The sequence below is a fragment of the Actinoplanes sp. URMC 104 genome, assembly GCF_051386375.1.
Classification (GTDB): domain Bacteria; phylum Actinomycetota; class Actinomycetes; order Mycobacteriales; family Micromonosporaceae; genus Actinoplanes.
In genome coordinates this window covers 5,001-61,387 of the sequence record NZ_JBPQTO010000007.1, presented here as the reverse complement: position 1 = coordinate 61,387, position 56,387 = coordinate 5,001, and the positions used below count along the sequence as shown (strand labels likewise).

At 73.7% G+C, this 56,387-nt stretch carries 50 protein-coding genes (2 of these 50 cut by a window edge); 27 read left to right on the top strand and 23 right to left on the bottom strand.

Annotated features, from left to right (window positions below; genetic code table 11):
- The 6 genes from ACSNN8_RS21995 to ACSNN8_RS21970 form a co-directional block, all read left to right on the top strand.
- Positions 1-488: the 3' portion of an alpha/beta hydrolase gene (locus tag ACSNN8_RS21995; protein ID WP_436651150.1), read on the top strand. It extends 286 nt beyond the left edge of the window; the window shows 488 of its 774 coding nt (coding positions 287-774); its start codon lies off the left edge, out of view; the stop codon is at positions 486-488.
- Positions 489-499: 11 nt separating this feature from the next.
- Complete coding sequence (locus ACSNN8_RS21990; protein ID WP_436651149.1) at positions 500-1,738, top strand: ATP-grasp domain-containing protein; 1,239 nt, start codon at positions 500-502, stop codon at positions 1,736-1,738.
- 80 nt (positions 1,739-1,818) lie between these two features.
- Positions 1,819-2,262 carry a DUF5990 family protein gene (locus ACSNN8_RS21985; protein WP_436651148.1) on the top strand — a complete coding sequence of 148 codons (444 nt, stop codon included), beginning with the start codon at positions 1,819-1,821 and terminating at the stop codon, positions 2,260-2,262.
- Positions 2,259-5,219 carry a DEAD/DEAH box helicase gene (locus ACSNN8_RS21980; RefSeq protein WP_436651147.1) on the top strand — a complete coding sequence of 987 codons (2,961 nt, stop codon included), beginning with the start codon at positions 2,259-2,261 and terminating at the stop codon, positions 5,217-5,219. Before ACSNN8_RS21985 ends, ACSNN8_RS21980 begins: the two co-directional genes overlap by 4 nt.
- The gene (locus ACSNN8_RS21975) at positions 5,212-6,114 is read left to right on the top strand and encodes a hypothetical protein (RefSeq protein ID WP_436651146.1); all 903 of its coding nucleotides are present in this window, start codon (positions 5,212-5,214) and stop codon (positions 6,112-6,114) included. Before ACSNN8_RS21980 ends, ACSNN8_RS21975 begins: the two co-directional genes overlap by 8 nt.
- A gap of 110 nt (positions 6,115-6,224) precedes the next feature.
- Positions 6,225-6,698, top strand: a complete 474-nt coding sequence (locus ACSNN8_RS21970; protein ID WP_436651145.1) for a hypothetical protein — start codon at positions 6,225-6,227, stop codon at positions 6,696-6,698.
- Positions 6,699-6,761: 63 nt separating this feature from the next.
- Here ACSNN8_RS21970 and ACSNN8_RS21965 read toward each other — a convergent pair whose 3' ends face one another.
- The 3 genes from ACSNN8_RS21965 to ACSNN8_RS21955 all read right to left on the bottom strand — a co-directional run bounded on the left by ACSNN8_RS21965 (position 6,762) and on the right by ACSNN8_RS21955 (position 9,752).
- Positions 6,762-8,174 (bottom strand): SDR family NAD(P)-dependent oxidoreductase, encoded by a 1,413-nt coding sequence (locus ACSNN8_RS21965; protein WP_436651144.1) that lies wholly within the window; start codon positions 8,172-8,174, stop codon positions 6,762-6,764.
- 41 nt (positions 8,175-8,215) lie between these two features.
- Positions 8,216-8,605: a hypothetical protein gene (locus tag ACSNN8_RS21960; RefSeq protein WP_436651143.1), complete on the bottom strand. Its 390-nt coding sequence runs from the start codon at positions 8,603-8,605 to the stop codon at positions 8,216-8,218.
- A gap of 235 nt (positions 8,606-8,840) precedes the next feature.
- Entirely contained in the window at positions 8,841-9,752 is a 912-nt protein-coding gene (locus ACSNN8_RS21955; RefSeq protein WP_436651142.1) for a LysR family transcriptional regulator, read from the bottom strand.
- 70 nt (positions 9,753-9,822) lie between these two features.
- On the opposite strand from ACSNN8_RS21955, the gene ACSNN8_RS21950 reads away from it, so the two are divergent.
- Entirely contained in the window at positions 9,823-10,719 is an 897-nt protein-coding gene (locus tag ACSNN8_RS21950; RefSeq protein WP_436651141.1) for a DMT family transporter, read from the top strand.
- A gap of 81 nt (positions 10,720-10,800) precedes the next feature.
- The gene (locus tag ACSNN8_RS21945) at positions 10,801-11,538 is read left to right on the top strand and encodes an SDR family NAD(P)-dependent oxidoreductase (protein WP_436651140.1); all 738 of its coding nucleotides are present in this window, start codon (positions 10,801-10,803) and stop codon (positions 11,536-11,538) included.
- 13 nt (positions 11,539-11,551) lie between these two features.
- Here the strand turns inward: ACSNN8_RS21945 and ACSNN8_RS21940 are convergent, their stop codons facing one another.
- Both ACSNN8_RS21940 and ACSNN8_RS21935 read right to left on the bottom strand, forming a co-directional pair.
- The gene (locus ACSNN8_RS21940; RefSeq protein WP_436651139.1) at positions 11,552-17,467 is read right to left on the bottom strand and encodes an MMPL family transporter; all 5,916 of its coding nucleotides are present in this window, start codon (positions 17,465-17,467) and stop codon (positions 11,552-11,554) included.
- Positions 17,468-17,512: 45 nt separating this feature from the next.
- A complete protein-coding gene (locus ACSNN8_RS21935; protein ID WP_436651138.1) occupies positions 17,513-18,415 on the bottom strand; it encodes a hypothetical protein in 903 nt (300 codons plus the stop codon).
- A gap of 236 nt (positions 18,416-18,651) precedes the next feature.
- On the opposite strand from ACSNN8_RS21935, the gene ACSNN8_RS21930 reads away from it, so the two are divergent.
- On the top strand, positions 18,652-19,272 hold the full coding sequence (locus ACSNN8_RS21930; protein ID WP_436651137.1) for an FKBP-type peptidyl-prolyl cis-trans isomerase: 621 nt from the start codon (positions 18,652-18,654) through the stop codon (positions 19,270-19,272).
- A 33-nt stretch (positions 19,273-19,305) separates the two neighbouring features.
- Here the strand turns inward: ACSNN8_RS21930 and ACSNN8_RS21925 are convergent, their stop codons facing one another.
- The 3 genes from ACSNN8_RS21925 to ACSNN8_RS21915 are packed head-to-tail and all read right to left on the bottom strand — an operon-like array spanning position 19,306 to position 22,152.
- Positions 19,306-20,103, bottom strand: coding sequence for a YaaA family protein (locus ACSNN8_RS21925; protein WP_436651136.1), 798 nt, complete (start codon positions 20,101-20,103; stop codon positions 19,306-19,308).
- A gap of 9 nt (positions 20,104-20,112) precedes the next feature.
- Positions 20,113-20,457 carry an STAS domain-containing protein gene (locus ACSNN8_RS21920; RefSeq protein ID WP_436651135.1) on the bottom strand — a complete coding sequence of 115 codons (345 nt, stop codon included), beginning with the start codon at positions 20,455-20,457 and terminating at the stop codon, positions 20,113-20,115.
- Positions 20,458-20,514: 57 nt separating this feature from the next.
- Positions 20,515-22,152: a copper resistance CopC/CopD family protein gene (locus tag ACSNN8_RS21915; RefSeq protein ID WP_436651134.1), complete on the bottom strand. Its 1,638-nt coding sequence runs from the start codon at positions 22,150-22,152 to the stop codon at positions 20,515-20,517.
- Positions 22,153-22,256: 104 nt separating this feature from the next.
- On the opposite strand from ACSNN8_RS21915, the gene pgm reads away from it, so the two are divergent.
- Positions 22,257-23,900, top strand: coding sequence for a phosphoglucomutase (alpha-D-glucose-1,6-bisphosphate-dependent) (gene pgm, locus ACSNN8_RS21910; RefSeq protein ID WP_436651133.1), 1,644 nt, complete (start codon positions 22,257-22,259; stop codon positions 23,898-23,900).
- Between the two features lie 72 nt (positions 23,901-23,972).
- Positions 23,973-26,288, top strand: coding sequence for a putative bifunctional diguanylate cyclase/phosphodiesterase (locus tag ACSNN8_RS21905; RefSeq protein ID WP_436651132.1), 2,316 nt, complete (start codon positions 23,973-23,975; stop codon positions 26,286-26,288).
- Here the strand turns inward: ACSNN8_RS21905 and gndA are convergent.
- Entirely contained in the window at positions 26,285-27,724 is a 1,440-nt protein-coding gene (gene gndA / locus ACSNN8_RS21900; protein ID WP_436651131.1) for an NADP-dependent phosphogluconate dehydrogenase, read from the bottom strand. The two genes, ACSNN8_RS21905 and gndA, sit on opposite strands and share 4 nt — an antisense overlap.
- A gap of 174 nt (positions 27,725-27,898) precedes the next feature.
- On the opposite strand from gndA, the gene ACSNN8_RS21895 reads away from it, so the two are divergent.
- Positions 27,899-28,213, top strand: a complete 315-nt coding sequence (locus ACSNN8_RS21895) for a type II toxin-antitoxin system PemK/MazF family toxin (protein ID WP_436651130.1) — start codon at positions 27,899-27,901, stop codon at positions 28,211-28,213.
- Positions 28,214-28,368: 155 nt separating this feature from the next.
- On the top strand, positions 28,369-29,628 hold the full coding sequence (locus ACSNN8_RS21890; protein ID WP_436651129.1) for a PP2C family protein-serine/threonine phosphatase: 1,260 nt from the start codon (positions 28,369-28,371) through the stop codon (positions 29,626-29,628).
- Between the two features lie 69 nt (positions 29,629-29,697).
- On the opposite strand, the gene ACSNN8_RS21885 is transcribed toward ACSNN8_RS21890, so the two are convergent.
- Positions 29,698-30,669 carry a ricin-type beta-trefoil lectin domain protein gene (locus ACSNN8_RS21885; protein ID WP_436651128.1) on the bottom strand — a complete coding sequence of 324 codons (972 nt, stop codon included), beginning with the start codon at positions 30,667-30,669 and terminating at the stop codon, positions 29,698-29,700.
- A gap of 119 nt (positions 30,670-30,788) precedes the next feature.
- Between ACSNN8_RS21885 and ACSNN8_RS21880 the strand changes: the two genes are divergently transcribed.
- Genes ACSNN8_RS21880 through ACSNN8_RS21870 form a run of 3 tightly spaced genes read left to right on the top strand, consistent with a single transcriptional unit; the run spans position 30,789 to position 32,886 of the window.
- Positions 30,789-32,042 (top strand): erythromycin esterase family protein, encoded by a 1,254-nt coding sequence (locus ACSNN8_RS21880; RefSeq protein WP_436651127.1) that lies wholly within the window; start codon positions 30,789-30,791, stop codon positions 32,040-32,042.
- 56 nt (positions 32,043-32,098) lie between these two features.
- Entirely contained in the window at positions 32,099-32,431 is a 333-nt protein-coding gene (locus tag ACSNN8_RS21875; protein WP_436651126.1) for an ArsR/SmtB family transcription factor, read from the top strand.
- A complete protein-coding gene (locus ACSNN8_RS21870) occupies positions 32,428-32,886 on the top strand; it encodes an SRPBCC family protein (RefSeq protein ID WP_436651125.1) in 459 nt (152 codons plus the stop codon). Before ACSNN8_RS21875 ends, ACSNN8_RS21870 begins: the two co-directional genes overlap by 4 nt.
- Before the next feature lie 47 nt (positions 32,887-32,933).
- On the opposite strand, the gene ACSNN8_RS21865 is transcribed toward ACSNN8_RS21870, so the two are convergent.
- From ACSNN8_RS21865 to ACSNN8_RS21835, 7 genes are all read right to left on the bottom strand, one after another.
- Positions 32,934-33,353, bottom strand: a complete 420-nt coding sequence (locus ACSNN8_RS21865; RefSeq protein WP_436651124.1) for a nitroreductase family deazaflavin-dependent oxidoreductase — start codon at positions 33,351-33,353, stop codon at positions 32,934-32,936.
- Positions 33,354-33,494: 141 nt separating this feature from the next.
- Positions 33,495-34,511, bottom strand: a complete 1,017-nt coding sequence (locus tag ACSNN8_RS21860) for a hypothetical protein (protein ID WP_436651123.1) — start codon at positions 34,509-34,511, stop codon at positions 33,495-33,497.
- A gap of 56 nt (positions 34,512-34,567) precedes the next feature.
- Complete coding sequence (locus tag ACSNN8_RS21855; protein ID WP_436651122.1) at positions 34,568-35,683, bottom strand: helix-hairpin-helix domain-containing protein; 1,116 nt, start codon at positions 35,681-35,683, stop codon at positions 34,568-34,570.
- Between the two features lie 92 nt (positions 35,684-35,775).
- On the bottom strand, positions 35,776-36,558 hold the full coding sequence (locus tag ACSNN8_RS21850; protein ID WP_436651121.1) for an ABC transporter ATP-binding protein: 783 nt from the start codon (positions 36,556-36,558) through the stop codon (positions 35,776-35,778).
- A 13-nt stretch (positions 36,559-36,571) separates the two neighbouring features.
- Entirely contained in the window at positions 36,572-37,336 is a 765-nt protein-coding gene (locus tag ACSNN8_RS21845; RefSeq protein ID WP_436651120.1) for an ABC transporter permease, read from the bottom strand.
- On the bottom strand, positions 37,333-38,097 hold the full coding sequence (locus ACSNN8_RS21840) for an ABC transporter permease (protein ID WP_436651119.1): 765 nt from the start codon (positions 38,095-38,097) through the stop codon (positions 37,333-37,335). Before ACSNN8_RS21840 ends, ACSNN8_RS21845 begins: the two co-directional genes overlap by 4 nt.
- Positions 38,094-39,065, bottom strand: coding sequence for an ABC transporter substrate-binding protein (locus ACSNN8_RS21835; protein WP_436651118.1), 972 nt, complete (start codon positions 39,063-39,065; stop codon positions 38,094-38,096). Before ACSNN8_RS21835 ends, ACSNN8_RS21840 begins: the two co-directional genes overlap by 4 nt.
- Positions 39,066-39,178: 113 nt before the next feature.
- Here ACSNN8_RS21835 and ACSNN8_RS21830 point away from each other — a divergent pair, with 113 nt between their 5' ends.
- The 3 genes from ACSNN8_RS21830 (at position 39,179) to ACSNN8_RS21820 (ending at position 42,844) form a co-directional block, all read left to right on the top strand.
- Positions 39,179-39,961 carry an IclR family transcriptional regulator domain-containing protein gene (locus tag ACSNN8_RS21830; protein ID WP_436651117.1) on the top strand — a complete coding sequence of 261 codons (783 nt, stop codon included), beginning with the start codon at positions 39,179-39,181 and terminating at the stop codon, positions 39,959-39,961.
- 202 nt (positions 39,962-40,163) lie between these two features.
- Complete coding sequence (locus tag ACSNN8_RS21825; protein ID WP_436651116.1) at positions 40,164-41,540, top strand: endo-1,4-beta-xylanase; 1,377 nt, start codon at positions 40,164-40,166, stop codon at positions 41,538-41,540.
- Positions 41,537-42,844 (top strand): extracellular catalytic domain type 1 short-chain-length polyhydroxyalkanoate depolymerase, encoded by a 1,308-nt coding sequence (locus ACSNN8_RS21820; protein WP_436651115.1) that lies wholly within the window; start codon positions 41,537-41,539, stop codon positions 42,842-42,844. The genes ACSNN8_RS21825 and ACSNN8_RS21820 overlap by 4 nt, the downstream gene beginning before the upstream one ends.
- Positions 42,845-44,070: 1,226 nt before the next feature.
- Here ACSNN8_RS21820 and ACSNN8_RS21815 read toward each other — a convergent pair.
- From ACSNN8_RS21815 to ACSNN8_RS21805, 3 genes are read right to left on the bottom strand one after another with little or no spacing between them, the layout of a single operon-like run.
- Positions 44,071-45,156 carry a hypothetical protein gene (locus ACSNN8_RS21815; RefSeq protein ID WP_436651114.1) on the bottom strand — a complete coding sequence of 362 codons (1,086 nt, stop codon included), beginning with the start codon at positions 45,154-45,156 and terminating at the stop codon, positions 44,071-44,073.
- The gene (locus tag ACSNN8_RS21810; RefSeq protein ID WP_436651113.1) at positions 45,153-45,872 is read right to left on the bottom strand and encodes a TIGR03943 family putative permease subunit; all 720 of its coding nucleotides are present in this window, start codon (positions 45,870-45,872) and stop codon (positions 45,153-45,155) included. The genes ACSNN8_RS21815 and ACSNN8_RS21810 overlap by 4 nt, the downstream gene beginning before the upstream one ends.
- Entirely contained in the window at positions 45,869-46,861 is a 993-nt protein-coding gene (locus ACSNN8_RS21805) for a permease (RefSeq protein ID WP_436651967.1), read from the bottom strand. Before ACSNN8_RS21805 ends, ACSNN8_RS21810 begins: the two co-directional genes overlap by 4 nt.
- Before the next feature lie 179 nt (positions 46,862-47,040).
- On the opposite strand from ACSNN8_RS21805, the gene ACSNN8_RS21800 reads away from it, so the two are divergent.
- Positions 47,041-47,628, top strand: a complete 588-nt coding sequence (locus tag ACSNN8_RS21800; protein WP_436651112.1) for a hypothetical protein — start codon at positions 47,041-47,043, stop codon at positions 47,626-47,628.
- On the opposite strand, the gene ACSNN8_RS21795 is transcribed toward ACSNN8_RS21800, so the two are convergent.
- Positions 47,601-48,761, bottom strand: a complete 1,161-nt coding sequence (locus tag ACSNN8_RS21795; RefSeq protein ID WP_436651111.1) for a 4-hydroxybenzoate 3-monooxygenase — start codon at positions 48,759-48,761, stop codon at positions 47,601-47,603. The two genes, ACSNN8_RS21800 and ACSNN8_RS21795, sit on opposite strands and share 28 nt — an antisense overlap.
- Positions 48,762-48,800: 39 nt before the next feature.
- Positions 48,801-49,544, bottom strand: a complete 744-nt coding sequence (locus tag ACSNN8_RS21790) for an IclR family transcriptional regulator (protein WP_436651110.1) — start codon at positions 49,542-49,544, stop codon at positions 48,801-48,803.
- Positions 49,545-49,613: 69 nt separating this feature from the next.
- On the opposite strand from ACSNN8_RS21790, the gene pcaH reads away from it, so the two are divergent.
- The 7 genes from pcaH (at position 49,614) to ACSNN8_RS21755 (ending at position 55,548) form a co-directional block, all read left to right on the top strand.
- The gene (gene pcaH / locus ACSNN8_RS21785) at positions 49,614-50,342 is read left to right on the top strand and encodes a protocatechuate 3,4-dioxygenase subunit beta (RefSeq protein WP_436651109.1); all 729 of its coding nucleotides are present in this window, start codon (positions 49,614-49,616) and stop codon (positions 50,340-50,342) included.
- Complete coding sequence (gene pcaG, locus ACSNN8_RS21780; RefSeq protein WP_436651108.1) at positions 50,339-50,881, top strand: protocatechuate 3,4-dioxygenase subunit alpha; 543 nt, start codon at positions 50,339-50,341, stop codon at positions 50,879-50,881. The genes pcaH and pcaG overlap by 4 nt, the downstream gene beginning before the upstream one ends.
- A 10-nt stretch (positions 50,882-50,891) precedes the next feature.
- Positions 50,892-52,037: a lyase family protein gene (locus ACSNN8_RS21775; protein WP_436651107.1), complete on the top strand. Its 1,146-nt coding sequence runs from the start codon at positions 50,892-50,894 to the stop codon at positions 52,035-52,037.
- The gene (pcaDC, locus tag ACSNN8_RS21770) at positions 52,031-53,176 is read left to right on the top strand and encodes a bifunctional 3-oxoadipate enol-lactonase/4-carboxymuconolactone decarboxylase PcaDC (protein WP_436651106.1); all 1,146 of its coding nucleotides are present in this window, start codon (positions 52,031-52,033) and stop codon (positions 53,174-53,176) included. Before ACSNN8_RS21775 ends, pcaDC begins: the two co-directional genes overlap by 7 nt.
- A 91-nt stretch (positions 53,177-53,267) precedes the next feature.
- Positions 53,268-53,990 carry a 3-oxoacid CoA-transferase subunit A gene (locus ACSNN8_RS21765; RefSeq protein WP_436651105.1) on the top strand — a complete coding sequence of 241 codons (723 nt, stop codon included), beginning with the start codon at positions 53,268-53,270 and terminating at the stop codon, positions 53,988-53,990.
- Complete coding sequence (locus tag ACSNN8_RS21760; RefSeq protein WP_436651104.1) at positions 53,987-54,628, top strand: 3-oxoacid CoA-transferase subunit B; 642 nt, start codon at positions 53,987-53,989, stop codon at positions 54,626-54,628. The genes ACSNN8_RS21765 and ACSNN8_RS21760 overlap by 4 nt, the downstream gene beginning before the upstream one ends.
- Before the next feature lie 155 nt (positions 54,629-54,783).
- Entirely contained in the window at positions 54,784-55,548 is a 765-nt protein-coding gene (locus tag ACSNN8_RS21755) for a phosphatase PAP2 family protein (protein WP_436651103.1), read from the top strand.
- Here the strand turns inward: ACSNN8_RS21755 and ACSNN8_RS21750 are convergent.
- Positions 55,514-56,387, bottom strand: partial view of an amidohydrolase gene (locus tag ACSNN8_RS21750; protein WP_436651102.1) — the 3' portion only. 755 nt of this gene lie beyond the right edge of the window; the window shows 874 of its 1,629 coding nt (coding positions 756-1,629); the start codon falls outside the window, past its right edge; its stop codon occupies positions 55,514-55,516. The genes ACSNN8_RS21755 and ACSNN8_RS21750 overlap by 35 nt on opposite strands.

Here is a 56,387-nt window from a genome sequence, read left to right as displayed (position 1 = left end):
CCGGCGAGCGGCTGGAGTGGTATGCGGCTCTGCCCGCGTACGCCCGGGGTCTGGGTCTGGAGATCCTGCCCGCGCTGACGGCCCGCCTCTCGGACGGGCGGCCCGCGGTGGGCATCGGAGCCAGCCTCGGGGCGCTGGCCATGCTGCACTGCCAGCGCCGGCACCCCGGCGTGCTCGGCGGGCTGTTCCTGCAGTCGGGCAGCTTCTTCCAGCCGCGCTTCGACCGGCAGGAGTCCGGTTTCGGGCGCTGGCTGCCGATCGTGCGGTGGACCGGGCGGGTGCTGCGCGCCGCCGACGGCCCCGCCGTGCCGGTGACGATGACGTGCGGCAGGCTCGAGGAGAACCTCGCGAACAACCGGAGCATGGCCGAGGCGCTGCGCGGGCAAGGCTATCCGGTCAGCTTCGCGCAGATCGAGGGCGGCCACGACTGGCCGGCGTGGCGCGACGCCTTCGAACCGCACCTCACATCGCTGTTGAGGAGAACCTAGGGGAGGCAGCCGTGGCGGACGTCGAACACATCATCGGACTCCTGCTCGGAACGGAGGACGACTGGCCGCGGGCCTACGAGGCGCTGGTGCGCCGGCTCGGGACGGTCAACGGGCCGGACGGCAAGAGCCATCGGATCAGCTCGGAACGGGTCACCATCGAGCCGTTCAACCTGCGCTACAAGCCCCGCCACGACCTGGTCATCGACCGGCTCGCCTACTGGTACTACCACCCGCGCGAGTGGCTCAAGAAGATCGCGCTGATGGACGACGTGTACCTGATGAACAGCCCGTTCACGTTCCAGTCGATGGAGAAGCACGCCGCGTACTGCGCGATGATGCGGCTCGGCCTCAAGGTGCCCGAGACGGTCCTGGTGCCGTACAAGAACCCCCTGGAGAACAGCCGGTACGCGTACACGGCCGCCCGGTACAACAAGCAGTTCGACCTCGAGGCCACGGCCGCGCAGGTCGGCTATCCGATGTACATGAAGCCGTACGACGGCGGCGCGTGGGTCGGCGTCTCCAAGATCCGCAACTCGCAGGAGCTGCACGCCGCGTACGACGCCTCCGGCGAGCGGCTGATGCACCTGCAGGCCTCCGTCGAGGGGTACGACGTGTTCGCCCGGTCGCTGTCGATCGGCCCCGAGACCATGGTCATGAAGTTCCGGCCGGACCAGCCCATGCACTCGCGCTACGAGGTCGACCACGGCTTCCTCAGCGCGAGCGTGGGCGACGAGGTGGTGACCATCTCGCGGCTGGTCAACGCGTTCTTCCGGTGGGAGTTCAACTCGTGCGAGTCGCTGGTGCGCGGCGAGGACGTGCACCCCATCGACTACGCCAACGCCTGCCCCGACGTGGCGATCACCTCGCTGCACTACTACTTCCCGTGGGCGATGGCCGCGCTGCTGCGCTGGTCGGTCTACTGCGTGGTCACCGGCCGCAAGCCGCGCCTCGACATGGACTCCGCGGCCTACTTCGCGATCGGCGACGACCCCTCGCTGACGTACGACGAGAAGCTCGCCGGCTACCGCAAGCTCGCCGACGACTACTTCGAGACCGACCGGTACGCCGACTTCTGCGCCCGCTACCTGGGCCAGGTCGACGAGATGGTGTACGAGTGGGTCACGTCCGAGGAGTACCGGTCGCTGCTGCGCGAGACCGTCCGCGCCATGTACCCGGTGCACGAGCACGAGAAGTTCCTGGCCCACTTCGGCGGCCTCACCGACGCCTGGATCAGGGACAACGCCCGCTGACGTCCCACCACCCCGCCCGCCACCGGAAGAACGGACCGACGGCTGAGTTTCTGTCGGACCCCGGGTCTAGGGTCGTTCCCGTGCAGATCCGCATTGAGGGAAGCGACCTGCCCGCGGCCCGGGGCGGGGCGCGGGCCGACGCCTTGCGCCTGGCCGGGGTCCACGTCGGCGTGCAGCGCGGCCGCGAGGTCGTCGAGCGCGTGCCGGCGTGGGCGCCGTCCGCGGCGTGGCAGTTCGCGATCACCGCGCGCGAGGTCGACGAGCTGCTCGACGTGGGCGGCCCCTGGGTGCACGGCCGTCCGGGCGCCCGGTTCCTCTATCTGAGCTGGGGCAACGTCGCCGGCGACGAGTTCGAGATGTTCCGGCGGGCCAAGCTGCTGTTCGGCGACGTGCCCACCGCGCTGCTGCGGGCCGCGTTCACCGGCGACGGCGTGCTCACGGCGTCGCTCGGGCTGACCGACGCGCACGGCGACCCGATCAGCGCCCGGGTGCGGCCCCCGGCCGTCGTGTGGGAGCTGCGATGACCGACCTCGTCGCGGCCGAGGCCCGGGTGCTCCACGGGTTCGTGGGGCGCGACGGTTCGCTCAACCTGTGGGGCGAGGAACCGTTCCCGGGTGGCTCGGCCGCGCCGGCTCGCGGCACTCATCCGTTCGCGCTGGCGGCCTCGCTGCTGCCCGGCGGGGAGAGCCGCCCGCCCGCCACGCTGGTGCTGCCGTCCACGAGCGCCGGGCCGCTGCCGTCGCCGCAACTCGGGCTGCCGCCCCGGCGCGGCACCCCGCGGCTGCGGGCCTGGCAGGTGCCGGCGGTGACCGTGCCGTTCGTCGACGACGAGGTGACCGCCTCCTTCGACGGCCGGCTCGGCCGCTCGGCGCAGTGGCTGGCCGAGCTGTGCGCGTTCGCCGCGGACCTCGTCCGCCGCGGCCGGGTGCTGCCCGCCGTCCATCCCCACGGGCCCGTCGCGCGGTGGCGGCCCGTGGTCACCGGCTTCGACGCCGTCCACCGCGACGACCTGCTGCGCCGCCTGCCCGCCGCGGCCCGCGCCGAGCGTGCCCGCCCGGGCGACGTGGCCGGGCTGCCCGCCGAGGACGCGCTGGCCGCGGCGCTCGACCGGCTGGTCGACGGGCTGGTCCGCACCCGCCTGGCCGAGTCCGGCGTGCGGGTCGGCGACGGCTGGCTCGCCGCGCTCACCGGCGACCCGGTCTTCGCCGCGGCCCCCGCCCTGGCCGACGAGCTGGCCGACCGGCTCGACGAGTGGCACCGCGGCGCCACGACCGGCGCGGCCGTGCGGCTCTGCTTCCGTCTGAGCCACCTCCGCGAGCCCGACGCCGTCGACCCGCATCCGGCGGCGGTCGCGGCCCGCGACGCCTGGCTGCTGGAGTTCCTGCTGCAGGCGGTCGACGAGCCGAGCGCGCTGGTGACCGCGGCCGACGTCTGGCGCGACAGCTACGCCCCGCTGCGCCGCTGGACCAGCCACCCGCAGGAACGCCTGCTCGGCGCGCTCGGCCGCGCCGCCCGGCTCTACCCCGACCTCGACGCCGCGCTGCACGTGCCCCGGCCGGTCGACATGGTGCTCGACACCGAGGAGGCGCACCGCTTCCTCACCCACGCGGCCACCCTCGAGGAGGCCGGCTATGGCGTGCTGCTGCCCGCCTGGTGGCGCGACCGGCCCGGCCTCGGGCTCGGCCTGACCGTGCGGCCCCGCGACCCGGTCCCCGCGGTGCTGCGCGACCAGGCCGCCGACCTGGGCCACCTCGTCGACTACGACTGGAACCTGGCGCTCGGCGGGCGCGTGCTCACCTCCGACGAGCTCGCCGACCTGGCCCGCGCCAAGGTCCCGCTGGTGCGGCTGCGCGGCCGCTGGGTCTACCTCGACGCCGACCGCCTCGACGCCGGGCTGCGCTTCCTGGCCCGCGGCGGCGGTACGATGACCGCGGGCAACGCGCTACGCACGATCAAGCTGCTGCCGCCCGAGGAGCTGCCGCTGCCGGTGACCGCCACCAGCGGCGAGGGCTGGGCCGCGGCGCTGCTCGCGGGCGAGCTCGAGCACCGCCTCGAGCTGCTCGACCAGCCCGCCGAGCTGCGCGGCGACCTCCGGCCGTACCAGCGCCGGGGTTTCTCCTGGCTGGCGTTCCTCGACCGGCTCGGGCTGGGGGCGTGCCTCGCCGACGACATGGGGCTCGGCAAGACCGTGCAGCTGCTGGCCCTGCTGCTGCACCGCCGCTCCGGGCCGGCGCTGCTGATCTGCCCGCTGTCGGTGCTGGGCAACTGGCAGCGCGAGGCCGCCCGGTTCGCGCCGGCGCTGCGGGTCGGGGTGCTGCACGGCGCCGGCCGCGAGCTGCCCACCGACGTCGACGTGGTGCTCACGACGTACGCGACCGCCGTCCGTGACGTCGACCAGCTGGCCGCCGTGCAGTGGGACAGGGTGGTGCTCGACGAGGCGCAACACGTCAAGAACAGCGCCGGCGCGGCCGCCCGCGCGATCCGCCGCCTCCCCTCGCGCATGCGGATCGCGCTGACCGGCACCCCGGTGGAGAACAGGCTGGCCGAGCTGTGGTCGATCCTCGACTACCTCAACCCCGGGGTGCTCGCCTCGGCGCACACGTTCCGCGCCCGGTTCGCCGTGCCGATCGAGCGCTACGCCGACGAGGACGCGGCGGCGCGGCTGCGCCAGGCCACCCGGCCGTTCCTGCTGCGCCGCACCAAGGCCGACCCCATGGTCGTCGACGATCTGCCCGACAAGCAGCACGTACGCCACCTGACCGGGCTCACCGGCGAGCAGAGCACGCTCTACCGCGCCGTCCTCGACGAGATGACCACCCGCCTCGACGAGAGCACCGACCGGTGGAACAAGGGCATCGTGCTCGCCGCGATGACCAAGCTCAAACAGGTGTGCGTCCACCCGGCGCTGCTGCTCGGCGACGGCTCGCCGCTGCCGGGACGCTCCGGCAAGCTGGAACGCCTCGAGGAGATCGTCGACGGCGCCCTCGCGGCGGGGGAGAGCGTGCTGTGCTTCACCCAGTTCGCCAAGTTCGGCTCGATGCTGACGCCACACCTGGCCGCCCGCTTCGGCGTGCCCGTGCGCTACCTGCACGGCGGTGTGGGCCGCCGCGAGCGCGACGAGATGGTCGAGGCGTTCCAGGCCGACGAGCGTCCCGGGGTCTTCGTGCTCTCGCTCAAGGCGGGCGGCACCGGGCTCAACCTCACCGCCGCCAACCACGTCGTGCACGTCGACCGCTGGTGGAACCCCGCCACCGAGGACCAGGCCACCGACCGCGCGTTCCGCCTCGGGCAGCGCCGCGACGTGCAGGTGCACACGCTGGTCTGCCTCGGCACGCTCGAGGAGCGCATCGACCGGTTGCTCGCCGACAAGGGCGTGCTCGCCGCGCGGGTGGTCGGCAACGGCGAGGGCTGGCTGACCGCGCTGTCCACCACCGAGCTGCGGGAGCTGCTCACGCTCGCCCCGGAGGCCATCGTTGACTGAGCTGCCGGTCGCCTTCCTGGGCACCTTCGAGTCGCTGCGGATGGGCCCGACCTTCGCGCGCGGGCGGCGCGACGAGCGGTCCGGGCACGTGCGCAGCCTGACCATCTCGTCGAGCCTGGTCGTGGCGCAGGTGCGCGGGCCCGACGATCCCCGCGCCTTCCGGGCGCGGATCGCGCTGCGGGCCTTCGGCGCCTCCGAGTGGGCCGCCGTCGAGGCCGGCCTGGCCGGCGAGGCCCGCTTCGCCGCGGCGCTGCTCGACGGCCGGATGCCTGCCGGGATCGGCGAGGTGTTCGCCGCGGCCGGGCTGAGCCAGGTGCCCTTGTCGCTGGACGAGGTCGCCATGGACTGTTCGTGCGAACGCTGGCCGATGCCTTGCGTGCACCTGGCCGCCACTTGCTACGCCTTGGCGCGCAGCTTCTCCGAGGACCCTTTCGGCGTCTTCACCTGGCGCGGCCGCGGCCGCGACGAGCTGCTGACCCACTTGCGCGAGCTCCGGAGCGCCCTCGCCGTGACCGCCTCCGACCCCGCCGCCTCCCCGTCCCCTTCGCGCGCCGCCTCCCGCTCCCGCCCCTCCGCCGCCGGGCCGGCCGGGTCCACGGCCGCCGGGGCCGCCTCCGCCGGGTCCTCCGCCGCCTCCTCTCCCTTCACCCCGTCCTCCACCGACGGTCCCTTCTCCGGCGCTGATCCTGCTGCTGAGCTGGGCGAGAGCCTGGGGGAGGTCGCGGAGTTCTGGGGGTCTGCGCTGCCGGCCGTGGTGCCGGTGGGCGGGCGTCCGGGCGCCGCCAGCCGGCCCGACGCGCTGCTCGACCAGCTCGATCCGCCGCCGCTCGCGCAGGACGGGCGTCCGATCCTCGACGTGCTGCGTCCGGCGTACCTCGCGCTGCCGGATCAGTAGCCGGAGTCCGTTGTTCCACGATCGGGGTACACCGTACGAAACCTTCCCGTGACATTCGGTGCTCATGATCTCCTTCCCGGGACACAACTTTCGTCCAGAGAAGGTGTGAAATGAACCGAATCACCCGGATGCTCACCGTCACCGGCCTCGGCCTCATCGCCGGCGTCACCATGGGCGCGGGGCCGGCCATGGCGGCGACCGGGACCGACGCGGGCGCTTCGAAGACGGCGGCGGCCACCCAGGGCGCCGACCGTGAGCGGATCGTCGGCTTCTACCGCAGCTACACCAGCTGCGTCATCGCCGGCCGGATCGGCGAGCGGTTCGGCCGCTGGGACGACTTCGACTGCGACCGGGTCGGCCGTCGCGGCTTCGCGCTCGAGGTCAGCTGGGACCGGGACTGGGACTGGGGCCACAACCGCCACCACGGCGGCCGCCCGTTCTTCCACCACCGCGACCGTGACCGCTTCGACGACCACCGTGGCGGTCGTGACCGTGACCGCGACGACCACGACGGCCGTGGCGGCCGCGACGACCGTGACGACCGCGGTGGTCGTGACGACCGCGACGACCGCGGCCGCAACTGACACCGCACCCGTACGACGGCGAGCCACGACCCCGCGGGGTCGTGGCTCGCTCGCTGTCGCCCGTCACCAGTTGACGGGCTCGTAGTCCTTGAGGAACACGCCGTACAGGTCCTCGCCCTGCTCGCCGCGCACGATCGGGTCGTACACCCGGGCGGCGCCGTCCACCAGGTCGAGCGGGGCGTGGAAACCCTCGTCGGCGAGCCGCATCTTGGTCGGGTGCGGGCGCTCGTCGGTGATCCAGCCGGTGTCCACGCTCGTCATCAGGATGCCGTCGGCGAACATGTCGTCCGCGCTCGTGCGGGTCAGCATGTTGAGCGCCGCCTTGGCCATGTTCGTGTGCGGGTGCCCCGCGCCCTTGTAGCCGCGGCTGAAGATGCCCTCCATCGCGGACACGTTCACCACGTACCGCCGGGGGAAGGGCGACCGTGTCATCGCCGTACGCAATCGACTGACCAGGACGAACGGGGCGGTCACGTTGCACAGCTGCACCTCGAGCAGCTCGAGCGGGTCGACCTCGTGCACCCGGTCGCTCCAGCTGTTGGTCGGCGCCGTGTCGGGCACCAGGCCGCCCGCGTCGATGGTGACCGACCGGGCGGTCAGCGCCATCTCGGTGATCTGCTGCGGCGTCAGGTGCGGGGTGCCCGCGGTCAGCGCCGCCGCCGGTGAGGCGCCCGCCGTCCCGAAGTACTCCAGCTCGGGCAGCGGCCCGTCGGGCAGGGGCTCGTTCTCCGCCGCGGCGATGGCCGCGTACGCCCCCGCGGAGCGACGGACGGTCTGCGCCGCGTTGTTGATGATGATGTCGAGGTGGCCCCGCGCTGCCACCGAGTCGGCGAGCCCCACCACCTGCGCCGGGTCGCGCAGGTCGAGTCCCACCACGCGCAGCCGGTGCATCCAGTCGGCGCTGTCCGGCATCGCGGAGAACCGCCGTACCGCGTCGTGCGGGAACCGCGTGGTGATTGTCAGTTCCGCGCCGTCGCGCAGCAGCCGCAGCGCGATGTACATGCCGATCTTGGCCCGGCCGCCGGTGAGCAGCGCCCGCCGCCCGGTCAGGTCGGTGCGCGCGTCGCGCCGCTCGTGGTTGACGACCGCGCACCGCGGGCAGAGCTGGTGGTAGAACGCGTCGACCTGCGTGTAGCGCTGCTTGCACACGTAGCACCCGCGCGCCTGCCGCAGCACCCCCGCGGTGGCCGCCTTGATCGTGCTGCGCAGCGGGATGCCGGCCGTCTCGTCGTCGATCCGCCCCGGCGCTCCCGTCGCCGTGGCCGCCGTGACCTCGCGGTCGTTGGCCAGGATCGCGTCGCGCCGCTCGCGGCGGCGCTTGAGCTTCACGGTCTTGAACAGCCCCGCCGTCGCCCGCCTCACGGCCACGGCGTCCGGATGCTCGACCGGTAGTGCCTCCACCTCGGCGAGCACCGAGAGACACAGAGCCAGCCGCTCCGGATCCACCCCGGCGGTCGTCCCAGCTTCGCCCGTCATGCCCCAACCGTCCCTCACACGCCCGAACCGACGCAGGAACTTTACTGACTCTCCCGCCCGCCGCCTGCTCCCGTCCCCACCCGATCGACCCGGCGCGTCGTGAGCGCGAGCGTTCCCGCCACCAACGCGACCGCCTGACCGGCCCACTGCCCGACGACGCCGACCCAGACGTCGAGCTGCCCGGGATCGCCCAGCCGGCCCCACACCGACCCCTCGACCAGCCCGCCGACGGTGACGAACAGGGCAGCGCCCAGGCCGGTGAAGATCGGCCAGCGGGCTCCCGGAAGCGCGAGCAGCAGGATGCCCGCGAGCCCCAGGATGATCGGCCCGGGCGGGATGGCCGGGAATCCCGGGACACCCACCAGGAACTGCGTGAGCACACCGGCTGCGGCCAGGAACAGGCCCAGGGCGAGCGCTCTGCGTGCGGTCATGACGTGTCTCCTCGCTCGTGGTCACCGAAACACGTCCACCCTCGCCTCGCGGAGGCCCGCTCTCGTCCGTCGGGGAGCGGCACAAGGTGTACGCAATCCTGCGTACTGGCCGCCGTGGCCGGCGCGGGGCGCTGTGGACAGCGCGCCGTGCCGTGGGTGGCGCGGCGGTTGGGGATTGGCGCGGCGGGTTGTGAGTGGCGCCGCGGTGCCGTGGAAGTGCGGGCGACCGGCCGCCTCAGGCGAGGGCGGGCAGGGCGGCAACGGTGTCGTGCAACGACCGCATCAGGGCTTCGGCCAGCGGATTGGCCCGGCGGTGCTGGGGTGTCACGATGCCGATGTAGCGGCACGGACAGGGCGGCGCCAGGGGCACGGTGGCGAGGCCGTCCTGGAGGGCGGTCAGGGCGATCTGCGGGATCATGCTGATGCCGACCCCGGCGCGGACCAGGGACTGCGCGAAGACGTAGTCGGTGCCGCGGCAGGCGGTGCGGATCTCGAATCCGGCCAGCGCGGCGTAGTGGTCGAGCATGTCGACGATCGCCAGGCAGCCGTGGACCCAGCGCTCGTCGGCGAGCTCGGCGATCGACACGGAGTCGCGGCCGGCGAGGGGGTGCCCGGCGGGCAGCACGGCCCACATCGGGTCGTCGAGCAGCGGGGTCCAGCTCAGCCCGGAACGGTCCCCGGGACGTACGGGGGGAAGCTCGTCGAAGTGATAGACGAGCGCGAGATCGGCCGCGCCGTAGCGCACGAGCGGCAGCGCGTCCTCCGGCTCGTTCTCGAGGACGGTGAGCTCGACGGCGGGATGCTCGGCGGCGAACCGGGTCAGCGCCGCGGGCAGCAGGCGCTGACCGCCGCTGGTGAACGTCGCCACGGTCAGCCCGGCGGGGGTGCTCAGGCGGCCGATCGAACGCTCGGCGTGCGACAGCTCGGCGGCGATGGCCTCGCCCGCCTCGACCAGGATGCGGCCGGCCTCGGTGAGCTCGACGCCGCGGGTGCTGCGCCGGACGACCGCCGTGCCCAGCTCGCGTTCCAGGCTGCTGATCTGCTGCGACACCGCCGACGGCGTCAGCCGCAGCGCGGTGGCCGCCCGGTTGAAGCTGCCCAGCCGTGCGACGTCGCGCAGCACCGACACCCGCCGTACGTCGATCATTAGTTCTCCTGATGACTGCATCAGCAAGTCGCCACTACCGCTTACCACCGTACGGGGGCAGGGTCGAGATGTGAATCGCCGCGCCTGGTTTCTCTTCCTCGCCGTCTCGGTGCTCTGGGGCATCCCGTACTTCCTGATCAAGGTTGCCATCGAGGACCTGTCGCCGATGCTGGTGGTCGCCGGCCGCGTCGCGATCGCCGCGCTCGTGCTGGTGCCGATCGCCGCCGCGCGCGGCATGCTGAGCCGGCTGCGCGGCCGGCTGGGGTGGGTCACCGTGCTCGCGTTCGTGCACATCCTCGGCCCGTTCCTGCTGATCACGTACGGCGAGACGCACATCAGCTCCTCGCTGACCGGGCTGCTGATCGCCGTCGAACCGGTCGCGATCGCGCTGCTCATGGCGCGCAGCGAGCGCCTCACCCCGATCCGCGTCGCCGGCCTGGTGCTCGGGTTCGGCGGGGTCGCGCTGCTCGTCGGGCTCGACCTCTCCGGCGACCGCCTCGGCCTGCTCGGCGCCGCGATGGTGCTCGTCGCCGCGGTGAGCTACGCCGTGGCCACGATGCTCGTGCAGCGCCGCCTCGCCGACGTGCCCGCCGAGTCGCTGGTGGGCGCCACCACGGCCAGCACCGCGATCGCGCTCGCCCCGTTCGCCGTTTCCGCACTGCCGACCCATCCCGTACGGGTGGAGGCCTGGCTGTCGCTGGCCGTGCTCGGCCTGTTCTGCACCGCGCTCGCGCTGCTGGCGTTCTACCGGCTCATCATGCTGGCCGGCTCGACCCGCGCGGGCCTGGTCACGTACGTGAACCCGCTCGTCGCGGTCCTGCTCGGCGTGCTGCTGCTCGACGAGAGCGTCGGTCTCAGCACGGTCGCCGGCTTCCTGCTGGTGGCCGCGGGCTGCTGGCTCTCCACCCGGCCCGTGCCCCCGGTCGCCGAGCCCGCCTCCGAGCCGATGGCAGTGGGCCGTCCCTGACCGACGCCACCGAGCGACCCTGCGCCGGCGGGCCGCTCGGCCGCGCTCCGCTTCGCGGTGATCGGCCTTATGGTGAACGGCATGGGCCAGCGGATTCTGATCACCGGAGCGCGACGCGGCATCGGAGCGGCCATCGCCGTCGGGCTGGCCCGTCCCGGGCACGAGCTGATGCTGCACCACCTGGCCGCGGCCGACGAGGCGGAGGGCGTCGCCCGCCTCTGCCGCGACCTGGGCGCGAAGGCCACGCTGCTCGACGCCGACCTGGCCGACCCCGGCGCCGTCCGCGAACTGGCCGAGCGCGCCGGCCCGGTCGACGTGCTCATCAACAACGCGGCAAAGGCGTCCAACGTCGACTTCGCGACGCTGCCGCTGGCGGAGTGGCAGCAGACGTTCGCGGTCAACGTCACGGCCCCGATGCTGCTGGCCCAGGCCCTCAGCGCCGGCATGGCGGAACGCGGCTGGGGGCGGATCGTCAACGTCACTTCCCCGACCGTACGGATGGGTGGCCCGTCCGGCGCCGCCTACGTGTCGAGCAAGGCGGCGCTGATCGGCCTCACCCGCTCGCTGGCGCGCGCGCTCGGTCCCGCCGGGATCACGGTCAACGCGCTGTCCCCGGGCGCGATCCGCACCGAGGGCGAGGCCGAGCTCGCGAACGGCCGGGACGCCGAGGCGCACGCGCCGCTCGTGGCGGTGCAGGCGGTGCCGCGCGCCCTGCTTCCCGAGGACCTGGTCGCGACCGTACGCCTGCTCGTCTCCGAAGGTTCCGGCGCGCTCACCGGCCAGGTCATCGAGGTGGGCGGGGGCCTCGTCTTCCGCTGAGGCCCCCCGCTTCTCACTCCTCGGGCTGCTCGGCGGGCGGCTTGCGGCGCGGCGGCGCCTGGTCGGCGAGCGTCGCCGGACGCCGTACGGGCTTGAGCTCCGCCAGGCTCTCCGGCCGGCGCGGCTGCTCCGAGGTGGGCCGCCGCGTGCGGCTGTACTGCGCCAGATCCGCCGGGCGCGACTCGCGCAGGTGGTCGCCGAGATCGGCCGGACGCGACTCCCGCAGGTGGTCACCCAGGTCCGCGGGCCGACGCGGCGCCGGCGGCTCAATGTCCCGGACCGAGGACGGCTGCTCGCCCAGCGTGGCCGGCCGCCGCAGCGCAGCCGGCTCGTCGAGCGGCTCCGGTTGCCGCGGCGCCGGGATCGCGCCGATCTCACTCCCGCGCCGCGCCGGGAAGAACGTGCCGAGGTCGGACCGCCCACCGTTCCCGGCCCCAGGCGCCGGCGGTACGGCGGGAGGCGCCATCCGCAGCGGCGCCGGCTCCGCGGCGGGCGGCGGCACGCGCTTGGGCAGCGGGTCGGCCTGGGCGGGGAGTTGCGCGGCCGCCGGCTGGACGGCGGGTGGCGGTACGCGCCTGGGCAGCGGGTCGGCCTCAGTGGGGAGCTGCGCGGCTGCCGGCTGGGTGGCGGGTGGCGGCACACGCCTGGGCAGCGGGTCGGCCTCAGCCGGGGGCTGCGCGGCTGCCGGCTGGGTGGCGGGTGGCGGCACGCGCTTGAGCAGCGGCTCGACGACCTCAGCGGGAGGCGGCGTCCGGCGGGGAAGCGGGTCGACGGACGGCGTCCGGCGGCGAAGCGGGTCAACAGGCGGCGTGCGGCGCAGGAGTGGGTCGGCAGCTTCCGCGGGCGGCGTGCGGCGCAGGAGTGGGTCGGCAGCTTCCGCGGGCGGCTGCGTGCGGCGCAGGAGTGGGTCGGCAGCTTCCGCGGGCGGCTGCGTGCGGCGCACGAGTGGGTCGGCAGTCTCCGCGGGCGGCGGGGCCCGGTGAGGGAGCGGCTCTGCGGCCGGCGACGGAACTCGCCTGGGGAGCGGCTCCATGGTCTCGGCAGCCGAATCCTGTCGCGGCGCTGTGGTCTCGGCAGCCGAATCCTGTCGCGGCGCTGTGGTCTCGGCAGCCGAATCCCGGTGCGGTGCCGCCGTCTCGGCAGTCGGGCGCACCGGCCGCTTCGGCAGCGGCTCGGCGGGCGCAGACGCGACCGGTTCCGGCGTCGACGGGGCCGGGTCCTCCTTGGGTGACGGGGACCCGAGGCGGCGAATGCGGTCGAGGTCCGGGGCCGGCATGCGCCGCGTCGACTCGAGGCCGGGCACCGTCAGGCGGCGCGTGGCGTCCAGGTCCGGGGCGTCGAAGCTGCGGGTGACGGCGAGGTCCGACTCGTCGGGCTCCGGCTCCTGCGAGACGGCCTCGGGCGCGGCCGGGACGACCGGGTCGAGGTCGGGGCGCACGATCGCGCCGGAGGTGTCCGGGTCCGGGGACTCGAAGGCGCGCACGGCCTCCCGGTTCGGCGCCTCGAAGGTCGCCGTGGCGTCGAGGTCGGGCGCCTGCAGGCTGCGCGTGACGTCGAGCCCCGGCAGCGAGAGGTTCCGGGTCCGCTCGAAGTCGGGCCGGTCACCGAAGTACGGGATCGGCGGCTCGGACGGATCCGGCCCGGCGGGCAGCTCCAGCGAGCCGGCGAACGTCCCCGCCGACGACGGCGCGAAGAAGAACTCGTCCGGCGCGGAGTAGTCGGTGTACGAGCTCACCGACCGCGAGCGGTAGACCCCGGGCTCCGGGAAGTACGGCACGGGCAGATGCAGCGACGCCGCAGCCAGCGGAGGATCGGTCTCATCCTCCACGATCTCCGCATCGACGGGCTCGTCGTTCCAGGCCTCCCGCACCGGCTCGTCAAACCGGGCGTACGCCGGGGCGTAGCCGACTTCCTCGTCCCGCGCGCCACCCGGCTCGTCATCCGCGGCGGCGCGGTCAACTTCCTCGTCCCGCGCGACCCGCTCGTCGTCCCCGCCCCGCCCGGCGCCGGCTTCCTCGTCCCGGGCAGCCGGCGCGTCAACCTTCCCGTACGCGGTGACGGGTTCGTCCCGGTCCGCGACCGGCTCGTCACCTTCCGCGTACGCGGTGACGGCTCCGGCGTCGTCGTTGCGTGGCGTGACCGGTTCGTCAGCATTCGCGTACGCAGTGAAGGATCCGGCTTGCTCGTGCCGACCCACGACCGGCTCGTCAGCCTTCGCGAACGCGGTGACGGGTTCGGCTTCTCCGTCCCGGCCCACGACCGGCTCGTGCACCTTCGCGAACGCGGCGACGGACTCCGCTGCCTGGTTCTGGGCACCGACCGTTCCGTCGTCCACGCCGAACGCGGCGGCGGGTTCAGCCACTTCGCCCCGCGCAGCAGTCGCCTCGTCAGCCTTGGCGTATTCGGCGTCCTGCTCACGGGCAGAGACCGGCTCGCTCGCCCCTACGAACGCGGCGACGGAATCCGCTTCGTGCTCCCGGCCGGCGACCGGCTCGTCGGTCCCGCCGACCGCGACGACGGGCCCGTCTTCCTCGTCCCGGGCCGGGATCGGCACTGCCGACGCGTCGACATCCACCCTCTCGGCGTGGTCGGAGCCGACCACAGGAGAATCCGCGGAGACGGCCGAGTCAGGGTCGACGGCATCGGTGCCCGGCGAGTCGGTGGCGGCAGGGAGGTCGCCCGGCCAGTCGGCGCTCGGCGAATCGGCGGCACGGAGGTCGGCCGACGAGTCGGCGGTCGCGGGCAGGTCGGCGGACGAGTTGGCGGCGGCAGAAAGGTCGGCACCCGGCGAGTCGGTGGCGGCAGGGAGGTCGCCCGGCCAGTCGGCGCTCGGTGAATCGGCGGCACGGAGGTTGGCCGGCGAGTCGGCGGTGGGAGGCAAGTCGGCGGGCGAGTTGGCGGCGGCAGAAAGGTCGGCACCCGGCGATTCCGTGGCGGCAGGGAGATCGCCCGGCCAGTCGGCGCTCGGTGAATCGGCGGCACGGAGGTTGGCCGGCGAGTCGGCGGTCGCGGGCAGGTCGGCGGACGAGTTGGCGGCGGCAGAAAGGTCGGCGCCCGGTGAGGCGGCGGCACGGAGGTTGGCTGGCGAGTCGGCGGTCGCGGGCAGGCCGGCGGACGAGTCGACGGCGGCTGAAAGGCCTGCGGCGTGTGCATCGGCGGTGGAGTCGGCCGATGCATCGGCAGCAGCGAGGTCAGCGGGTGCATCGGCAGCGGGGAGGTCAGCGGGTGCATCGGCAGCGGGAAGGTCGGCCGGTGCATCGGCGGCGGGGAGGTCGACCGGCGAATCGGCGGAAGCAGGCAGTCCGGCGGGCGAATCGGCCGGACCATCCGGCTCGTCGTCGGCCGGCGGCGCGCCGTCGATCGGGGCTTCGGCGCTTGCGCTCGGCTGCTCGTCCTCGACTATCTCCGCGTCGACGTGCTCGTCCGCCGAGGCGTCGTCCGCCGTCTGGTCGGTGCGGCCTTCCTCGTTGTCGTCATCCTCGATGATCTCCGCGTCGATCACGTCGTCGTCGAGGTCGGCCGGCGACGAGGATGCGAGAGAAACCCGGGCGGTGCCGATGGAGGACGCGGAGGCGGAGCCGGCCGAAGAAGGAGACCCCGAAGCAGCCGACGACTCCGGGTCCACGACCCGGGGGAACACCTCGGTGGCGGCGTCCGGGCCGGCGGGCAGCGCCTGCGGCAGCATCGACGGCGGCAGGACGAGCACCCCCGCGGCCTCGCGGTCCCACGACGACGAGGAAGCGGTGGCGGACGGCCCCGGCGGCAACGCCAGTACGGCGGTGTCCTCCGAGGCCGGATGTCTACCGGAGGGGAGTGCCGGCGCCTCCTCTCCGGCGTGCTCGGCGAGGCCGGCACGCTCCTGCAACCGCCGCAGCGGACCGGGCGCCCACCAGGCGGCGTTGCCCAGCAGACCCAGCACGGCCGGTACGAGCAGCATCCGGACGACCGTCGCGTCGAGGAACAGCGCGACGATCATGCCGACGCCGACGAAGCGCATCGTGGTCACCGACGACAGCGCGAACGCTCCGGTCACCACGATCAGCAGCAGGGCCGCGGCGCTGATCACGCGGCCCGTGCGGGCCAGGCCGACGGTCACCGCCTCGTTCGTCGACGCGCCGTGCGCCCGGGCCTCCACCATCCGCGAGAGCAGGAACACCTCGTAGTCGGTGGACAGGCCGAACACCACCGCCGCCATCAGCACGACGATGCCGGCCTCCAGCGGCGCGGGTGTCACGCCGAGCCAGCCCGCGCCGTGCCCGTCCTGGAAGATCCAGACCAGCACGCCGAACGTCGCGCTGAGCGACAGCGCGCTCATCACCACCGCCTTGATCGGCAGCAGGATCGAGCCGAACGCCAGGAACATCAGCAGCAGCGTGGCCCCGACCAGCATCGCGACCATCAGCGGCAGCTTCTCGGCGGTGGCCGCGAGGCTGTCGACGTTGCGCGCCGTGGTGCCGCCGACGAGCAGCTGCGCGCCCTTGGGCGCGGGCAGCGACCGGATGTCGTCGACGACCTGGCGGGCCTCGGCGCTGAACGGGTCGGTCGAGCGCAGCGTCGCGTTGAACACCGTGATGTCGCCGGCGCGCTGCGCGGGGCTGAGCTGGGCGATGCCGTCGACCTGGCGCAGCGTGACGGCGAACGCGGAGGTGTCGGCGCCGCCGCGCAGCACGATCGGCATGCCGGCGCCGCTGAACTGCGGGTAGTCGGCCTTCAGCGTCTCGATCGCCTGCCGGGCCGGGTCGCCGGCGGGCAGCGTACGCTCGTCGGCCTCGCCGAACCGCACACCCGCGATCGGCGCCGCGAGCACCAGCAGCCCCGCCAGGATGGGCAGCGCCACGAGCACGGGCCGGCGCAGCACGCCGGCGGCGAGCCGCCCCCAGAACGAGCCTTCGGCGGACTTCGAGCGGGGCAGCCGGATCGGCAGCTTGTCGACGCGCGGGCCGAGCACGGCGAGCATGGCCGGCAGCAGCGTCAGCGAGAGCAGCGCCGCCAGCGCCACCGCGGCGAGCCCGCCGTACGCCAAAGATTTCAGGAAGCCCTGCGGGAACAGCATGAGCCCGGCGAGCGCGATCATCAGCAGGGTCGCGGAGAAGACGACCGTACGGCCGGCCGTGGCGACGGTGCGGCGGACGGCCTCGGCCGGTGTGCGCCCGCTCGCCTGCTCCTCGCGGAACCGGCCCACCATGAACAGGCCGTAGTCGATCGCCATGCCCAGGCCGAGCAGGCTGGCCACGTTGACCGCGAACGAGTTGACCTCGTGCACGCCCGCGATCGCGTGCAGCACGCCCAGCGAGCCCAGCACCGCGGCGCCACCGACGAGCACCGGCAGCGAGGCCGCGACCAGCGAGCCGAACAGGAAGACCAGCAGGATCAGCGTGATCGGCAGCGAGATGATCTCGGCCTTGGCGAGGTCCTCGGTCGAGCGCGTGGACGTGGCGTCGGCGAGCACGACCGTGCCGGAGAGCTGGACGCGGGCGCCCTGGACGGCGAACTTGTCGTCGATCTCGCGGTACGCGTCGAGCTTGGCGCCGTCGTCCGCGCCGGCGAGCGTGACGACCGCGACGCCGCTGCTGCGGTCCTTCGCGGCGTACTGCGCGGACCGCGTCTGCCAGTACGAGGTGGTGCGGGTGACAGCCGACTTGGGTAGTAGTGCGAGCCTGGTCCGGATGCGCTTGCCGAGCTCGACGTCGTCGATCTTGCCGCGGGCCGGCGTGTAGACCACCACGAGGTCGCCGCCCTGCGCGCCGAACGCCTTCGCCACCGCGTCGGCGGCCTGCGACGACTCGCTGTCCGGGTCGTTGTAGCCGCCCTCGGTGAGCTGGCCGAAAACACCGAGCCCCCAGATCCCGGCACTGATCACCGCGACGAGCGCGACCGACAGCACCGGCCACCGGAAGCGGGCCACCCACGATCCCCAGCCCGCGAACACGTCAACCCCTCCGGTCGTTCGTCAGCACCGCGTTATGAGAACACTTCACGAAAGCGTCGCTGCTTCCAGGGCCACCCCTGAGCAACCTTTCCCGTACGCGGCGTCGGTAGTCCACGTGAGCCGCAACCGGCCCGACTCCGGCGCCTGATAGGCGACCGTGATCACGGCGGTGCGCAACGTGCCTTCGCGCTGGTCGAGCACGGTGGAGCCGCTCGACTCGCCGGTGGTCAACTGCGCGGTCAGCTTGCCGCGGCCGGCAACCACCCCGACGTACAGCTTGAGCACGCGCTGCTTGGTGCCGGCGGGCGCGGTCAGCGTGAAGCCGTTGCCCTTCCCGCACGTACGGATGCCGGTCGGCGTGCCACCGCTGCTCGCCACCGGGTCGCCACCGCTCCACCGGAACTTCTGCGGGCTCAGCGCGTGCCGGAACCGCGGCGCCGTCGGCGCGCCCTCGAGGATCCGGAAGTCGCCCTGCGCGTCGCGTTCCAGCGAGAACGTGCCGTCGAGCCCCCAGTGCACCCAGTCGCTCCCGCCCTCGGCGGACAGGTCGACCGACGACGGTACGGGTCCCTGCGCGAGGCGCAGCTGGTCGCGGTCGGGCGTGCGGGCCGGCGACGGGCTGGGCGACCGTGACGGCGACGGCGTGGCGGACGGGCTGGTCAGCGGGATGGGCCCCGGGTTGCCCGCCGAGGGCAGCTGCACGTCGCCCAGCGCGGGCGCGGGCGGATCGATCGGCGGGGCGGCCTCCTGGCCCCGCATCGCGCGCGCGGCGATGAAGCCGAAGCCGATCACCACGAGCACCCCGGCGAGGATCACCGCGGCCGAGGAGAGCAGCTCGTTCCACTGGTGACCGGTCGCCGAGAGGCCGTCCGGCTGCGGTGTTGCCCGCCGGGCGGCGGCGCGGTGGCCGGTCCGGGCCCGGCGGCGACCATCTGCGGTCGACGGCAACCGACCCTCCTGGTTGCTTCATGGTGCGATCAAGGGCTCACCGTGCGATCACGTGGCCGTGAGTGCTAAACAATGTCACTTCGATCAGTGACGGGAAAGCGCCGATTCCGTGATCGACCCGATGGGTGACTGTCGCCATCGGCGGTTCGGTGGAGGTTTGCCGGGGGCTTCGTCACTCCGACGGGTACCGTGTCCGAAGTTTCCGGCCGAAGCCGATACAGGAGAGTCGACGACATATGAGCACCGAGTCCGCCCGTCCCATCACCGGCGACACGGCGAAGCGCCGCTCCCAGGCCGTCGCCGGCGCCGTCGCCGGGGTGGCCGTGGTCGCCGTCCTGGTGACCGTCTTCGCGACCGTCCGCGGCGGCGACGACAAGCCCGCCCAGCCCGCCGCGGCCCCGCCGCCCGCCTCCGTCCCCGCCGACGCGACGCCCGAGGCCGTGCCGTCCGAGGCTCCGTCCGCGGCGCAGCCGTCCGAGGCCGCCCCCGCGCCCGTCGAGACGCCGCCCGAGCTGTCCAAGCAGCCCGTTGTCAAGGCCGGCACCGGCACGCTCAAGGACCTGAAGGTCACCCCGCTGGTCGCCGGCCGCGGCCCGGCGGTGAAGGCCGGCCAGACGATCACCGCCAACTACGTGCTGGTGCGCTACAAGACCGGCGAGGTGATGGACTCCTCCTGGAAGCGCGGCGAGCCGTTCAGCACCCCGATCGGCGCGGGCCGCGTCATCCAGGGCTGGGACAAGGGCATCCCGGGTCAGAAGGTCGGCAGCCGCATCCAGCTCGACGTGCCCGCCGCGCTGGCGTACGGCCCCCAGGAGGGCGACCTCCGCTTCGTCGTCGACATCCTCGCCGCCCAGTAGCGGCCTCGCCGGCCGCCGACGTCGCGCGGCCGGTCAGAGGTCGGCGACCACGACGTCCAGCCGGCGCGGCCGCCCCGGCGGCACGGGCTGCTCCTCGACGGTGTACTTGAGGTCGCGCAGCGCGGTGACGACCTCGTCGATCGACGTGGGTGCGGCGGCGGCCTCGGACAGGGAGCGGACGAGCCGGCCCTTGGTGGCCTTGTTGAAGTGGCTCACCACCGAGCGCGTGGGCACGCCGCCCACAAGGCGTTCGTGCAGGACGCGCACGGTGGCCGAGGTGGGGGCGGGCGGGGTCCACATGGCGGCGTAGGCGCCGGAGCGCAGGTCGAGCACCGGGCGGCCCTGCGCCTCGCGGTCGAGCGCCCCCGGCAGAGCCTTCTTCCAGTACGAGGTGAGGCCGCCCACCGAGGGCAGCGTCACGCCGACGGACAGCCGGTAGGCGGGGATCCGGTCGCCGAGCCGCACCACGCCCCACAGGCCGGAGAACACGACCGCGCGGGACCGCAGCCACTCGCCCGCGGGGGCCGGCAGCGAGGCGGCGTCGAGCGCCTCGTAGAGCACCCCGCTGTAGACCGAGGCGGCGGGGGCGGCGGGCGCCGACTCCAGAGCGGCGTTGCGCGTGACCTCGGACGTCTGGCCGGCCGACAGCCCGAGCGTGGCGAGCGAGCCGGCGATCCCGCGCGCGCTGGTCCGCCGGCACATCGCCACCAGCCGGGTCAGCACCCGCCGGCGAGCCGGCGCGAGCGCGGGCAGCCACAGCGCGGCCGGGTCGACGGGGTCACCCTCGGTGGCGGGCGTCTTGCCCTCGGAGGGCGGCAGCAGGATCAGCACCCCGCGAGACTAGTCGGCGCCGCGCCCGGTCAGCGCGTCACCCACCGTGGGGAAGACCGCCAGCCGCGGCGTGAGGCCGACGGTGTCGAGCAGGTGCTTCAGGAAGTCGCCGGGGGCCGCCAGCCGCAGCCAGCCGCCGCGGGCGTTCGCCCGGTTGTGGCCGACGACCAGCGCGCTCAGCCCGGTCGAGTCGCAGAACTCGATGCCCGACAGGTCGACCACGATGCGCGGCGCGGGCTTGGCGAGCACCTGGTCGAGCGCGGTGGACAGGGTGGTCCCGCTGTCGATGTCCAAGTTGCCACGCACGGTGACGACCACGGAGTCGTCGGCGTTGTCGACCACGGACACATGCACGACGACCTCCGGCTCTCGAGTGGGTTGTCCCCTCTCTGCCCAATTGGTGACCGAAAGTCACCTCTTGGCGGTACCGGAACTTGCCGGGACGTCGATCGTCGTCTTCACGGTGGCCTGGTCGAGCTCGCCGACCCGTACGGTGAACTTGATCTCGTAGGTGCCGGCCAGCGGGAACGTCAGCGCGCCCAGCGCGTGGTGCCGCGGGATCAGGCCGAGCATCGGCGCGCTGAACGGCTCCACGTCCTGCCCGAGCAGCTGCGCCGACACCTTCCACTCGTCGGCCGGCAGCGGCGCCCCGGCCGGGGTGTAGGCGAAGGCGTGCACCGTGTTGTTGTCGCCGACCTCGACCGGATAGATGTTGAACTGCAGCGTGTACAGCGGCGACGTGAGCGTCTGCGAGACGCCGTTCTCGCGCACCGCCCCCTCGTCGACCGTCGCGCTGCGCCCCGGATTCACCTGCACCAGCACCGCGCTCAGCCCGAGGATCACCGTCGTCGCCACGACCTCGATCCCGACCGTACGCCGCAGCCCGCCCGAGCCCGGCGCCCGGTGCACGAGGCGGCGGGCGACGAAGGCCACGCCCAGCGTCGCCGCGAGGACGCCCACCTTGGCGGCCAGCAACCGGCCGTACGGGGTCTCCCACAGCGCCGGCACCGAGCCCACCTGCACCACCGCCTGCACCACCCCGCCCGCGACCAGCCACACCACGGCCAGCGCCGCCCAGCGCGACCAGACCGGCAGCACGACGCCCAGCACCCGGCGGTCGGTGCGCCGCAGCAGGAACACGGTGAGCGTGAGCAGCCCGCCCAGCCACACCGACATGGCGGCGATGTGCACCACGTCCGACACCACGATCACCCCCGCCAGCGGCGCGGCGGCGGCGTGCCCGGTGAGCGGCCAGGTCGCCATGGCGGCCAGGGCGAGCCCGGCCACCGTGAGGCCGCGCACCCGGCCGGCGGCGCCGCGCAGCACCGGGGGCAGCAGCGCGGCCACGACGGCGAGCAGCGCGAGACGGGCCAGCAGGATCAGCCCGTACGAGCTGGTCAGCACCTCGCCGATCTCGCCCGGCGACACGTCCCACAGCGGCGCGCCCGTGCTGGCCGGCGCCTGCGTCCAGAGGGCGCCCAGCGTGGCGACGCCGATGAGACCCAGCCCGGCGTACGTGGTGCGCACGGCCCGGCTGCGGTCGCGGCGGCGCGGCCAGAGCACCGCCAGGAACAGCGCCGGCCCGGCCGCGAGCGTCATCCCGGCGTACGCCAGGAAGCGCGTGACCGGTGTGGCCAGGGTGACCGACCGGTGGGTTCCGGCGGCGCCCGGCTCGGCGGGAGCCTCGGACGGCGCGCCGACCGAGAACGTGAGCGCGCCGCCGACCGGGTGGCTGTCCGCGGAGATGACCCGGTAGCTCACCAGGTACGTCCCCAGGGGCTGCTCGGCGCGGCGCAGCGGGATGCGCAGCGTCGCGCCGGACGCGGTGGCCTCGCCCGAGATCCGCCTGCCGTCCGGGGAGATCACCTGCACCCGGCCGGCGACCGGCGTGACGGCCTCGCTGAACGTCACGACGACCTCGCCCGGCGAGGCGCCCACCACGCTCCCCGGCGCCGGCGTGGCGCCCAGCAGCGCCGCGTGCGCCGAGGCCGGGTCCGCGGGAAGAACGAGGACGCCGAGCGCGACCAGCAGACACAGCAGTACGCGCACGACGCTCTTCACAGGTGGTAATTCGGATCCGCAGTGGGAAAGGTTCAACCGTCCCGGATGTCTATACGCTCTCAACGCAGGTCCACGCTCCCAAGGAGGCTGCCATGCCCGCCCACGACCGCGCCGGGAAACCCGCCGAGCCGCGCGACCTCATCGACGTGCCCAAGGTGGTGTCGCGCTACTACACCGAGCACCCCGACGCCGAGGTCGTCGGCGAGCGGGTCACCTTCGGCACCTCCGGTCACCGCGGCTCCAGCCTGCGCAACGCGTTCAACGAGGACCACATCGCCGCCACCAGCCAGGCGATCGTCGAGTACCGCAACGCGCAGGGCACCGACGGCCCGCTCTACCTGGGCCGCGACACCCACGCGCTGAGCGAGCCCGCCATGGTCACCGCGCTCGAGGTGTTCGCCGCCAACGACGTGACCGTGCTGATCGACAGCCGCGACGGTTACACGCCCACGCCGGCCGTGTCGCACGCGATCCTCACCTACAACCGCGGCCGCACGTCCGGGCTCGCCGACGGCGTGGTCGTCACGCCCTCGCACAACCCGCCCGACGACGGCGGCTTCAAGTACAACCCGCCCAACGGCGGCCCGGCCGACACCGACGCGACCAAGTGGATCCAGGACCGGGCGAACGCGCTGATCGCGGGCGGTCTCAAGGACGTCCGCCGGATCCCCGCGAACCGGGCGCGCGCGGCGTCGTCGGTGTCCGGCTACGACTTCCTGGACGCGTACGTCGGGGACCTGCCCGCCGTGATCGACCTCGACGCGATCCGCTCCGCAGGGCTGCGCATCGGCGCCGACCCGCTGGGCGGGGCCAGCGTCGCCTACTGGGGCGCGATCGCCGAGCGGTACGGGCTGGACCTGACCGTGGTGAACCCGAACGTCGACCCGACTTTCGGCTTCATGACGCTCGACTGGGACGGCAAGATCCGGATGGACTGCTCCTCGCCGTACGCGATGGCCTCGCTCATCCAGCAGAAGGACCGCTTCCAGCTCGCGACCGGCAACGACGCGGACGCCGACCGGCACGGCATCGTCACCCCCGACGGCGGGCTGATGAACCCCAACCACTACCTCGCCGTGGCGATCAACTACCTGTTCGCCAACCGCACCGACTGGCCCGCCGGCGCCGCGATCGGCAAGACCCTGGTCTCCTCCTCGATGATCGACCGGGTGGCGGCCGACCTGGGGCGCCGCCTCGACGAGGTGCCGGTGGGGTTCAAGTGGTTCGTGCCCGGCCTGCTCGACGGCTCGATCGGCTTCGGCGGCGAGGAGAGCGCCGGCGCCTCGTTCCTGCGCCGCGACGGCGGCCCGTGGAGCACCGACAAGGACGGCCTGCTGCTCGACCTGCTCGCCTCCGAGATCCTCGCGGTCACCGGGCGCACACCCAGCGAGCACTACCGCGACCTGACCGCCAAGTTCGGCGAGCCCGCGTACGCCCGCATCGACGCCCCCGCCACCCGCGAGGAGAAGGCGATCCTGGGCCGGCTCTCGCCCGACCAGGTCACCGCGAAGGAGCTCGCCGGCGAGCCGATCACCGGGGTGCTCACCACCGCCCCCGGCAACGGCGCCGCGATCGGCGGCCTCAAGGTCGTCACCGAGTCGGGCTGGTTCGCGGCCCGCCCGTCCGGCACCGAGGACGTCTACAAGATCTACGCCGAGTCGTTCCAGGGCCCCGACCACCTGGCCCGCATCCAGGAGGAGGCCCGCGGCGTGGTGGGGGCGGCGCTGCAGGGCTGATCCGCTCAGGTTTCGCGTCCGGCGGCCGACAGGAGGGCGGTAGGGACTACCCATCCGGCCATAGGACGCGCATTGACCGAATCCGTGGGGCCCGCCGCCCGGCGTGCGGGTGGCGGGCTCACGCCGCTGCTGGTCGCCACCGCCGCCACCCTGGCGGTCGCCGTGTGGCTGGTGGCCCGCGACCCGCACGACGTGGTGTACGGCTACGCCGGCGGTCCCGTCGCCATGGCCGCCGCGGCCTGGTCGCTGCGGCGCATCGGCGCCATGGTGATGCTGCCGCGGGTGGTCCGCGCGTTCTGGCGCCAGCTCGGCCATGCGGCCGTCATCCTGCTGATCAGCTGCGGCGCCGCGCTCGCGCTGGCCAACAACAACGCCGGCATGTCGGTCTGGGTCGCCGGGCCGACGCTCACCGGCATGTTCTGGGCGATGTCGGCCTTCCTGCGCCTGCCGCTGGGCGATCGGACGCCGCTGGGCTGGGCCCGGGTGCTGCTCGACGGCGCCACCGTGGCGCTGGCCGGCGGGGTGGTCTTCCACTACGTCGTGCTTACCTCGGCGCCGCCCGGCACCGACCCGGCCACCCGGGTGGTGGCCGCGGTGGTCGGGGTGGCCGGGCTGCTCTGCCTGGCGGTCATCAGCAAGGCCGCGGCCCGCCCCGAGGGGCCGATCGACCCGCTCGCGCTGCGGCTGCTGACCGTGGCGCCGATCGTCGGGGTGGCGCTGGCGGTGCTGCTCATCGCGGGCAGCGACTTCGCCCGCCTGCTGCTCTCGGTCCTGGGCAGCCCGCTGGTCGCGGTGGCGTTCACCGCCGCCGCCCATCGCCAGCTGACGGTGCTCGGCCGCCCCGCCGCCTCGCCCGCGGCGCCGCGCCGCTCGGCGTACGAGTCCCTGCCGTTCCTCGCCGTGGTCGCGACCGCCACGCTGGTCATCGTCGTGTCGGCCCAGCAGATGAGCGGCCGCGAACGGGTCGTCATCATCGGCGCCGTGCTGATCGCCGCGGTGGTCGTGGCCCGTCAGCTGCTCGGCCTGCGCGAGCACCGGCGCACGCTGGCCGGCCTGCAGGAGCAGCAGGCGGAGCTGGAGCGGCTGGCGCTCACCGACCCGCTGTCCGGGCTGGCCAACCGCACCCGCTTCACCACCGTGCTCACCGAGCGCCTCGCCGCGCACCGGCCCGCCACCGTGCTGCTCATCGACATCGACGACTTCAAGACGGTCAACGACACGATGGGCCCGGCCGTCGGCGACCAGCTGCTCTACCAGGTGGCGCAGCGGCTGCGCGAGAACGGCTCGGCCGGCGAGCTGCCCGCCCGGCTCGGCGGCGACGAGTTCGCGGTGCTGCTCGACGTCGAGGAGGCGCACTCCGCAGAGGCGGCCGCCGGCCGCATCCTGCAGGCGCTCACCGAGCCGTTCCGGGTGGGGGAGCACCACCTGCTCGCCCACGCCAGCCTCGGCATCGCGATCGCCGGCCCCGGCGACAGCGCCGACGAGGTGCTGCGCAACGCCGACATCGCGATGTACGCCGCGAAGGAGGGCGGCAAGGCGGCCTGGATCCGGTTCGAGCCGCGCATGCGCCAGGACGTCGTCAACCACGCCCGGCTGGGCAGCGAGCTGCACAACGCGATCATCCGGCGCGAGCTGTTCCTGCTCTACCAGCCGGTCTTCGACATCGTCACCGGCCGGCTGCACGGCGCCGAGGCGCTGGTGCGCTGGAAGCACCCGGTGCGCGGGTTCGTCTCGCCGGGCGACTTCATCCCGGTCGCCGAGCGCTCCGGGCTGATCGTGCCGCTCGGCTCGTGGGTGCTGCGCGAGGCGTGCGAGCAGCTCGCCCGCTGGCGCCGCGAGCACGGCGACGGCGCGATCAAGGCGATCAACGTCAACGTCGCGGTCCGCCAGTTGCGCGAGTCCGGCTTCGTCGACGAGGTGGCCGCGGTGCTCAGCGAGACCGGGCTGCTGCCGCAGAACCTGGTGCTCGAGGTGACCGAGTCGTCCGTGGCGGACGGCCGGCAGGTGCGCGAGACGCTGCACGCGCTGCACGAGATGGGCGTACGGCTGGCGCTTGACGACTTCGGCACCGGTTCGTCGTCGCTGAGCCTGCTGCGCGCGTTCCCGGTGGACGTGCTCAAGCTCGACAAGTCGTTCGTCGACGGCATCGCCGACGGCGAGGACCGCGGTCGCCTCGCGGTCGCCGCCGCGGTCGCGCAACTGGCCGAATACCTGGAGCTCAGCGCGGTCGCCGAGGGCATCGAGAGCGCGGCGCAGCTGGAGCGGCTGCGCGAGATGGGCTACCGCCTGGGCCAGGGGTTCTTCATGGCCAAGCCGCTGCCGGCCGACCAGGCCGGCGCGCTGATGAGTAGCAGCGCGCCGGTCCCGATCCTGCCGGTGGCGTCCTAGGCCTCGATCTCGTTGCGCTCGTCGGTGGCCCAGAGGGTGTGGAACGAGCCCTCCTTGTCGACGCGGCGGTAGGTGTGGGCGCCGAAGAAGTCGCGCTGGCCCTGGATCAGCGCGGCCGGCAGGCGCTCGGCCCGCAGCCCGTCGTAGTACGCCAGCGCGGACGCGAAGCCGGGGGCCGGGATGCCGTGCTGCGCCGCGGTCGCCACGACCCGCCGCCACGCGTCCTGCGCGCCGCTGACCGCGTCGAGGAAGTACTGGTCGACCAGCAGCGTGCTCAGCTCGGGCGACTTGTCGAACGCCTGCTTGATGAAGTCGAGGAACTTCGCGCGGATGATGCAGCCGTCGCGCCAGATCTTCGCCATCGCGCCCGGGTCGATCTGCCAGTCGTACTCCTTGCTGGCCGCCTGGATCTGCTGGAAGCCCTGCGCGTACGCGACGATCTTGGACGCGAACAGCGCCTGCTCGACGTCGGCCTGCAGGTCGCCGTCGTACTCCCCGGCCCGCGCCGACGGACCCGGCAGACCGGCCTGCGCCGCGGCGGCGCGCACGTCCGCGCCGCCCGACAGCGCGCGGGCGAACACCGACTCGGCGATGCCGCTGACCGGCACGCCCAGGTCGAGCGCCGCCTGCACGGTCCAGCGGCCGGTGCCCTTCTGCTCAGCCTGGTCGAGCACGACGTCGACGAACGGCTTGCCCGACTCGGCGTCGGTCTGCTTGAGCACCTCGGCGGTGATCTCGATGAGGTAGGACCCGAGACGCCCCTCGTTCCACCCGCGGAAGACCTCGGCGATCTCGGTGGGGGAGTGGCCGCCCACCTGACGCAGCAGGTCGTACGCCTCGGCGATGAGCTGCATGTCCGCGTACTCGATGCCGTTGTGCACCATCTTGACGAAGTGGCCGGCGCCGTCCGGGCCCACGTGCACGCAGCACGGCTCCCCGTCGACCTTGGCCGAGATGTCCTCGAGCAGCGGGCCGAGCGCCTGGTAGGACTCCGGCGAGCCGCCCGGCATGATGCTCGGCCCGTGCAAGGCGCCCTCCTCGCCGCCCGAGACGCCGGTGCCCACGAAGTGCAGGCCGCGCTCCTTGAGCGCCGCCTCACGCCGGCGCGTGTCCAGGTAGTGCGCGTTGCCCGCGTCGATGAGCATGTCGCCCTCCTCGAGCAGCGGCGCGAACTCCTCGATCACGGCGTCGGTCGGCTTGCCCGCCTTCACCATGATGATCACGCGCCGCGGCCGCTCGAGGCTGGCCACGAAGTCCTCCGCGGACTCGCTCGCGATGAACGTGCCCTCGTGCCCGAACTCCTCGACCAGCTCCTTGGTGCGGTGGTAGGAGCGGTTGTGCACGGCCACCGTGTGCCCGTGCCGGGCGAAGTTGCGTGCCAGGTTCCGTCCCATCACCGCGAGGCCGGTGACCCCGATCTGTGCCTTCTCCGACATCATTGACACCCTTCCCTAGCTGCAAGCCACGCCGCCTATTCTTACGGCTCGGCCGCGGTGAGGGTTCACCCCTGTTCCACGCTGTGGACGCGGTGGGATTTTCCCCCGGTGCGCCTCGCCGTGCCCTAAGATCGCGCGGCGGTAGGGTTGACCCATGCCGAGCGGGACGCGCTCATGAAGCGCGGCGAGATCTGGACCATCGGCGAACGAACGGATCTGCGCTACCGCGTCCTCGTGCTGTCCGGCGACGAATACAACGAGCGCAAGAACGCCTCGCCGTTCTGCGCGCCGATCGTGCGCCAGCGCGGCGTCACCGAGCTCCCGCCGTACGCGGTGCCGCTCACCGAGCAGGACCCGATCACCGGCGTGGTCGTGGTCAACCGGATGCGCCGCCTGCCCGCCGAGATCGGCGCGGAGCGCATCGGCATGGTCACGGGGGCGAGCATGGCCCGGCTCACCGAGGCCATGCGGGCCCTGTTCGAACTCTGACAGGCCCCCGCCCGCACTCCATCGGGTCACACCCGGTCGGGTGACCGGTGCCCCGACTCGCCGCAGGTAGCGAGCGGGCTGGATGAACGGCCGATGACGACCCCCGGTCCACTGACGTATTCAGGTAACCGGAAAAAGGATCCTGGGGAGGTTGCGTGACACAGGCGTACGCGGCGGCGCTGCACAGCCGGCGTCCCGGCGCCCTGCCCGGGGCGGGCGGGCCACCGCTGCCCCTCTCGGTCGCCGACCGCCTGGCGAGCACGGAGCACCTGGGCAACCTGGGCTGGGGCGAGTGGGATCTGATCACCGGCGAGGTGTACTGGTCCGACCAGCTCTACCGGATCTACGAGCGCGACCCGCGGCTCGGCCCGCTCAGCCCGGCCGACACCGACCGGCTCACGCTGCCCGGCGAGGTGCCGCTGCGCAACGCCGTGCTGGCCGCCTTCGACCGCGGCGAGCGGGTCGACCTGATCACCCGGGTCCGCGTCAACGGCCGGGTCAAGCACCTGCGCGCGGTCGTCGACGCCGCCCGCGACTCCCGCGGCCGGCCGTTGCGCGTCTACGGCATCGTGCAGGACGTCACCCGCCAGGAGGTGGACGCCCAGCGGCTGGCCGAGGTCGAGCGCCGGCTCGACGCCGAGCACGAGCTCGCCGCCAGCCTGCAGCGCAACTTCCTGCCCGTGCCCGAGGGCCCGATCGTGCTGCCCGGCCTCAAGGTCGCGCTGCGCTACCTGCCGGCCGGGCAGGAGAGCCTGGTCGGCGGCGACTGGTACCACGCGGCCGAGCTGCGCGACGGCTCGGTGCTGCTCGCCGTCGGCGATGTCGCCGGGCACGGCACCCAGGCCGCCACCGCGATGGCCCAGCTGCGGCACGCGCTGCGCGCGCTGGCGGTCACCACCAGCGACCCCGGCGAGCTGCTCGGCCACCTCAACCGGCTCACCTGCGACCTCGAGCGCGAGACGCCCGAGATGTCGGCCACCGCCGTGGTCGCCCGCTACGACCCCGCCCGCCGCGAGATCGTCTGGGCGCAGGCCGGCCATCCGCCGCCGCTGCTGAGCCGGGGCGGCCGCACCGTGCCGCTGGAACGCCCGCCGGGCCCGATGCTCGGCGTGATGGACGACGCGGCGTACGCGACCTCCCGGTTCGACTTCCGCATCGGCGACGTGCTGCTGTTCTACACCGACGGGCTGGTCGAGCACCGCCACCGCGGCCCCGACGACGGGCTCGCCTCGGTGATCGCCACGGTCGACGAGGCCGTCCGCGCCGCGCCCGGCCAGCCGCTGGGCGAGCTGCTCGCCCGGCTGCGCCAGACCAACCCCGACGACGACACGTGCATCCTCGCCGCCCGCCCGGTCACCGGCGAGACGAAGGACCTGCGCCGCTACCTCGCGGGCACCAGCCGGACCCGCCGCTGACCCGGTCGGCGCGGGCCACTTCGAGCCTCGTCGGCATGCGCGACCGGCTCCGCGCCGTGCTCGAAGGGCCTACGGCAGGGTCCAGCGCTGGCTGTCGGCGCCCGAGCAGCCGCTGACCGAGGTCGCCGCGCCGGCCCGGCCCGGGTCGGTCAGGCAGCGGCCGTCCGCGGTGACCAGCGTGCCGCCCGGGCCCGCCCGCCACTGCGCCGCGTCGCTGTCGCCGCACGCCGCGATCCGCACGGCGCCGTCGCCGCTCGCCTGGGCGCAGCGGCCGCTCACCCGCAGCGTGCCGTCGGCCGCCAGGGTGAACGACTGCGTCGGCACCGACAGGCAGCCGGCCACGTTCACCGGGCTGCCGTCCACGCCGAGCAGGCCGCCGCGGGCCAGGCAGCGGCCGCTCGCCGCGGTGATCGAGCCGGTGCGGTCGGCGGCGGGCGGCGCGAGTGTCGGGTCGGCGGTGGCCGGGGGCGGCGTGCTGCCGCTGGGGACGGCGGGCACCAGCGTCTGCAGGGACGGGTCCGGCGAGGCGGCGGACAGGCTGGGGGAGGGGCTCGCGCTCAGCGAGGCGCTCGCCGACGTCGAGGGCGACACCGAGCCGGTGGCCGACGGCTGCCCGCTCGCTGCGGCCCCGCTCTGCAGCGGGCCGAGCGGCGCCTGCCCGGGGGCGGCGGGCAGCGCGGCGCCGGGCCGCAGGGCGCCGGGCTCGCTCGCCGGGCCGAAGATCAGATAGCCCACCACGCCGAGCGCGAGCGCGACGCCGCCGGAGAAGATGCCGAGGCGGGCGAGCGGGTGCAGGCCGGTCCGGGGCGGCGTGGGCTGCTCGGCAGGCGGCTCGGGCGTCACCGCCGGCTGCTCGAGGGTGGCGCTGCCGTCCTCCGGTGGCGCGGCGGGCTCCGGCCAGGTCTCCGCGGCCTTCTCGTCCGGCGCCTGCTCGGCCTCCGCGACGGCCTTCACGTACGGCCGCACCAGCACGGGATCGTCCTTCTCCGCCACAGCTCCCCCACCAGGATCGCGGTCCACCGTGGACCAGGAGGAGAACATACGCCACATCCGCGCCCATCGATCATCTCATTCCCGACTTTAACCGTACGTATTGCTGTGATCATCAGGCCGTGAAGGTCGGACGTATGGGGGAATTCGGTCGTGGGTACGCCGCTCCCATGCATCGGTACGGCGATGAGGTGGCGGCGATCGCCCGGCCCCTGGACGACGAGGGCGACCTCGACGTGCTCCTCGACCGGGTGGGCGACGCCCGCGTCGTCATGATCGGCGAGGCCAGCCACGGCACGCACGAGTTCTACACGTGGCGGGCCGCGCTGACCCGCCGGCTGATCGCGGAGCGCGGCTTCTCGTTCGTCGCGGTGGAGGGCGACTGGCCGGACTGCGAGCGGGTCGACGCGGCCGTGCGGGGCTCGGCCGCGCCGCCGAGGGAGGCCCTGCTCGGCTACGAACGCTGGCCGACCTGGATGTGGGCCAACGAGGAGGTCGCCGACTTCGCGGGCTGGCTGCGGTCGCACAACGAGGGCCGGACGGCGAAGGCGGGCTTCCACGGGCTCGACGTCTACTCGATGTGGGAGTCGCTGCGCCAGGTGCTGGTCTGGCTGCGCGAGCACGACCCCGACCGGGTCGAGCCGGCGCTGCGGGCGTACCACTGCCTCGCCGCGTACTCCGAGGACCCGCAGTCGTACGCCTGGGCGACGAAGTTCCTGCGGGCAAGCTGCGCGGACGAGGTCGTGCGGATGCTCGTCGACCTGCGCGGCAGCGACCTCGCGGTGTGGCAGAACGCCGAGGTGGTGGCGGGCGCCGAGCACTACTACCGCGCCATGGTCGCCGGCGGCGCGACGTCGTGGAACGTGCGCGACCGCCACATGGACGCCACGCTCGCCCGGCTGCTCGACCACTACGGCGACGGCTCGCGGGCGGTCGTCTGGGCGCACAACACCCACGTCGGCGACGCGAACGCCACCGATCAGGCGGCGCTGGGCGAGGTCACGATCGGCTCGCTGGCCCGCGAGCGCTTCGGCCGCGAGCGGGTGGTGCTCGTGGGCATGGGCAGCCACCGCGGCTCGGTGATCGCGGGCCGCGGCTGGGGCGCCCCCATGCAGGAGCTGCCGGTGCCGCCCGGGCGCCCCGGCTCGCTCGAGGACGTCCTGCACGTCACCGCCCCCGCCCGGGCGCTGTTCGTCTTCCCGCCGCTGGGCGACCGCCCCGACCTGCTCGTCGACGAGGTGGCGCACCGGGCGATCGGCGTCGTCTACCGCCCCGAGCAGGAGCACCTGGGCAACTACGTGCCCACTGTCCTCGGCGACCGCTACGACGCCTTCCTCTGGTTCGACGAGACCCGGGCGCTGCGGCCCCTGCACCCGCTGCACATCGACACCCACGAGCTCGAGACGTTCCCGACGGGGGTTTAACAACTGCGCCGTCCGGCGTATTCTCAACCTACCAGTTTATAAACCAGGTGGTTGTCATGCCGGAACCCATCGACGGCGTTTTCGCCGCCCTCGCCGACCCGACCCGCCGGGCGATCCTCGACCGGCTCGCCTCGGGCGACGCGACCGCGGGGGAGCTCGCCGCCGGCTTCCCGATCAGCGCGCAGGCCGTCTCCAAGCACCTCAACGTGCTCGAGGCGGCGGGTCTGATCGTCCGCACGCGGGAGGCGCAGCGCCGGTGGTGCCGCATCGTCCCCGCGCAGGTCCGCTCGGTCGCCGACTGGGCGGCGCAATACCAGCGGCTGTGGGAGCAGCGGTACGACGCCCTGGACGACTACCTGCACCGACTACGATCCGAGGAGGAACCGTGAGCATCGACGTCCGGACCCCCACCGACACCACGATCGTCATGACCCGCTCGTTCGACGCACCGCGCGAGCTGGTCTTCGCCTGCCACACCCGGCCCGAGCACATCCGCCACTGGTGGGGCCGCGGCAACCCGCTCGACGTGGAGCTCGACTTCCGCGTCGGCGGCCGCTGGCGCTTCGTCGAGCACGCCGACGGCCAGGAGCACGCCTTCCGCGGCGAGTACAAGGCGATCGACGCCCCCCACGGCTACACGTGGACCTTCGAGTACGAGCCGATGGCCGGCCACATCGTCACCGAGCAGTACGTGTTCTCCGAGGAGAACGGCCGCACCACCGTCACCTCCACGTCGACGTTCGACACCAGGGAGGACCGCGACGGCATGATCCAGTCCGGCATGGAGGGCGGCGCGAACCAGTCGTACGACGCCCTCGAGGCCTACCTGACCAAGCTCCAGTAGGCCCGGGCGTGGACGGAGCCCGCGGTGGCTCCGTCCACGCCGGCCGGTCAGCCCGGATCGAGGCGGGTCAGGGCCACCACGGGGATCGTGCGCCGCGTTCTCGCCTGATAGTCCGACCAGCCGGGGTTGCCGGCCGCGGCGCGGGCGAAGGCGGCGTCGCGGGCCGCGCCCGTCAGCGGGGCGGCCACGGCCTCGTACGTCTCGGTGCCGGTCTCCACCGTCACCCGGGGGGTCGCCCGCAGGTTGTGGAACCAGTCGGGGTCGGCCGGGCCGCCGCCGGCCGAGGCGATGACCAGGATGCGGCCGGGCCCGTCGGGCAGGAAGCCCAGGGGAGTGGTGTGCAGCTTGCCGCTGCGGGCGCCCCGGGTGGTCAGGAGGATGAGGTCGCTGCCGGCGAACGGGCCGCCCACGCGGCCGCCGTTCGCGCGGAACTCGTCGATGATCTGCTGGTTGAAGGGGTTCGGCATGGGTCGCTTTCGGTAGTCCCGGACGGTGAGCTGGGAGTACGGAAAGCGCCGGCGGGCCGCGCGCCCGCGCGGGGATCAAGCCCCGGCCGGGTGCCCCACTCGGTAATGGCCCAAGGCCGACCCGGCAGTCACGGCCTCACCCTACCGCGCGGCGCGAACCTCCGGGTACGCCGGCGCCGTCCACGTCCGGCCGGCGAAGGCGGCGCGCAGGAACGAGCTCGCGTAGTCCACTGTGATGTCCCGGGCCCGGCGGCCGTCGATGCTGCCCAGCGGCAGCGCCCGGCGCAGCGGACCGGCCACGTGGAAGGCGGCGTAGTCGGTGAACGACAGGTGACCCGCCCCGCCCAGCACGTACGCGCCTCCCGCAGCCGGACGCGAGGCCTGCAGCCGCAACAGCGGGCGGCCCGGCCGGGCGGACGACGGCCCGTCCAGCGACACGGCGGCTGCGCAGCTGCCGTCGGCGCTGCAGGCCTCGACCGCCGCGGAGGCGCCCACGCCATGGCCCACGTACGCGACCCGGCCGCCCGCGGCGTGGCTGCCGAACTGCAGCGCGGCCCGCCGGGCGGCGAACCGCGCGTCGGCCGCCCACACCGACACGAGCTGGTCCCGGCGGTCGGGGGCGGAACCGGCCGCGCTCGCCACGACCCGCGTGCCGTTGACCACGCTGAGGCGGGCGCTGTACGTGGGCGTCACCCCGACGACCAGCGAGCCGCGCGCGGCCAGCCCCGAGGCGACCGCCGCGTACTGCGGGGCCGACCAGCCCTGATCGGGCAGCAGCACGACGACGGGGAACGGGCCGGGCGCCGGCGGCACGTCGTCGCGCGTCCCCGTGCGGACCCGGTCGAACGCGGTCGTCGCCCAGCCGTACCGGTGCAGGCCCGCCCACGCGCCGGGCGCGTACGCCGACTCCGCGCCCGTCGCGCCGGCCGCCGCCGGGTACCACACCCAGGCGGGCAGGACCCGGGGCGTGCCGCCGAACGGGGCGAACTGGTCGGTGCGCGAGCGGTCCACCCACAGGTCGGTGACCCGGCCCACCGCGAACTCCCCGGACGGCGCGAGGCTCACCACCCGGCGGGACTGCGCCCTCGCGTACGTCAGCAGGCCGCCCACGACAGCGAGCACGGCGACCGCCGCCGCCAGGATCCGCCCGATGCGCACCGGTGCATTGTGACTGCTCCGCCGGGCGGCCCGGTGGCCGCCCCGCGGACGCCCCGTCAGTCGCCCGGGGTCCCGGCGAGCTGCCGCGCGTGCTCGGGCCACCTGGGCAGCGTCGGCGCCAGGCGCAGCCCCGCCGCCGTGACCGCGGCGCGCAACGTCGGCACGTCGGTGTCGGCCAGCTTGCCGAACGTGGTGATGCCGCTCGCGGCCAGGGCCATCGCCATCTTCGGCCCGATGCCCGGGATCTTCGTGAGGTCGTCCGGCTCCACCACGGCCACCGCCACCGGCGCCGGCACCGCGGCCACCTCGTCGGCCCCGGCAACCCCCGGCACCGCCGCGGTCGTGTCCGGAACGCCGGCGTGCCCGGCCGGAGCCACCGCCACCGGCGCCGGCTCCGCGGTCACCTCGTCGGCCTCGGCAACGCCCGGCACCGCGGCCACGACCAGCTCGGCCACGACCGGCTCGGCCACTACCGGCTCGGCCACGACGGCCGGCTTCGCCGCCCGGGTGCGGGTGGCGCGCGGCTTGGGCGCCGGCTTGGCCGCGGTCACCGGCGTCGGCTCCGCGGCGGGCGGCGAGACCACCGTCGGCTCGGCCGCGACCGCGATCGGTTCCGGCTCGAACCGCCGCACCGGCTGCTCGGCGACGGGCTCGGCCGCTTCGCCCTGCCGGTCCGTCTCGACGGCGGCGTGCTTGGGCTGCCGTTCCTCTTCGGCGGTCGCCGCCTCGGCGGGGACGGGCTCGACGTCGGTCGCGGCAGTGTCTGTCCCGGCCGGCCCGAGGTCCACGGTGGCCGCGGCGTGCTTGGGCTCGGCGTCGTGCTCCGACGCGGCGACGGTCTCTGTCGCGGCTTGCTCCGGCGCGGCGGCCGGCTCCGGCTCGGTGCTTGCCGCCGTCGGCTCGTCGGCGGCCTCATGGTCGCCAGCGACCGGCTTGCTGTCGGCGGAAGCGGCCACCGCCCCACCGACGGGCTCGCGCTCGGCGGGGGCGACCGGCTCGACCGCGCGCCCCGGCTCGTCGACAGCGGACGGGAAAGCGGCGGCCGACTCGGTCGCGGCGGTGGCGGCGGCGGGACTCTCGGCGGAGGCGGCCGTCCCGGGCCGCAGCCCGCGCAACAACCACCCCGCGGCAAAGCCGACGACGACGCCGGCGACAAGGGACAGGAACTCCATGTGAAGGGCTCCGAACAATGAGGGCTGCTGATGTAGCGGGCAGCTTTGCACATCACCCCGTTTGCGCACCATGAGGGTGGTCGGCGTGCCGCTCACACCGGCGTCGGGCGTCCCCGCTTGGCCGCCTGGATCTGCTCGTACACATGGGTCCGCAGCTCGGTGAAGCGCGGATCGGCCCGGGTGTGCAGCTGGTCGCGTTCGGCGGGCAGGTCGACCGTGATCTCGTCCTGCACCACGGTCGGCGACGACGACAGCATGATGACGCGCCGGCCCAGGTACACGGCCTCGTCGATGTCGTGGGTGATGAACAGGACGGTCACCCGCAGCCGCTGCCACAGCGCGCGCACCAGGTCCTCCAGGTCGGCGCGGGTCTGCGCGTCCACGGCCGCGAAGGGCTCGTCCATCAGCAGCGTGGACGGCTCGTACGCGACCGCCCGCGCGATGGCCACGCGCTGCTGCATGCCGCCGGAGAGCTGCCAGGGGTACGCCGTCTCGGTGCCCGCGAGCCCGACCGCGTCCAGCGCCTCGCCGACCAGGGTGGCCCGGCGCGCCCTGGGGAGCTTCTTCTGCTTGAGCGGCAGCTCGACGTTGTCGCGCACCGTCATCCACGGGAACAGGCTGCGCCCGTACTCCTGGAACACCATCGCGAGGCCCGGTGGCGGCCCGCTCACCTGGTGCCCGTCGAGCCGGACCGTGCCGCCGGTGGGCGGCAGCAGGCCGGCGATGCAGCGCAGCAGCGTGGTCTTGCCGCAGCCGGACGGGCCGACCAGGCACACCAGATCGCCGTTGTCCACGGTGAACGTCAGGTCGCGCAGCGCCTCGACCTCGCGCGCGCCCGAGCGGTACACCTTGCGCAGCCCAGTGACCTCGAGCATGACGTACGCCCTTTCACGACTTCCGCTGCGCCGAGCGCAGACCGTGGTACCAGCGGAGCGCCCGCGCCTCGGCGAGCCGGAACACCAGCGACAGCGCGAAGCCGAGCAGCCCGAGCAGCAGGATGCCGCTCCACATCTCGGGGATCGCGAAGCTGCGCTGGAACTGCACGATGGTGAAGCCGAGCCCGTTGCTCGACGCGAACATCTCGCTGATCACCATGAGGATGATCGCGATGGACAGGGCCTGCCGCAGCCCGGCCGCGATCTGCGGCGACGACGCCGGCAGGATCACCCGCGCGATCCGGGCGGGGCCACCGATCCCGTACGCCTTCGCGGTCTCCAGCTGCACGCTGTCCACCGCCCGGACGCCCTCGACCGTGTTGAGCAGGATCGGCCACACGCAGCCGAAGACGATGACGGTCACCTTCATGCCGTTGCCGATGCCGGCGAACAGCATGATCACGGGCACCAGCACCGGCGGCGGGATGGCGCGGAAGAACTCGAGCACCGGCTCGACCGTCGCGCGCAGCCCCCGGCTCAGCCCGATGGCGACGCCGGCCGCCACGCCCGCAAGCGCGGCGAGAACGTACCCGGCAAGAAGACGCAGCAGGCTGGGCACCACGTCGGCGTCGAGCCGCTCGAGCGTCCACGTGTCGGCGAACGCCCGCAGGATGTCGCGCAGCGGGGGAGCGTAGAAGTTCTCGCTGCCGTCGCTGAGCAGGAACCACGCCGCGAAAAGCAGGACGGGCAGCCCCAGGACGTACGCGATCCGCCTCACGTGGGCACCTCCCCGCGCACGGATTGGTGCCAGGCGAGCGACCGCCGCTCGACCAGGCGGGCGACCAGGTTGATCGCCACGCCGAGCACGCCGGTCACGGCGATCAGGGCGTACATGTCGGGCACCGCCCCCGAGCTCTGCGCCACCGCGATCTGCTTGCCCAGCCCGGGCGCCCCGATGACCAGCTCGGCAGTCACGGCCAGCACGAGCGCGACCGCGGCGGCGAGGCGGACGCCGGTGAAGACGTACGGCAGGGCAGTCGGCCAGAGGACCGCGCGCACCCGCGCCCAGGCGCCGAGCCGGAAGCTGCGCGCCGTCTCGTCGGCGACCGGGTCCACGTCGGCGACGCCGTAGAGGACCTGCACGAGCACCTGCCAGAACGCGGCGTAGACCACCAGCAGCAGCGTGGAGCCCAGGTCGGTGCCGTAGAGCAGCACGGCGAGCGGGATCAGCGCCACCGAGGGGATCGGCCGCAGGAACTCGATGGTGGAGGCGGTCGCGGCGCGCAGCACCGGCACCGCCCCGATCACGATGCCCGCGGCCACGCCGGCGACCACCGCGATCGCCAGGCCGATCGCCCACCCGGTGAGGGTGTCGCCGACCGCCTGCCAGAACTCGGCGGTGCCCAGCTCGTCGCCGAGGGCCGCCGCGATCCGGCTGGTGGGCGGCAGATAGTCGTCGTCCACCAGGCCGAGCCGCGGCAGCGCCTCGACGAGCAGGAGCAGCCCGGCGGGCCCGAGCACGCCGAGGCCCTTGGTCACGGCAGCAGCTTCGCCACGTCTGGCGTGGCGCCCTCGAAGATGCCGTCGCCCGCGCCGAGCTTCGCCAGGGTGTCCACCGACGCCTGGTTGATCTCGGTCGGCCACTTCGGGAGGGTCAACGCCGCCCGGGTCTTCTCGTCGATCTTCGTGTACGTGCCGAGGACCGCGCGGACCTCGTCGGGGTGCGAGCCGGCGTACGTCAGCGACTCGTTGATCGCCTCGGTGAACCGCTTGACCAGGTCGGCGTCCTCGGCCTGCAGCTTCGCCGAGGTGAAGTAGGCGGCCACGGTCAGGTTCGGCGCGGCGTCGACGAAGTTGGAGGCGATCAGCCGCCCGCCCGCCGCCTTGACCTCGGACAGCTGCGGCTCGACCACCCACGACGCGTCGACCTGGCCGTTCTGCAGCGCCGCGGGCGCGTTCGGGAACGGCATCTCGACGAACTGGATGTTCTTCGGGTCGCCGCCGGCCTTGCGCACGGACTCCCGGACGGTCGTGTCGCCGATGTTCTTGAGGGTGTTCACCGAGATCTTCTTGCCGGCGAGGTCGGCGGCGGTCTTGATCGGGCTGTCCGCCCTGACCATGACGGCGCCGAAGTCCTTGCCCTGCTCGCCGGTCGAGGCGACGCCGGCCGCGACCGTCTTGATCGGCACGTTCTTGGTCTGGGCGATCAGCAGCGAGGTCATGTTGCTGAACCCGAACTGGAACTGGCCGCTGACGACACCGGGCACGATCGCCGCGCCGCCCTGGCCGCTCTCCATGCTCACGTCGATCTTGCGGTTGGTGAAGAAGCCCTTCTGCTTGCCCAGGTAGATGGGGGCGACGTCGACGATCGGGATGACCCCGACCTTGACCTGGTCGACCGCGTCGCCGGAGCCGCCGGTGCCGTCCCCCGACCCGCCCGACGACCCGCAGGCCCCCATCGTGGCGACCAGGGCCGCCAGAGCTATCCCCGTGAAGGCACGTCGCATTCGTTTCCTCCGGTCCGATGCTGTGCTTAAGCTGTGCGCATTGCGAACGACAGTTCTCGATGTGAACGTAGGATGTGGGCAGTGCCAGGTCAACGATCTTCATCGATACCGTTATGAGACAGCCGCACCACGTCCAGTCGCTCGAACGCGGGCTCGCGGTGATCCGGGCCTTCGACGCGACCCATCCCGAGCTGACGCTCAGCGAGGTGGCGAGGATCTGCGACCTGACCCGCGCCGCCGCCCGCCGGTTCCTGCTGACCCTGGCCGACCTGGGCTACGTGCGCACCGACGGCCGGCTGTTCCGGCTGACCCCGCGGGTGCTCGAGCTGGGCTACGCGTTCCTGGCCGGCCAGTCGCTGCCCGAGGTGGCCGCGCCGCACCTGGAGCGCCTGGTGTCGCAGGTGCACGAGTCCTCCTCGCTGTCCATCCTCGACGGTGACGACATCGTGTACGTGGCCCGCGTCCCGACGAGCCGGATCATGACGGTCTCGATCAACCTCGGCACCCGATTTCCGGCGTACGCCACGTCGATGGGCCGGGTCCTGCTCGCCGCGCTGCCCGACGAGGAGCTGGAGGCGTACGCCGCGCGGGTCCGGCTCGACCGCCTCACCGGCCGGACCGTCGCCACCGTCGCCGCGCTGCGCGCCGAGCTCGACCGGGTGCGCGCCCAGGGGTACGCCGTCGTCGACCAGGAACTCGAGCAGGGCCTGCGCGCGATCGCGGTGCCCATCCACGACCGCACGGGAGCGGTGGCCGGTGCTGTCAACGTCTCCGTCCACGCCGCCCGGGCCACCGTCGAGGCCATGCGCCGGCGCTTCCTGCCGCCGCTGCTGGTCACCGCGGCCGCCATCGACGACGATCTGCGCTTCCACGTGCACCCCGTGGCGCACGCCTGACACCGAAAGTTTCGGTCGCCTGACGCCCGTACGTCGCAGCTCAGGCCTTGTTTCGCGAACTGGAAACAATATTGGCCGTTGTGGATACCGAAACACGGCGCTAACGTTCCGATCGATCCGGGTCACTTTCTGCCTCAGCTTCGGGAGCGCTCCCACCGACGCCTCCGCAAGCCGTGCCGTCCCCTGCTCGAAAGGCACCACGATGGACCCACACCGTTCCCCCCGGCGCCGGCGCGTCCTCGCCGCAGCCGCCACCGGCCTGGCCGCTGCGGCCGGCGCCGTCTTCGCGGTCGGCACCGCCGACGCGGCCAGCACGCTCGGCGCCTCCGCGGCCGCCACCGGCCGCTACTTCGGCACCGCCGTCGCCGCGTACAAGCTCAGCGACGCCACCTACTCCGGGATCCTCGACCGCGAGTTCACCTCCGTGACGCCCGAGAACGAGATGAAGTGGGACGCCACGGAGCCCACCCAGGGCACGTTCTCGTTCGGCTCCGCCGACCAGATCGTCGCCCAGGCCAAGGCGATCGGCGCGAAGGTGCGCGGCCACGCACTCGCCTGGCACTCCCAGCAGCCCGGCTGGGCGCAGAACCTCAGCGGCACCGCGCTGCGCAACGCCATGGTCAACCACGTCACCCAGGTCGCGACCCACTACAAGGGCCAGATCGACTCGTGGGACGTGGTGAACGAGGCCTTCGCCGACGGCGGCTCCGGTGCCCGCCGCGACTCCAACTTGCAGCGCACCGGCAACGACTGGATCGAGGTCGCGTTCCGCACCGCGCGTGCCGCCGACCCCGGCGCCAAGCTCTGCTACAACGACTACAACACCGACGGGCAGAACGCGAAGAGCAACGCGGTCTACGCCATGGTGCAGGACTTCAAGGCCCGCGGCGTCCCGATCGACTGCGTCGGCTTCCAGTCGCACTTCAACTCCGCGTCCCCGCTGCCCTCGGACTACCAGGCCAACCTGCAGCGGTTCGCGAACCTGGGCGTCGACGTGCAGATCACCGAGCTCGACATCGAGGGCTCCGGAACGGCACAGGCCAACTCGTACGCCGCCGCGGTGCGCGCCTGCCTGGCGGTGACCCGCTGCAACGGCATCACCGTGTGGGGCATCCGCGACTCCGACTCGTGGCGCGCGAGCGGCACCCCGCTGCTGTTCGACTCCAGCGGCAACAAGAAGCCCGCGTACACGGCCGCCCTCGACGCGCTGAACGGCGGCACCACCACGCCGACGACGCCCACCACGCCCACCACGCCGACCTCCCCGCCGCCGACGTCGTCGTCCCCGCCGCCTCCGACGGGCTCGGGCTGCACCGCGACGATCTCGCTCAACCAGTGGAACGGCGGATTCGTCGCCACCGTCCGGGTGACCGCGGGCTCCGCCCGGATCGGCGGCTGGACCGTGGGCGTCACCCTGCCGTCCGGCTCGGCGGTCTCCAACAGCTGGAACGCGCAGGCCAGCGGCACCAGCTTCAGCAACGTCGCCTACAACGGCTCGGTCAACGCCGGGGCGAGCACCGAGTTCGGCTTCCAGGGCACCGGCACCGGTCCGACCGCCGCGTCCTGCACGGCCCGATGAGGAAGATCCTGCGAGCCGCGGTCGCCGCTGTGGCGGCCGCGGGGCTCGCCCTCCTCGCCCCCGCGTTGCCCGCCTCGGCCGCGTCGTTGCAGGAGGTGACCGGCTTCGGCGCCAACCCCACCAACCTGCGCATGCACCTGTACGTGCCGGACCGGGTCGCCCCCAACCCCGCGCTGCTGGTCGCCGTGCACTACTGCACCGGCACCGGCCCGGCCTTCTACTCCGGCACGGAGTTCGCCTCGCTCGCCGACCAGTACGGCTACATCGTCGTCTACCCGTCGGCGACCCGCTCCGGGCAGTGCTTCGACGTGTCGACCCCCGGCGCGCTGCGGCACGACGGCAACAGCGACCCCGTGGGCATCGTGTCGATGGTCCGGTACGTGCAGCAGCGCTACAACACCGACCCGGCCCGCACCTTCGTCACCGGCGCCTCGTCCGGCGGGATGATGACCAACGTCCTGCTCGGCGACTACCCCGACGTGTTCGCCGCCGGCGCCGCCTACATGGGCGTGCCGTTCGGCTGCTTCGCCACCACCGACGGCTCGCTCTGGAACAGCGCGTGCGCCAACGGCCAGGTGTCGCGCACCCCGCAGGCGTGGGGCGACCTCGTCCGCGCCGCCTATCCCGGGTACACCGGCCGGCGCCCGCGCATGCAGCTCGTGCACGGCACCACCGACAGCACGCTGCAGTACCCCAACTTCGGCGAGGCCATCAAGCAGTGGACCAACGTGCACGGCGTCAGCCAGACGCCCGTGTTCACCGACACCCCGCAACCCGGCTGGACCCGTACGCGGTACGGCTCCGCCTCCGTGCAGGCCCCCGTCGAAGGCATCAGCGTCGCCGGCGTCGGCCACTCGCTGCCGCTGGGCGGGATGGCCCGCCTCGCGATCGCCTTCTTCGGCCTGGACGGCACCACGCCCACCACGCCCCCGCCGACCACGCCCCCGCCCACCACGCCGCCACCCACCACGCCGCCGCCCACCTCGTCGGCGTGCCGGGTGACCGCGAGCGTCAGCTCGTGGAACACCGGCCTGACCACCCAGCTCACCATCGCCAACACCGGCAGCTCCGCCATCACCGGCTGGAGCCTCGGCTTCACCCTGCCCGCCGGCCAGACGATCACGTCGGGCTGGAACGCCACCTACACGCCCACCTCCGGCCAGGTGGTCGCCCGCAACGCCGCCTACAACGGCACCCTCGCGCCCGGCTCGTCGGTCACGATCGGCTTCCAGGCCACCCACACCGGGAACAGCGCCGCGCCGAGCGGTTACACCCTCAACAGCGCCGCCTGTTCCACCACCTGATGGGGCGGCCGGCCGTCGGGCTGTGCCGGCCGTCCCATCAGCCAGGGGCGCCGCAGCGGGACCGTCCCCCGCCGCGGCGCCCCTACATATGCCTGTGGACATCTCGCCCCTATGCCTGTGGACAACTCGCCGTTTCTGTCGGCCGCCCGGCGTAAGGTGGCCGCCGTTCCCCGGGTGGGTGGGGGTATGGGCGGGCCCACCGGGTGGTGCTGCCGCGGATGGCCGCCTGGTGATGCGGTGGGCGGTCGGCTGCGCTGCCGTGGGCTGGCTGGCAGTGCCGGGGCCCTCGGCTGGTGGTGCCGCGGGCGGTCGGCTGGTGGTGCCGTCGGGTGGGCCGGTGGTGTCGTGGGCGGTCGGCGGGCGGCGCCGTGGGCTGGCTGACAGTGGAGGGACCCTCGGCTGGTGGTGCCGCGAGGCTGGCTGGTGATGCCGCAGGTGGTCGACTGCTGGCGCCGTCGGCGACCGGCTGATGCTGCTCTGGGCGGCCAGCTGGTGTGCTGCGGGCGGTCGGCTGATGCTGTCGTTGGCGGCCGGTCGGCTGGTGGTGCTGCGGGTTGCCGACGGATGCCGCCGCGGTGGCCAGTTGGTGCAGAGCGCGGTCGGCTGGTGCTGTTGCGGGCGACTGGCTGCATCGCACTGTGGTGTGTGCGCGCGTCCGGTGTCGGCGGGTCGCAAGCTGCCGGCCTGGCTGCTGTCGTCGACAGGGTGCCATGCGCGGCCGGCTGCACCGCGAAGTGCCCGCTGCGTTGCGCTACCGGCAGCGGCGACTGCACGCGCCGAATTGCCGCTGGCGTTGCGCCGCCGGGAGCGGCCGACCGCGCCCGCGGAAGTGCCGGCTGCGTTGCCGAGCGGTCGACCGCGCCCGCGGAAGTGCCGGCTGCGTTGCCGAGCGGTCGACCGCGCCCGCGGAGGTGCCGGCTGCGTTGCCGAGTGGCCGATCGCACCCGCGGAGGTGTCGGCTGCGTTGCCAGGAACGGCTGACCGCACCTGCAGAATTGCCGCTGGTGTTGCGCCGCCGGGAGCGGCCGACCGCGCTCGCAGAGGTGTCGGCTGCGTTGCCGAACGGTCGACCGCGCATGCGGAGGTGCCCGCTGCGTTGCCGAGCGGCCGACCGAGCCGCGGAAGTGCCGAACACCCGCGCAAGTGCCGACCGCGGCGCGCTGCCGGGCGGGCGACGCGGACCCGAGGGGCGCCGGCAAGCGGCGGAGCACCGGAAGGGGGCAGCCTCAAACCGTGCGCAGGTCCAAGGTGTGCCAGGTGATCTGCTCGTCGTCGGTGGCGGTGGACCACCACAGCATGCCGCCGCGGGAGAAGGCGCCGTCGGCGTCGCGGGCCACGTCGACGGTGCGGCCGGTGGCGATGTCGTGGACGACCAGCGCGGCCGCCCCCGTCACGTCGGTGTCGGGGCCGGGTTCGGCGAGGATCTCGAAACGGTCCAGCACGGCCACGTCGGTGATCGCGGCCTGGGCGGCCCCGCCGGCGATCCGGCGGCGGTCGGAGCCGTCGGGGCGCACCAGCTCGATGCCGGCCAGGGCCTGGTCGCCCATCACCATCGCGCGGCACCAGACGGGCTGGCAGGTGAGCTGTTCGACGCCGGAGCTGACGATCGGCGTGTCCCGGGCGGTGGCCAGGTTGCGCAGCCGCGGCTCGCCCGAGGTGCTGCCGTCGTCGACCAGCCACGGCCACGCCGACATCGCCCATTGGCCGGGCTCGACCCGTACGGTCACCTGGCCCCCGCCGACGGGCACCGAGCGGATCTCGGTCTCCTTGGTGGCGTCGCCCGGAGCGGCCGTCCAGTGCACTTTGCCCTCGGCGACGACCAGGTCGTACTGGTTGCCGTAGAACACAGCGTTGCCGGTGTCCGCGGTCAGCGGCCGCGCCGCGCCGCCGCTGCGGTTGGCTGTCCAGAGGCGTACGGATGTGGACGCGGCGGTCGACTCGGCCCAGAAGATCTGGTCGCCGGCGACCGTGAACGCCTCGAACTGCGGGTTGTCCTCCAGCGACACCCGGCGCAGCTCGCGCAGCCGGTCGCCGGAGCGCAGCAGCAGCCGGCTCTGGGCGCCGCTGGGTGTGGGCGCCGTGCCGACCGCGGTGGTGGCGTCGAGGAACATCGACGGCGTGAACAGCGGGCCGTCCGGAAGCCCGGCGGGCAGGTCGGCGCGGCGCGCGTCCGGCCACGCCGTGCGCGCGTCGGTGCGGGCCGGCGGGGCGGGTTTCTCGCGGCCGCCGGGCGCGGCGCCGATCAGCACGCCGCCGGCAGCCAGCGCGACAACCAGGGCGGCCACGGTCGGCCAGGTGCGTACGGGGCTCATGCGTACGGCTGCTTCGGTTCGGGGACCTGCTGCCAGGTCTTCACCTCGAAGTAGGCGACGTCCACCTTGTTCAGCGGGTCCTTGGCGGTGCGGCTGGTGTACCCGCCGACGACCTCGACCCACGTGTCAGCGGGCACGTCGATCGGCGCGCGCCCGTCCAGCCCGATCTTGATGGGGCGGCCGTCGGCGGCGCAGCACGACAGCACGATGCGGGCCAGCATCGGCGCGCCGTCGGGGGCGGTGGTGAGGAACCCGGTCAGCCGCAGGTCGCGGCCCTCGAGGCTCCTGCCGGAGTCGAACAGCGCGCGCGAGGCGTAGTCGAGCAGGCTGAGCTCGACCGGGTCGCCCGCGGGCAGCGGCGGATAGTCGGAGTCGCCCACCGGCTGCGCGACCACGCTGCCGGCCTGGTTCGCCGCGTACGACCCGAGGGCCGGCGGCGCCACCAGCAGCAGCCCCAGCACCGGCAGGATCAGCAGCCACCCCACGGCCGGCCCGTGGTGCTCGTGATCGTGCCCGTGTTCGTCCTCGTGCCCGGCGGGGTCGCGGAACGCGTACCAGATCGTCATCACGGCCGCCGCCACGAGCAGCACGCCCGTGGCGATCAGGAACGGCCGCAGCCCCTCCTTGACGTACCGCAGATAGAGGTCGGTGAACGACGCGCGCAGGATCGCCCCGCCGAACAGCAGGAGGACGACGCCCTGGGTCAGCCGGCTCACAGCAGCATCACCCCGACGACCGTGCCGACCAGCACCGCGACCACGAAGGTCGCCGGCGCGAAGCGGGAGGCGAACCGGCGGCCGAACACCCCGGTCTGCATCGAGATCAGCTTGAGGTCCACCATCGGCCCCACCACGAGGAACACCAGCCGGGACGTGAGCGAGAACTGGCTGAGCGAGGCCGCCACGAATGCGTCCGCCTCGCTGCAGATCGACAGCAGCACGGCCAGCACCGCGAGCGCGATGACCGACAGCACCGCGTTCGCGGCCAGGCCGGTCAGCCACGCCTCGGGCACCACCACGTTGATCGTCGCCGCGGCCGCCGCGCCGATCACCAGGAAGCCGCCCGCGTGCAGCACGTCGTGCCGGCAGGCCGCCCAGAACGCGCGGGCCCGCGACAGGTCGTCGAGCTCGGGCCGGTGCGGCAGCCGGATCCACTCGGTCCGGCCCAGCCGCAGCCACAACCAGCCGATCAGGACGGCCACCACCAGGCTCGCGAGCCCGCGGGCCACCGCCACCTCGGGCCGCCCGGGGAAGGCGACCACGGTGGCGGTCAGCACGATCGGGTTGATCGCCGGCGCCGCGAGCAGGAACGCCAGCGCCGCCGCGGGGGTCACGCCGCGCCGGATGAGCGAGCCCGCGATCGGCACGCTGCCGCACTCGCACCCCGGCAGCACGACTCCGGCCAGCCCCGCGGCGGGCACGGCCAGCGCCGGATGGCCGGGCAGCGCCCTGGCCCAGAACGACCGGGGCACGTAGACCGCGATCACCGCGGACAGCGCCACCCCGAACGCCAGGAACGGCGCCGCCTGCACCAGCACCGAGACGAACACGGTGGTCCAGGTCTGCAGCCCGGGCGCCGACACCAGGCCGGCCAGCGGCCCGCGCAGGACGACGAGCAGGACGAGCAGCCCGGCCAGCACCTCCAGCGAGCCGATCCGCCGCTCGGGCCCGGCGGCCCGGGGGGAGGGCGGCGGCGTCCAGTCGATCTCCTCATCGTCGAGGCGGGTCGAGGGGCGGGTCAAGAGCTCACTCCAATGCGGTCGGCCGCGCCCAACATACCTGCCGCGGACCGCCGCGCCGAAGCGCCTACCTGCGCATATGTTGATCTGTGCATGCGTCGGGATGCCGACTGGCGGGCGTCCGTCGCCGTGCTAAACACATGCGCATGGAGGACCGCGAACTGCTCGACCGGCAGGCGGCTCTGCAGGCCGACGGCGCCGAACTGCTGACCCGGCTCGCGGTCGTCGGCCGGCTCGAGCCGACCGGCAGCTTCGTGTCCGGGCTGATGGTCTGGCGCGACCTCGACGTCATGCTGCTCGGCGGCGCGTCGTTCGGCCCGCACGACGTCCTCGCTCTGCTCGGCCGGGCGGTCGACCTGCCCGGCCTGACCGGCTTCGACTGCGCCGACGAGCGGGGCGAGCGCTCACCCACCGGTGAGCGCCGGGACGAGCGCTTCCACGTGACGCTGCGGGCCGGCGGCTGGCGGGTCGACCTGTCGATCTGGCTGCACGACCCGCACGACACCGTGACGGCGTACCACCGGCGGCTGGCCGCCACGCTCACCGAGCAGCAGCGGCTGACGATCCTGCGCATCAAGGACGTCTGGCACCGCCGCCCGGAGTACCCGGACGAGGTCAGCGGCTTCGAGGTCTACACCGCGGTCCTGGAGCACGGCGTGGCCACACCCGAGCAGTTCGGGGCGTGGCTGGCGCGCTCCCGCGCCGGTCAGAAGCCGATCGGCAGCCCCGCGTAGTTCTCGGCCAGACCCGTGGCGCCGGCCGCGCTCGTGGTGACCCAGCGCAACTGCGACAGCTGCAACTGCGCGTCGAACTCGTCGCCGCTGGTGTGCAGCATCGTGGTCATCCACCACGAGAAGTGGGTGCAGCGCCAGACGCGGCGCAGGGCGTCGTCCGAGTAGCTGTCCGCCGGGCGGGGATCGTGCTCGCGCAGCAGCGCCACCAGGGCGCGGCTGAGCAGGGCGACGTCGGCGATCGCGAGGTTGAGGCCCTTGGCGCCGGTCGGGGGCACGATGTGGGCGGCGTCGCCGGCCAGGAACAGCCGCCCGCGCCGCATCGGCGTCTGCACGTAGCTGCGCATCGGCAGCACGCTCTTGTCGGTGATCGGGCCCGGCGTCAGCTTCCAGCCGTCCTGCCCGTGCCCGAGCCGGGTGGCGAGCTCGGCCCAGATCCGGTCGTCGGGCCAGTCGGCGGGGTCGGTGCCGTTGGGCACCTGCAGATACAGCCGGCTCACCGTCTCGGAGCGCATGGAGTGCAGCGCGAACCCGTCGGGATGCCAGGCGTAGATCAGCTCGTCGGTGGAGGGCGCGACGTCGGCCAGGATGCCGAGCCAGGAGTACGGATACACGCGCTCGAACCGTTGGGCGGGCGCGGCCACGGCGCGCGAGGGCCCGAACGAGCCGTCACACCCGGCGATCACGTCCGCGTCCAGGCGCTGCGCCCGGCCGGCGGCGTCCACGAAGGTCACGTACGGCCGTTCGGTCTCGACGTCGTGCAGCTGCACCTCGCCGGCCTCGTAGTGCACGACCGCCGTCCCGGCCGCCACCAGGTCCTTCTGCACCTCGGTCTGGCCGTACACCCAGACGCTGCGGCCCGCCAGGTCGACGAAGTCGAGGTGGTGCCGCTCGCCGGGCATCTGCAGGTAGATGCCGCGGTGCTCGTGGCCCTCGGCCCGCAGCCGCGCGCCCAGCCCCACCGACTCGAGCAGCTCGACGCTCGAGCTCTCCAGGATGCCGGCCCGGATGCGGGCGGCCACGTACTCCTGCGAGCGGGTCTCGATCACCACCGCGTCGACACCGCCGCGGTGCAGCAGATGGGCGAGCAGCAGCCCCGCCGGGCCCGCGCCGATGACGGCGACCTGAGTGCGCATGGGTCCAGCCAACGGCAGCGCGCGGCGGGCGGCAAGGACCTATTTCCACTCCGCGGAAGCCAGGGTCCGGGCGATGCCGCGCGCGGCGACCTGCAGCGCGGCCACCAACCGGGCCTGCTCGCGGCGCAGGTCGGCCACCACGATGCCGAGCGCGGCCACCACGTCCTCGCCGGGCCCCCGTACGGGCACCGCCACCGAGCACGCACCCAGGCTCATCTCCTCGCCCGTGGTGGCGTACCCCTCGGCCCGTACCCTCCGCAGCTGGTCGGCGAGCCGCGCCGGTTGCGTGACCGTGTACGGCGTGACCCGCGTCAGCCGGGCGAACGCCTCCTTCCGGACGTCCTCCGGGGCGTACGCCAGCAGGACCTTCCCGACCCCCGTCGCGTGCATCGGCAGCCGCGAGCCGATCTCGCTGACCACCGGGACCGAGTCGTGCCCGGACAGCCTGTCGACGTAGAGCACCTCGCTCCCGTCCCGCACGGCCAGGTGCACCGTGGCCAGCGTCGCGCCGTAGATGTCGTGCAGGAACGGCGACGCCGCCTGGCGCAGCCCCGACTGCACCGGCGCCAGCAGCCCCAGGTCCCACAGCCGCCGGCCGATCACGTACTCGCCCGACGGCAACCGGGCCAGCGCGCCCCACTTGTGCAGCTCGGCGACGAGCCGGTGCGCGGTGGCCAGCGGCAGCCCGGCCCGCCGGGCCAGCCCGCTCAGCGTCAGGCTGCGGTGCTCCGGGTCGAACGCGCCGAGCACGGCGAGGGCCCGGGACGTCACGCTCGGGGCCATCAGCACCTCTTCCGTCCAGTGGAAGGCAAGTATCGTCTCGCGATTCCCGCCTGGTCTAGCGTCGCGGACGTGACGAGCCAGGCGGAGATCAATCGTGAGATCGAGGAGCTGCGCGGGAGCGACGGACCGCAACCGCGCCTGGACTACCCGCCGTATCGCAGCAGCGCCCTGAGGCACCCGGAGCGTGACGCACTGCTGGTCGACCCGGAGGGCGTCGAGCTGTGGGCGCCGTGCTTCGGGCGCGCCGACGTCGACGACGCCGAGGCCGACCTGACCAGCCGGCACGCCGGGGAGCCGCTGGGCGAGCGCATCGTGGTCACCGGCCGCGTCACGGACGGCGAGGGCAGGCCCGTACGCCGTCAGCTCGTCGAGATCTGGCAGGCCAACGCGGCCGGGCGCTACTGGCACCAGCGCGACCGGCACCCGGCGCCGCTCGACCCGAACTTCACCGGGGCGGGCCGCTGCCTGACCGACGACGACGGCGTCTACACGTTCCAGACGATCAAGCCCGGGGCGTACCCGTGGCGCAACCACGTCAACGCGTGGCGCCCGGCGCACATCCACTTCTCGCTGTTCGGCACCGACTTCACCCAGCGCCTGGTCACGCAGATGTACTTTCCGGGCGACCCACTGTTCGACCTGGACCCGATCTACCAGTCGATCACCGACCCCAAGGCGCGCGAGCTGCTGGTCGCCACCTACGACCACGACCTGAACACCCCGGAGTACCGGCTCGGCTACCGCTGGGACATCGTGCTGAGCGGCACCCACCGGACCCCTCTGGAGGAGCAGCCGTGAGCTTCGCGCCGGGCCAGACCGTCGGGCCGTTCTTCCACCTCGGGCTGCCATACGACGGCGGCAACCTGCTCGTTCCGGCCGGACATCCCGAGAGCGTACGGCTGCACGGGCGCGTGCTCGACGGCCGGGGCGACCCGGTGCCGGACGCGCTGATCGAGCTGTGGCAGGCCGACCCGGCCGGGCGCGTGCCCCGCGAGACCGGCTCGCTGCGCCGCGACGGCTACACGTTCACCGGGTGGGGCCGGGCGCAGACCGACGGCGACGGCCACTACTGGTTCTCCACGCTGGTGCCGGGCGCCACCGAGCCGGGCCGGCGCCCGTTCTTCGCCGTCACCGTGTTCGCCCGCGGGCTCACCGACCGGCTCTTCACCCGCGCCTATCCGCCCGGCGACGGCGCCGACCCGCTTCTCGACGGGCTCCCGGCCGGCCGCCGCGATACGCTGATCGCCACCCGTACCGAGCGCGGCCTGCGCTTCGACATCCACCTGCAGGGCGAGGGGGAGACGGTGTTCCTGACCTACCCGCGGCAGGCGCGATGAGCCGGCGCCCATGAGCGACCTGCTCTGGCCCGGCGACGCCCGCAGCGGCGCGATCTGCAGCGACGCGACCGTGCTGGCCGCCCTGGTGCGGGTCGAGGAGGCCTGGATCGACGCCGACCTGTCCGGGCTGGCAGGCCCGGACGACCTGCCCGCCCTGGCCGTCGCGGCCGAGGAGGGCGGCAACCCGGTGATCCCGCTGCTCGCCCTGCTGCGCGAGCGGCTCGGCGACGACCCCCGGGCCGAGGTCCTGCACCGCGGCCTGACCAGCCAGGACGTGCTCGACACCGGGCTCGTGCTCTGCCTGCGCGAGGCCGCCGGCCGGGTGCGCGGCGACCTCGACGCGCAGATCGCCACGCTGGCCGCGCTCGCCGACCGGCACCGGCACACCGGCCTGGCCGGGCGCACGCTGACCCAGCACGCCGTGCCGATCACCTTCGGCCTCAAGGTCGCCGGCTGGCTGCAGGGCGTGCTCGACGCCCGCGACACCCTCGCCCGCGCCGCGCGGCTGCCCATCCAGCTCGGCGGCGCGGCGGGAAGCCTGGCTGCCCCCGTCGCGCTCGCCGGGTCGCCCGCCGCCGCGCTCGCCCGGGTGGCCGCCACCGCCGAGCGCCTCGGCCTGCCGCTGCGCGAGCCGTGGCACACCAGCCGCGCGCCGCTGACCGGCTTCGGCGACGCACTGGTCACCTGCACCGACGCCTGGGGCCGGATCGCCGCCGACGTGCTGGTCGCCGCCCGCCCCGAGATCGGCGAGCTGACCTCCGCGCGTACGGGCGGGTCCTCGGCGATGCCCGGCAAGCGCAACCCGACGCTGGCGGTGCTGGTGCGGCGGGCCGCGCTGGCCGGGCCCCCGCTCGCCGCCACGCTGCACACCGCCGCCGCGACCATGGTCGACGAGCGCGCGGACGGCGCCTGGCACGTCGAGTGGGCCACGCTGCGCACGCTCGCCCGGCGTACGGTCACCGCCGGTTCGCAGACCGCCGAGCTGCTCGCCGGCCTGCGCGTCGACGAGCAGCGGATGGCCGCCACGCTCGCCGCGGCCCGGCCGGGCATCGACGCCGAACAGCGCACGTACGAGCAGACCGGCGGCCCCTACCGCGGAGCCACCGACGAGATCATCGATGCCGCGCTGAAGCGGGCGGGGGAGAGGCCATGCTGACCGCCACCACGATCGTCGACGCCCCCGGCCGCCCGCTGCTGCTGCTCGGGCCCTCGCTGGGCACCTCCGCCGAGACCCTGTGGCGGCGCTGCGCCGAACGCCTCCGCGGCGCCCACCACGTCGTCGGCTGGGACCTGCCCGGCCACGGCGAGAGCAAGCCCGCGGCCGGCGGCTTCGGCATCGCCGGGCTGGCCCGCGGCGTGCTCACGCTCGCCGACCGGCTGCGGCCCGGCGAGCCGTTCCGCTACGCGGGCGTGTCCGTCGGCGGCGCGGTCGGCCTGCAACTGCTGCTCGACGCGCCCGAGCGGGTCGAGTCCGCCGCGCTGATCTGCACCGGCGCCCGCATCGGCGAGAGCGCCGGGTGGCGCCAGCGGGCCGAGACGGTCCGCTCCGACGGCACGAACGCCGTGGTCAGCGGCTCGCAGCAGCGGTGGTTCGCGCCCGGCTTCGCCCAGCGCTCGCCCGGCGTCGCGGCCGCGCTGCTCGACGCGCTGCGCGCCACCGACCCGGAGAGCTACGCGCTGGTCTGCGAGGCCCTGGCCGCCTTCGACGTCCGCGACCGGCTGGGCGAGATCACCGCGCCCGTGCTGGCGATCGCGGGCGCCGACGACCAGCCCACCCCGCCGGACAACCTCGCCGCGATCGCCTCCGGCGTCCGCAACGGCCGGCTCGTCGTGCTCGAGGGCGCCGCCCACCTGGCCCCCGCCGAGCGACCCGACGAGGTCGCGGCGCTGCTCGACGAGCACTTCGGCGGGCCTCCGACGCTCGACCGGGTCCGCGCGGCCGGCCTGGCCGTGCGGCGCCAGGTGCTCGGCGACGAGCACGTCGACCGGGCGATCGCGGGCACCACCGAGTTCACCCGCGACTTCCAGGACCTCATCACCGCGTACGCCTGGGGGGAGATCTGGACCCGCCCGGGCCTCGACCGCCGCAGCCGCTCGATGATCACCCTGACCGCGCTGGTCGCCCTCGGCCACCACGACGAGCTGGCGATGCACGTGCGCGCCGCCCGCACCAACGGCCTCACCGACGACGAGATCAAGGAGGTGCTGTTGCAGACCGCGATCTACTGCGGCGTGCCCGCCGCGAACTCGGCCTTCCGCATCGCCCAGCGGGTCCTCGCCGGAGAGACCGAATGACCGCCCCCACCTTCATCGCCCTTCCCGCCTCCCGCGCCCTTGCGCCTCTGCGAGCCTTTCCCTCTCCCACCTCCCTTCCGGGAGGTCTCGGATGAGCGCGTCGATCATGGAGGCCGCCGGCGCGGTCTCGGTGGTGCGCGACGGCGACACGGTGCTGGTCGGCGGGTTCGGCATGGCCGGGATGCCGGTCGAGCTCATCGACGCGCTGATCGCGCACGGGGCGGGCGACCTGACGATCGTCAGCAACAACGCGGGCAACGGCGACACCGGGCTCGCCGCGCTGCTGGCCGCCGGGCGCGTCCGCAAGGTCGTCTGCTCGTTCCCGAGACAGGCCGACTCGTACGTCTTCGACGGCCTCTACCGCGCCGGAAAGATCGAGCTCGAGGTCGTGCCGCAGGGCAACCTGGCCGAACGTCTGCGCGCCGCCGGCGCGGGGATCGGCGCCTTCTACACCCCCACCGGCGCCGGCACTCCGCTCGCTGAGGGCAAGGAGACGCGGGTGATCGACGGACGCGAGTACGTCCTCGAGTTCCCCCTGCGCGGCGACGTGGCCCTGATCCGCGCGCACGTGGCCGACCGCATGGGCAACCTGGTGTACCGCAAGACCGCCCGCAACTTCGGCCCCGTGATGGCCACCGCCGCCACCGTCACGATCGCCCAGGTGTCCCGGGTCGTCGACGTCGGCGGCCTGGACCCCGAGGCCGTCGTCACCCCCGCCATTTACGTCAACCGCGTGGTCCCGATCCCGACCGTCTCCCCGTCGTCCGCGCCTACCGCTATCCCCTCCTCGCCGGCTGCGGAGGTGGCGCGATGAGCCTGTCGCGGGAGGAGATGGCGCGCATCGTCGCCCGGGACATCCCGGACGGCGCCTACGTCAACCTGGGAATCGGCCAGCCCACGATGGTCGCCGACCATCTGCGCCCGGACAGCGGCGTCGTCCTGCACACCGAGAACGGCATGCTGGGCATGGGCGGCCCCGCCACCGGCGACCGGATCGACCCCGACCTCACCAACGCGGGCAAGCAGCCGGTCACCGAGCTGCCCGGCGCCTCGTACTTCCATCACGCCGACTCGTTCGCGATGATGCGCGGCGGCCACCTCGACGTGTGCATCATGGGCGCCTTCCAGGTGTCCTCGGCCGGCGACCTGGCGAACTGGTCGACGGGCGCCCCCGGCGCGATCCCCGCGGTCGGCGGCGCCATGGACCTGGCCATCGGCGCCAAGCAGGTCTTCGTGATGATGAGCCTGTTCGCCAAGAACGGCGAGCCGAAGCTGGTGCCCGAGTGCACCTTTCCGCTGACCGGGCGTGGCTGCGTGAGCAGGGTCTACACCGACGTGGCGACGTTCGCCCTCGGGCCGGACGGCGTGCGGGTCGTCGAAACGTTCGGGATCACGCTCGACGAGCTGATCACACGGGTTGGCATGCCGCTGGTATCTTCGCCGTCAGTTTGAATGATCTTTGCTTTTGCGTCGTCCGACGTTCGTCGCGCGCCGTGCCGGTCAGGGTGATTCGTTTCTCACCGTGAAAACCTGCACGGCGTGCAGCTTCGGGACGATCGTGGGAGATCACCATTCCGATCTCCCGGCGAGATCGTCCGGAGGTGCACGTGAACGGCACGGCTGTACGTCGCGCGCTACGGGAGTTCGTCCTGGTCGCCGCGCTGTTCCTCGCGTACAAGATGGGTCGCCTGCTCGTCGACGGCCACGTGACCGAGGCGATGAACAACGCCGCCGCGGTCTGGCACTTCGAACGCGCCCTGCACCTGCCCAGCGAGGCCCGCCTCCAGGGCGCCCTGCTCAGCCACGAGTTCTGGGTGCGGGCCGCCAACTGCTTCTACGCGTACGTCCATTTCCCGGCCACGGCCCTGGCCCTGGTCTGGCTGTACGTCCGCAAGCCCGAGACCTATCTCTGGATGCGCCGCACCCTCGCCACGCTCACCGCCTTCGCCCTCGTCGTGCACTCCCTCTTCCCGCTCGCGCCGCCCCGGATGCTCGCCGCGGCCGGCATGGTCGACACCGGGCGCCTCTTCGGCCCCTCCGTCTACGGACCGCCCGCGACCGACACGCTCAGCAACCAGTACGCGGCCATGCCCTCGCTGCACGTGGGCTGGGCCGTCGTCGTGGCACTCGCGCTGGTGACCACCACCGCGGGCTGGAAGCGCTGGCTCTGGCTCGCCCACCCGGCGCTCACGCTGATCGTCGTGGTCGTGACCGGCAACCACTACTGGGTCGACGCGCTCGCCGTCCTGGGCCTGCTCGGGGTCGTGCTGGCCCTGGTGCCCCGCGTCGCGCCCGCGCCCGTCTTCGTCCCGGCTCAGCGCCCGGCGCCGGTGGCCGTCACCCGTACACCCTCCTCCCGCTCACGTAGGTAGACGCCACCCGGGCGTCCCCGATCTGCTCCGGCGGCGCCTCGAACGGGTCCCGGTCGAGCACCACGAGATCCGCCACGTACCCCTCCGCGAGGCGCCCGGAGTCGTCACGCCTGTTCACGTACGCCGACCCGGCCGTGTACGCCGTGATCGCCGTCCGCAGGTCGAGCCGCTGCTCGGGAAGGAACGGCTCCCGCTGCTCCGCCGGGAGCACCCGGTTGACGGCCACGTGGATGCCCTGCAACGGGTCGGGCGTGCTCACCGGCCAGTCGCTGCCGCCCGCCAGCCGTGCGCCGCTGCGCAGCAGATCGCCGAACGGGTACTGCCGGCCCACGGCCGCCGGGTCCAGGAACGGGATCGTCAGGTCGTCCATCTGCGGCTCGTGCACCGCCCAGTAGGGCTGCATGTTCGCCGTCGCGCCCAGCCGGGCGAACCGCGGCACGTCGTCGGGGTGCACCACCTGCAGGTGTGCGAGGTGCGGACGGGTGTCGCTCGGACCGTTCGCCCGGCGCGCCGCCTCGATCGCGTCGAGCGCGTCGCGGACCGCCCGGTCGCCCAGCGCGTGGAAGTGCGCCTGAAAGCCGAGCCGGTCCAGCTCCGTGACGTAGCGGGGCAGCGCGGCCGGGTCGATGAACGACAACCCCCGATTGCCCGTGGCGTGACCGCACGCGTCCCGGTAGGGCTCGGTCATCGCGGCCGTGAAGTTCTCCGCGATCCCGTCCAGCATCAGCTTCACCGTGTCGCAGCGCAGCCGCCCCACGGTCAGCTCCGCCCGCTTGGCGACCAGGTCCGCGATCTGCTCCGCACCCCGATCCCGGTCCCACCACAGCGCCCCGACGACC

What these genes read in the sequence shown, in the direction of transcription:
- ACSNN8_RS21815 (WP_436651114.1), bottom strand. Translation starts at nt 45,156, where the DNA reads ATGAGCCCCGTACGCACCTGGCCGACCGTGGCCGCCCTGGTTGTCGCG.
- gndA (WP_436651131.1), bottom strand. Translation starts at nt 27,724, where the DNA reads ATGTCGGAGAAGGCACAGATCGGGGTCACCGGCCTCGCGGTGATGGGA.
- ACSNN8_RS21885 (WP_436651128.1), bottom strand. Translation starts at nt 30,669, where the DNA reads ATGTTCTCCTCCTGGTCCACGGTGGACCGCGATCCTGGTGGGGGAGCT.
- ACSNN8_RS21955 (WP_436651142.1), bottom strand. Translation starts at nt 9,752, where the DNA reads ATGATCGACGTACGGCGGGTGTCGGTGCTGCGCGACGTCGCACGGCTG.
- ACSNN8_RS21970 (WP_436651145.1), top strand. Translation starts at nt 6,225, where the DNA reads ATGAACCGAATCACCCGGATGCTCACCGTCACCGGCCTCGGCCTCATC.
- ACSNN8_RS21830 (WP_436651117.1), top strand. Translation starts at nt 39,179, where the DNA reads ATGAGACAGCCGCACCACGTCCAGTCGCTCGAACGCGGGCTCGCGGTG.
- pgm (WP_436651133.1), top strand. Translation starts at nt 22,257, where the DNA reads ATGCCCGCCCACGACCGCGCCGGGAAACCCGCCGAGCCGCGCGACCTC.
- ACSNN8_RS21760 (WP_436651104.1), top strand. Translation starts at nt 53,987, where the DNA reads ATGAGCCTGTCGCGGGAGGAGATGGCGCGCATCGTCGCCCGGGACATC.
- pcaDC (WP_436651106.1), top strand. Translation starts at nt 52,031, where the DNA reads ATGCTGACCGCCACCACGATCGTCGACGCCCCCGGCCGCCCGCTGCTG.
- ACSNN8_RS21850 (WP_436651121.1), bottom strand. Translation starts at nt 36,558, where the DNA reads ATGCTCGAGGTCACTGGGCTGCGCAAGGTGTACCGCTCGGGCGCGCGC.
- ACSNN8_RS21865 (WP_436651124.1), bottom strand. Translation starts at nt 33,353, where the DNA reads ATGCCGAACCCCTTCAACCAGCAGATCATCGACGAGTTCCGCGCGAAC.
- ACSNN8_RS21875 (WP_436651126.1), top strand. Translation starts at nt 32,099, where the DNA reads ATGCCGGAACCCATCGACGGCGTTTTCGCCGCCCTCGCCGACCCGACC.
- ACSNN8_RS21880 (WP_436651127.1), top strand. Translation starts at nt 30,789, where the DNA reads ATGCATCGGTACGGCGATGAGGTGGCGGCGATCGCCCGGCCCCTGGAC.
- ACSNN8_RS21775 (WP_436651107.1), top strand. Translation starts at nt 50,892, where the DNA reads ATGAGCGACCTGCTCTGGCCCGGCGACGCCCGCAGCGGCGCGATCTGC.
- ACSNN8_RS21765 (WP_436651105.1), top strand. Translation starts at nt 53,268, where the DNA reads ATGAGCGCGTCGATCATGGAGGCCGCCGGCGCGGTCTCGGTGGTGCGC.
- ACSNN8_RS21800 (WP_436651112.1), top strand. Translation starts at nt 47,041, where the DNA reads ATGGAGGACCGCGAACTGCTCGACCGGCAGGCGGCTCTGCAGGCCGAC.
- ACSNN8_RS21790 (WP_436651110.1), bottom strand. Translation starts at nt 49,544, where the DNA reads ATGGCCCCGAGCGTGACGTCCCGGGCCCTCGCCGTGCTCGGCGCGTTC.
- ACSNN8_RS21980 (WP_436651147.1), top strand. Translation starts at nt 2,259, where the DNA reads ATGACCGACCTCGTCGCGGCCGAGGCCCGGGTGCTCCACGGGTTCGTG.
- ACSNN8_RS21825 (WP_436651116.1), top strand. Translation starts at nt 40,164, where the DNA reads ATGGACCCACACCGTTCCCCCCGGCGCCGGCGCGTCCTCGCCGCAGCC.
- ACSNN8_RS21820 (WP_436651115.1), top strand. Translation starts at nt 41,537, where the DNA reads ATGAGGAAGATCCTGCGAGCCGCGGTCGCCGCTGTGGCGGCCGCGGGG.
- ACSNN8_RS21945 (WP_436651140.1), top strand. Translation starts at nt 10,801, where the DNA reads ATGGGCCAGCGGATTCTGATCACCGGAGCGCGACGCGGCATCGGAGCG.
- ACSNN8_RS21835 (WP_436651118.1), bottom strand. Translation starts at nt 39,065, where the DNA reads ATGCGACGTGCCTTCACGGGGATAGCTCTGGCGGCCCTGGTCGCCACG.
- ACSNN8_RS21960 (WP_436651143.1), bottom strand. Translation starts at nt 8,605, where the DNA reads ATGACCGCACGCAGAGCGCTCGCCCTGGGCCTGTTCCTGGCCGCAGCC.
- ACSNN8_RS21930 (WP_436651137.1), top strand. Translation starts at nt 18,652, where the DNA reads ATGAGCACCGAGTCCGCCCGTCCCATCACCGGCGACACGGCGAAGCGC.
- ACSNN8_RS21795 (WP_436651111.1), bottom strand. Translation starts at nt 48,761, where the DNA reads ATGCGCACTCAGGTCGCCGTCATCGGCGCGGGCCCGGCGGGGCTGCTG.
- ACSNN8_RS21855 (WP_436651122.1), bottom strand. Translation starts at nt 35,683, where the DNA reads ATGGAGTTCCTGTCCCTTGTCGCCGGCGTCGTCGTCGGCTTTGCCGCG.
- ACSNN8_RS21965 (WP_436651144.1), bottom strand. Translation starts at nt 8,174, where the DNA reads ATGACGGGCGAAGCTGGGACGACCGCCGGGGTGGATCCGGAGCGGCTG.
- ACSNN8_RS21895 (WP_436651130.1), top strand. Translation starts at nt 27,899, where the DNA reads ATGAAGCGCGGCGAGATCTGGACCATCGGCGAACGAACGGATCTGCGC.